The organism is Streptomyces sp. NPDC001903 (genome assembly GCF_042891345.1).
In the GTDB taxonomy this organism is placed as follows: Bacteria; Actinomycetota; Actinomycetes; order Streptomycetales; family Streptomycetaceae; genus Streptomyces.
In genome coordinates this window covers 56,232-110,268 of the sequence record NZ_JBIASZ010000011.1, presented here as the reverse complement: position 1 = coordinate 110,268, position 54,037 = coordinate 56,232, and the positions used below count along the sequence as shown (strand labels likewise).

54 protein-coding genes and 7 tRNA genes (1 of these 61 running past the window's edge) are annotated in these 54,037 nt (G+C 72.9%); 32 read left to right on the top strand and 29 right to left on the bottom strand.

Annotation, left to right across the window (positions count from 1 at the left end; genetic code table 11):
* Positions 1-163: 163 nt before the first annotated feature.
* Both ACFYZS_RS24130 and ACFYZS_RS24125 read left to right on the top strand, forming a co-directional pair.
* Positions 164-1,201: a 3-oxoacyl-ACP synthase III family protein gene (locus ACFYZS_RS24130; RefSeq protein WP_389016129.1), complete on the top strand. Its 1,038-nt coding sequence runs from the start codon at positions 164-166 to the stop codon at positions 1,199-1,201.
* A 5-nt stretch (positions 1,202-1,206) separates the two neighbouring features.
* Complete coding sequence (locus ACFYZS_RS24125; RefSeq protein WP_389016127.1) at positions 1,207-2,175, top strand: zinc-binding dehydrogenase; 969 nt, start codon at positions 1,207-1,209, stop codon at positions 2,173-2,175.
* A 68-nt stretch (positions 2,176-2,243) separates the two neighbouring features.
* Here the strand turns inward: ACFYZS_RS24125 and ACFYZS_RS24120 are convergent, their stop codons facing one another.
* Positions 2,244-3,719 carry an MDR family MFS transporter gene (locus tag ACFYZS_RS24120; protein ID WP_389016124.1) on the bottom strand — a complete coding sequence of 492 codons (1,476 nt, stop codon included), beginning with the start codon at positions 3,717-3,719 and terminating at the stop codon, positions 2,244-2,246.
* 126 nt (positions 3,720-3,845) lie between these two features.
* Here ACFYZS_RS24120 and ACFYZS_RS24115 point away from each other — a divergent pair, with 126 nt between their 5' ends.
* Positions 3,846-4,526, top strand: coding sequence for a TetR/AcrR family transcriptional regulator (locus ACFYZS_RS24115; protein WP_389016122.1), 681 nt, complete (start codon positions 3,846-3,848; stop codon positions 4,524-4,526).
* On the opposite strand, the gene ACFYZS_RS24110 is transcribed toward ACFYZS_RS24115, so the two are convergent.
* The 5 genes from ACFYZS_RS24110 to ACFYZS_RS24090 are packed head-to-tail and all read right to left on the bottom strand — an operon-like array spanning position 4,504 to position 9,751.
* Positions 4,504-5,811 carry an acyltransferase family protein gene (locus tag ACFYZS_RS24110; protein WP_389016119.1) on the bottom strand — a complete coding sequence of 436 codons (1,308 nt, stop codon included), beginning with the start codon at positions 5,809-5,811 and terminating at the stop codon, positions 4,504-4,506. The two genes, ACFYZS_RS24115 and ACFYZS_RS24110, sit on opposite strands and share 23 nt — an antisense overlap.
* A complete protein-coding gene (locus ACFYZS_RS24105) occupies positions 5,808-7,016 on the bottom strand; it encodes an LLM class flavin-dependent oxidoreductase (protein ID WP_389016116.1) in 1,209 nt (402 codons plus the stop codon). Before ACFYZS_RS24105 ends, ACFYZS_RS24110 begins: the two co-directional genes overlap by 4 nt.
* A complete protein-coding gene (locus ACFYZS_RS24100) occupies positions 7,013-7,882 on the bottom strand; it encodes an arylamine N-acetyltransferase (protein WP_389016113.1) in 870 nt (289 codons plus the stop codon). Before ACFYZS_RS24100 ends, ACFYZS_RS24105 begins: the two co-directional genes overlap by 4 nt.
* Positions 7,879-9,186 carry an FAD-dependent oxidoreductase gene (locus ACFYZS_RS24095; RefSeq protein WP_389016110.1) on the bottom strand — a complete coding sequence of 436 codons (1,308 nt, stop codon included), beginning with the start codon at positions 9,184-9,186 and terminating at the stop codon, positions 7,879-7,881. Before ACFYZS_RS24095 ends, ACFYZS_RS24100 begins: the two co-directional genes overlap by 4 nt.
* Positions 9,179-9,751: a flavin reductase family protein gene (locus ACFYZS_RS24090; protein ID WP_389016107.1), complete on the bottom strand. Its 573-nt coding sequence runs from the start codon at positions 9,749-9,751 to the stop codon at positions 9,179-9,181. Before ACFYZS_RS24090 ends, ACFYZS_RS24095 begins: the two co-directional genes overlap by 8 nt.
* A 330-nt stretch (positions 9,752-10,081) precedes the next feature.
* On the opposite strand from ACFYZS_RS24090, the gene ACFYZS_RS24085 reads away from it, so the two are divergent.
* The 13 genes from ACFYZS_RS24085 (at position 10,082) to ACFYZS_RS24025 (ending at position 21,995) form a co-directional block, all read left to right on the top strand.
* Entirely contained in the window at positions 10,082-10,915 is an 834-nt protein-coding gene (locus tag ACFYZS_RS24085) for a 2-amino-3,7-dideoxy-D-threo-hept-6-ulosonate synthase (RefSeq protein ID WP_389016105.1), read from the top strand.
* Between the two features lie 77 nt (positions 10,916-10,992).
* A complete protein-coding gene (locus ACFYZS_RS24080; protein ID WP_389016102.1) occupies positions 10,993-12,168 on the top strand; it encodes a 3-dehydroquinate synthase II family protein in 1,176 nt (391 codons plus the stop codon).
* A 72-nt stretch (positions 12,169-12,240) separates the two neighbouring features.
* A complete protein-coding gene (locus tag ACFYZS_RS24075) occupies positions 12,241-13,665 on the top strand; it encodes a class I adenylate-forming enzyme family protein (protein ID WP_389016099.1) in 1,425 nt (474 codons plus the stop codon).
* The gene (fabV, locus tag ACFYZS_RS24070) at positions 13,662-14,921 is read left to right on the top strand and encodes an enoyl-ACP reductase FabV (protein WP_389016096.1); all 1,260 of its coding nucleotides are present in this window, start codon (positions 13,662-13,664) and stop codon (positions 14,919-14,921) included. Before ACFYZS_RS24075 ends, fabV begins: the two co-directional genes overlap by 4 nt.
* Positions 14,922-14,964: 43 nt before the next feature.
* Positions 14,965-15,237 carry an acyl carrier protein gene (locus tag ACFYZS_RS24065; RefSeq protein ID WP_389016093.1) on the top strand — a complete coding sequence of 91 codons (273 nt, stop codon included), beginning with the start codon at positions 14,965-14,967 and terminating at the stop codon, positions 15,235-15,237.
* Complete coding sequence (locus tag ACFYZS_RS24060) at positions 15,234-15,512, top strand: hypothetical protein (RefSeq protein ID WP_389016090.1); 279 nt, start codon at positions 15,234-15,236, stop codon at positions 15,510-15,512. Before ACFYZS_RS24065 ends, ACFYZS_RS24060 begins: the two co-directional genes overlap by 4 nt.
* Positions 15,502-16,677 carry a beta-ketoacyl-[acyl-carrier-protein] synthase family protein gene (locus tag ACFYZS_RS24055; protein WP_389016086.1) on the top strand — a complete coding sequence of 392 codons (1,176 nt, stop codon included), beginning with the start codon at positions 15,502-15,504 and terminating at the stop codon, positions 16,675-16,677. Before ACFYZS_RS24060 ends, ACFYZS_RS24055 begins: the two co-directional genes overlap by 11 nt.
* The gene (locus ACFYZS_RS24050) at positions 16,674-17,357 is read left to right on the top strand and encodes a beta-ketoacyl synthase N-terminal-like domain-containing protein (protein ID WP_389016083.1); all 684 of its coding nucleotides are present in this window, start codon (positions 16,674-16,676) and stop codon (positions 17,355-17,357) included. Before ACFYZS_RS24055 ends, ACFYZS_RS24050 begins: the two co-directional genes overlap by 4 nt.
* Positions 17,358-17,374: 17 nt before the next feature.
* On the top strand, positions 17,375-17,800 hold the full coding sequence (locus ACFYZS_RS24045; protein ID WP_123518048.1) for a PaaI family thioesterase: 426 nt from the start codon (positions 17,375-17,377) through the stop codon (positions 17,798-17,800).
* A gap of 3 nt (positions 17,801-17,803) precedes the next feature.
* A complete protein-coding gene (locus ACFYZS_RS24040; RefSeq protein ID WP_389016080.1) occupies positions 17,804-18,667 on the top strand; it encodes a MaoC family dehydratase in 864 nt (287 codons plus the stop codon).
* Positions 18,660-19,748: a pyruvate dehydrogenase (acetyl-transferring) E1 component subunit alpha gene (gene pdhA / locus ACFYZS_RS24035; protein WP_389016077.1), complete on the top strand. Its 1,089-nt coding sequence runs from the start codon at positions 18,660-18,662 to the stop codon at positions 19,746-19,748. The genes ACFYZS_RS24040 and pdhA overlap by 8 nt, the downstream gene beginning before the upstream one ends.
* Positions 19,745-20,722 carry an alpha-ketoacid dehydrogenase subunit beta gene (locus tag ACFYZS_RS24030; protein WP_389016075.1) on the top strand — a complete coding sequence of 326 codons (978 nt, stop codon included), beginning with the start codon at positions 19,745-19,747 and terminating at the stop codon, positions 20,720-20,722. Before pdhA ends, ACFYZS_RS24030 begins: the two co-directional genes overlap by 4 nt.
* 19 nt (positions 20,723-20,741) lie before the next feature.
* Complete coding sequence (locus ACFYZS_RS24025; protein ID WP_389016072.1) at positions 20,742-21,995, top strand: dihydrolipoamide acetyltransferase family protein; 1,254 nt, start codon at positions 20,742-20,744, stop codon at positions 21,993-21,995.
* A 238-nt stretch (positions 21,996-22,233) separates the two neighbouring features.
* Here the strand turns inward: ACFYZS_RS24025 and ACFYZS_RS24020 are convergent, their stop codons facing one another.
* The 7 genes from ACFYZS_RS24020 to pgsA all read right to left on the bottom strand — a co-directional run bounded on the left by ACFYZS_RS24020 (position 22,234) and on the right by pgsA (position 28,054).
* Entirely contained in the window at positions 22,234-22,986 is a 753-nt protein-coding gene (locus tag ACFYZS_RS24020) for a YebC/PmpR family DNA-binding transcriptional regulator (protein WP_053786045.1), read from the bottom strand.
* Between the two features lie 57 nt (positions 22,987-23,043).
* Complete coding sequence (gene pdxT, locus ACFYZS_RS24015) at positions 23,044-23,634, bottom strand: pyridoxal 5'-phosphate synthase glutaminase subunit PdxT (protein ID WP_389016068.1); 591 nt, start codon at positions 23,632-23,634, stop codon at positions 23,044-23,046.
* A gap of 2 nt (positions 23,635-23,636) precedes the next feature.
* Entirely contained in the window at positions 23,637-24,554 is a 918-nt protein-coding gene (pdxS, locus tag ACFYZS_RS24010; protein ID WP_030157377.1) for a pyridoxal 5'-phosphate synthase lyase subunit PdxS, read from the bottom strand.
* A 171-nt stretch (positions 24,555-24,725) separates the two neighbouring features.
* A complete protein-coding gene (locus ACFYZS_RS24005) occupies positions 24,726-25,265 on the bottom strand; it encodes a hypothetical protein (RefSeq protein WP_384703393.1) in 540 nt (179 codons plus the stop codon).
* 52 nt (positions 25,266-25,317) lie between these two features.
* Positions 25,318-26,484: a glycosyltransferase family 4 protein gene (locus ACFYZS_RS24000; protein ID WP_389016065.1), complete on the bottom strand. Its 1,167-nt coding sequence runs from the start codon at positions 26,482-26,484 to the stop codon at positions 25,318-25,320.
* On the bottom strand, positions 26,484-27,389 hold the full coding sequence (locus tag ACFYZS_RS23995; protein ID WP_389016062.1) for a phosphatidylinositol mannoside acyltransferase: 906 nt from the start codon (positions 27,387-27,389) through the stop codon (positions 26,484-26,486). The genes ACFYZS_RS24000 and ACFYZS_RS23995 overlap by 1 nt, the downstream gene beginning before the upstream one ends.
* Entirely contained in the window at positions 27,389-28,054 is a 666-nt protein-coding gene (gene pgsA, locus ACFYZS_RS23990; RefSeq protein WP_359166250.1) for a phosphatidylinositol phosphate synthase, read from the bottom strand. Before pgsA ends, ACFYZS_RS23995 begins: the two co-directional genes overlap by 1 nt.
* Before the next feature lie 243 nt (positions 28,055-28,297).
* Between pgsA and ACFYZS_RS23985 the strand changes: the two genes are divergently transcribed.
* Positions 28,298-30,493, top strand: coding sequence for an elongation factor G-like protein EF-G2 (locus ACFYZS_RS23985; RefSeq protein ID WP_389016058.1), 2,196 nt, complete (start codon positions 28,298-28,300; stop codon positions 30,491-30,493).
* A 150-nt stretch (positions 30,494-30,643) separates the two neighbouring features.
* Positions 30,644-32,311 (top strand): hypothetical protein, encoded by a 1,668-nt coding sequence (locus ACFYZS_RS23980; RefSeq protein ID WP_389016056.1) that lies wholly within the window; start codon positions 30,644-30,646, stop codon positions 32,309-32,311.
* 85 nt (positions 32,312-32,396) lie between these two features.
* On the opposite strand, the gene ACFYZS_RS23975 is transcribed toward ACFYZS_RS23980, so the two are convergent.
* Positions 32,397-32,957 carry an HIT family protein gene (locus tag ACFYZS_RS23975; RefSeq protein ID WP_389016054.1) on the bottom strand — a complete coding sequence of 187 codons (561 nt, stop codon included), beginning with the start codon at positions 32,955-32,957 and terminating at the stop codon, positions 32,397-32,399.
* Between the two features lie 67 nt (positions 32,958-33,024).
* Here ACFYZS_RS23975 and ACFYZS_RS23970 point away from each other — a divergent pair, with 67 nt between their 5' ends.
* Positions 33,025-33,717, top strand: a complete 693-nt coding sequence (locus tag ACFYZS_RS23970; protein ID WP_389016051.1) for a potassium channel family protein — start codon at positions 33,025-33,027, stop codon at positions 33,715-33,717.
* A 13-nt stretch (positions 33,718-33,730) separates the two neighbouring features.
* Here ACFYZS_RS23970 and thrS read toward each other — a convergent pair whose 3' ends face one another.
* Complete coding sequence (gene thrS / locus ACFYZS_RS23965; RefSeq protein ID WP_123515335.1) at positions 33,731-35,707, bottom strand: threonine--tRNA ligase; 1,977 nt, start codon at positions 35,705-35,707, stop codon at positions 33,731-33,733.
* A 248-nt stretch (positions 35,708-35,955) separates the two neighbouring features.
* Between thrS and ACFYZS_RS23960 the strand changes: the two genes are divergently transcribed.
* Entirely contained in the window at positions 35,956-36,294 is a 339-nt protein-coding gene (locus tag ACFYZS_RS23960; RefSeq protein WP_389016047.1) for a hypothetical protein, read from the top strand.
* Entirely contained in the window at positions 36,291-37,862 is a 1,572-nt protein-coding gene (locus ACFYZS_RS23955; RefSeq protein WP_389016044.1) for a caspase domain-containing protein, read from the top strand. The genes ACFYZS_RS23960 and ACFYZS_RS23955 overlap by 4 nt, the downstream gene beginning before the upstream one ends.
* Here ACFYZS_RS23955 and ACFYZS_RS23950 read toward each other — a convergent pair.
* Positions 37,859-39,109, bottom strand: a complete 1,251-nt coding sequence (locus ACFYZS_RS23950; protein WP_389016041.1) for a hypothetical protein — start codon at positions 39,107-39,109, stop codon at positions 37,859-37,861. The genes ACFYZS_RS23955 and ACFYZS_RS23950 overlap by 4 nt on opposite strands.
* A complete protein-coding gene (locus ACFYZS_RS23945; RefSeq protein WP_389016038.1) occupies positions 39,109-39,699 on the bottom strand; it encodes a DUF4365 domain-containing protein in 591 nt (196 codons plus the stop codon). Before ACFYZS_RS23945 ends, ACFYZS_RS23950 begins: the two co-directional genes overlap by 1 nt.
* A gap of 231 nt (positions 39,700-39,930) precedes the next feature.
* Here ACFYZS_RS23945 and ACFYZS_RS23940 point away from each other — a divergent pair, with 231 nt between their 5' ends.
* Positions 39,931-40,656: a 3'-5' exonuclease gene (locus ACFYZS_RS23940; protein WP_389016036.1), complete on the top strand. Its 726-nt coding sequence runs from the start codon at positions 39,931-39,933 to the stop codon at positions 40,654-40,656.
* Between the two features lie 70 nt (positions 40,657-40,726).
* Here ACFYZS_RS23940 and ACFYZS_RS23935 read toward each other — a convergent pair.
* A tRNA-Val gene (locus tag ACFYZS_RS23935) sits at positions 40,727-40,798 on the bottom strand.
* A gap of 39 nt (positions 40,799-40,837) precedes the next feature.
* Positions 40,838-41,344 carry an SRPBCC family protein gene (locus tag ACFYZS_RS23930; protein WP_389016034.1) on the bottom strand — a complete coding sequence of 169 codons (507 nt, stop codon included), beginning with the start codon at positions 41,342-41,344 and terminating at the stop codon, positions 40,838-40,840.
* A gap of 152 nt (positions 41,345-41,496) precedes the next feature.
* On the opposite strand from ACFYZS_RS23930, the gene ACFYZS_RS23925 reads away from it, so the two are divergent.
* On the top strand, positions 41,497-43,863 hold the full coding sequence (locus ACFYZS_RS23925; RefSeq protein WP_389016032.1) for an SCO7613 C-terminal domain-containing membrane protein: 2,367 nt from the start codon (positions 41,497-41,499) through the stop codon (positions 43,861-43,863).
* A 64-nt stretch (positions 43,864-43,927) separates the two neighbouring features.
* Here ACFYZS_RS23925 and ACFYZS_RS23920 read toward each other — a convergent pair.
* Both ACFYZS_RS23920 and ACFYZS_RS23915 read right to left on the bottom strand, forming a co-directional pair.
* Positions 43,928-43,999 (bottom strand) — tRNA-Val (locus tag ACFYZS_RS23920).
* A gap of 46 nt (positions 44,000-44,045) precedes the next feature.
* Positions 44,046-44,516, bottom strand: a complete 471-nt coding sequence (locus ACFYZS_RS23915) for a TIGR02611 family protein (protein WP_389016030.1) — start codon at positions 44,514-44,516, stop codon at positions 44,046-44,048.
* Between the two features lie 177 nt (positions 44,517-44,693).
* Between ACFYZS_RS23915 and ACFYZS_RS23910 the strand changes: the two genes are divergently transcribed.
* Both ACFYZS_RS23910 and ACFYZS_RS23905 read left to right on the top strand, forming a co-directional pair.
* The gene (locus ACFYZS_RS23910; RefSeq protein ID WP_030011909.1) at positions 44,694-45,107 is read left to right on the top strand and encodes an SsgA family sporulation/cell division regulator; all 414 of its coding nucleotides are present in this window, start codon (positions 44,694-44,696) and stop codon (positions 45,105-45,107) included.
* Between the two features lie 289 nt (positions 45,108-45,396).
* On the top strand, positions 45,397-45,996 hold the full coding sequence (locus ACFYZS_RS23905; protein ID WP_389016027.1) for a CGNR zinc finger domain-containing protein: 600 nt from the start codon (positions 45,397-45,399) through the stop codon (positions 45,994-45,996).
* A gap of 21 nt (positions 45,997-46,017) precedes the next feature.
* Here the strand turns inward: ACFYZS_RS23905 and ACFYZS_RS23900 are convergent, their stop codons facing one another.
* Together ACFYZS_RS23900 and ACFYZS_RS23895 are read right to left on the bottom strand one after the other, a co-directional pair.
* The gene (locus tag ACFYZS_RS23900) at positions 46,018-46,197 is read right to left on the bottom strand and encodes a hypothetical protein (protein WP_078860215.1); all 180 of its coding nucleotides are present in this window, start codon (positions 46,195-46,197) and stop codon (positions 46,018-46,020) included.
* Between the two features lie 109 nt (positions 46,198-46,306).
* Entirely contained in the window at positions 46,307-46,777 is a 471-nt protein-coding gene (locus tag ACFYZS_RS23895; RefSeq protein ID WP_389016024.1) for a hypothetical protein, read from the bottom strand.
* 216 nt (positions 46,778-46,993) lie between these two features.
* Between ACFYZS_RS23895 and ACFYZS_RS23890 the strand changes: the two genes are divergently transcribed.
* Positions 46,994-47,497 carry a DsbA family protein gene (locus tag ACFYZS_RS23890; protein ID WP_389016020.1) on the top strand — a complete coding sequence of 168 codons (504 nt, stop codon included), beginning with the start codon at positions 46,994-46,996 and terminating at the stop codon, positions 47,495-47,497.
* Between the two features lie 7 nt (positions 47,498-47,504).
* On the opposite strand, the gene ACFYZS_RS23885 is transcribed toward ACFYZS_RS23890, so the two are convergent.
* The 3 genes from ACFYZS_RS23885 to ACFYZS_RS23875 all read right to left on the bottom strand — a co-directional run bounded on the left by ACFYZS_RS23885 (position 47,505) and on the right by ACFYZS_RS23875 (position 50,289).
* Positions 47,505-48,329, bottom strand: a complete 825-nt coding sequence (locus tag ACFYZS_RS23885; protein WP_389016017.1) for a GNAT family N-acetyltransferase — start codon at positions 48,327-48,329, stop codon at positions 47,505-47,507.
* Between the two features lie 63 nt (positions 48,330-48,392).
* The gene (locus tag ACFYZS_RS23880; RefSeq protein WP_389016014.1) at positions 48,393-49,217 is read right to left on the bottom strand and encodes an aminotransferase class IV; all 825 of its coding nucleotides are present in this window, start codon (positions 49,215-49,217) and stop codon (positions 48,393-48,395) included.
* A gap of 16 nt (positions 49,218-49,233) precedes the next feature.
* A complete protein-coding gene (locus ACFYZS_RS23875; protein WP_389016011.1) occupies positions 49,234-50,289 on the bottom strand; it encodes a chorismate-binding protein in 1,056 nt (351 codons plus the stop codon).
* A gap of 180 nt (positions 50,290-50,469) precedes the next feature.
* Between ACFYZS_RS23875 and ACFYZS_RS23870 the strand changes: the two genes are divergently transcribed.
* From ACFYZS_RS23870 to ACFYZS_RS23850, 5 genes are all read left to right on the top strand, one after another.
* Positions 50,470-50,542, top strand: a tRNA-Gly gene (locus ACFYZS_RS23870).
* Positions 50,543-50,581: 39 nt separating this feature from the next.
* A tRNA-Cys gene (locus tag ACFYZS_RS23865) sits at positions 50,582-50,655 on the top strand.
* Position 50,656: 1 nt separating this feature from the next.
* A tRNA-Val gene (locus tag ACFYZS_RS23860) sits at positions 50,657-50,728 on the top strand.
* 19 nt (positions 50,729-50,747) lie between these two features.
* A tRNA-Val gene (locus ACFYZS_RS23855) sits at positions 50,748-50,819 on the top strand.
* Positions 50,820-50,869: 50 nt separating this feature from the next.
* Positions 50,870-50,944 (top strand) — tRNA-Val (locus tag ACFYZS_RS23850).
* Between the two features lie 85 nt (positions 50,945-51,029).
* Here the strand turns inward: ACFYZS_RS23850 and ACFYZS_RS23845 are convergent.
* The 3 genes from ACFYZS_RS23845 to ACFYZS_RS23835 form a co-directional block, all read right to left on the bottom strand.
* Positions 51,030-51,335 (bottom strand): zf-TFIIB domain-containing protein, encoded by a 306-nt coding sequence (locus tag ACFYZS_RS23845; RefSeq protein ID WP_030157333.1) that lies wholly within the window; start codon positions 51,333-51,335, stop codon positions 51,030-51,032.
* A gap of 65 nt (positions 51,336-51,400) precedes the next feature.
* Positions 51,401-52,441, bottom strand: coding sequence for a phosphotransferase family protein (locus tag ACFYZS_RS23840; protein WP_389016008.1), 1,041 nt, complete (start codon positions 52,439-52,441; stop codon positions 51,401-51,403).
* Between the two features lie 231 nt (positions 52,442-52,672).
* The gene (locus tag ACFYZS_RS23835) at positions 52,673-52,858 is read right to left on the bottom strand and encodes a hypothetical protein (RefSeq protein ID WP_030157329.1); all 186 of its coding nucleotides are present in this window, start codon (positions 52,856-52,858) and stop codon (positions 52,673-52,675) included.
* Positions 52,859-53,420: 562 nt separating this feature from the next.
* Between ACFYZS_RS23835 and ACFYZS_RS23830 the strand changes: the two genes are divergently transcribed.
* A protein-coding gene (locus tag ACFYZS_RS23830; protein WP_389016005.1) for a serine/threonine-protein kinase crosses the window boundary here: on the top strand, positions 53,421-54,037 show its 5' portion. 625 nt of this gene lie beyond the right edge of the window; the window shows 617 of its 1,242 coding nt (coding positions 1-617); it begins with the start codon at positions 53,421-53,423; its stop codon lies beyond the right edge, outside the window.

The following is a 54,037-nucleotide window of genomic DNA, read 5'->3' as shown; positions in this document are numbered from 1 at the left end:
CCATTACTGGCCTTTTGCGCCTGTCAGGGCGCTCGCACCCGTACCTAGAGTTCCGCGCACCGCCAGAAATCCGTGCGCCGTGCGCCGTATGCCATGTGCCGTGGGCCATGTGCCGTGCGCCGGCCGCAGCGGAATTCCTCTTATCTCCGGGAAGTGAGCAGCAATGCCAGAGACCATTGCGAGTACTGCGGAATCGTCCGGAACACGGCAGGCCGGCCTGCAATTTCCGGTGGGCATCGTCGGCACCGGCTGCCACGTCCCGTCCGACGTCGTCACGAACGCCGATCTCGTGCAGAGCCTGGACACCACCGACGAGTGGATCGTCTCCCGTACGGGAATCCGCGAGCGGCGCTGGCTCGAGGCCGGCCGGACCACCTCCGACATGTGCGTCGCGGCGGCCCGCCAGGCGCTGGAGAACAGCGGCCGCACCGCCGCCGACATCGACGCGGTCATCGTCGCCACGTTCACCTACGACCAGCCGCTGCCGTCGACCGCGCTGATCGTGAAGGAGGCGCTCGGAGCCTTCAACGCCTTCCCGCTGGACCTCAGCCAGGCCGCGTGCGCGGGCGGTGTCTACGGCATGCTGACCGCCGCCCACCTGCTCCAGAACGACCGGATGCGCAACGTCCTGGTGATCGGCGCCGAATGCCTGTCCCGGGTGACCGACCCCGAGGACCGCTCCACGCGCGTCTTCTTCGGCGACGCCGCCGGTGCCGTGGTGATGAGCCGTACCGAGCCCGGACACGGGATGCTTTCCTGGGACCTGGACGCGTCGCTCTCGTACGCGGTGGAGATCCCCTCGGGCGGGGCGAGCCTGCCCACCACCGCGCAGACCGTCGACGAGCGGCAGCAATTCCTGAAGATGGACGGCCGGGCCGTCTGGGTGGAGGCCACGAAGCGCCTGCCGGAGAGCATCCGCGCCACCCTCGACCGGGCCGGCCTGGAGCCGGGGGACATCGACCACTACGTACTGCACCAGGCGAACCTGAACATCGTCCACGAGGCGATGGACGTCCTGGGCGTGGACCGCTCCCGTGCCGGGATCACCGTCGACAAGTACGGCAACACCGGCGCGGCCACCGTGTTCACCGTCCTGCACCAGGCCATGGAGCGCGGCGACGTCAACCGGGGCGACCTGCTGGTCGTCTCGGGGATCGGCGCCGGCTTCATCTGGGGCACCCTCTGCCTGCGGGCCGGGTGAGGGGGATGTACGCCGTCGTGGCCGAGCGGTCGGTACCCGACGATCCGCTCTCGGGCCTGCGGACGGGCGAATGGCCCGAACCGCCGCGGCGGGAGGGCTGGACCACCGTCTCCGTCCGCGCCGCCGCCCTCAACCACCACGACCTGTGGACGCTGCTCGGCGTGGCCGTGCTGCCCGGGCAGCTCCCGGTCGTGCTCGGCAGCGACGCCGCCGGGACGGACGAGGACGGCAACGAGGTCATCGTCTACCCGGTCATCGGCGATCCGCTGGCCGGGGGCGGGGACGAGACGCGTGATCCCGCCGTGCAGTTCCTCTCCGTACAGCAGCCGGGAACCCTCGCGGAGAAGGTGGCGGTCCCCCGGCGCTGCCTGGTGCCCAAGCCCGCCGGAATCAGCTTCACCGACGCCGCGTGCCTGCCCGGTGCGTGGCTGACGGCCTATCGGATGCTGTTCGAGAAGTCGGGCGCCGAGCCCGGCTCCGTGGTCCTGGTGCAGGGCGCCGGCGGCGGCGTGGGCACGGCACTGGTCAGCCTGGGGCGGGCCGCGGGCTACCGGGTGTGGGCTGTGAGCCGCTCGGCGGACAAGCGTCGCCGCCTGGAGGAACTGGGCGCCGAGCAGGTGTTCGCGCCCGGTGCCCGGCTGCCGCACAAGGTGGACGCCGTACTGGACACGGTGGGCGAGGCGACGTGGGCGCACTCCCTGAAGGCGCTGCGCACCGGCGGGCGGCTGGTGGTCTCGGGTGCCACGACGGGCGGGTTCCCGCCCGCGGACCTGGGCCGGATCTTCGCCAACCAGCTGTCGGTGGTGGGCTCGACGATGGGCACGGCCGAGCAGCTGGCCCGGCTGGCCGCGTTCTGCGTGCGTACGGGCGTGCGTCCGGTCGTCGACCGGGTGCTGCCGCTGTCCGAGGTGCGGGCCGGGCTGGCCGCCCTGCACTCCGGCGAGGTCTTCGGGAAGATCGTCTTCACCCTCTGAGCCAGCGCGACGCAGTTCGGCCCGGCACCGCTGACGCGGGCCGGGCCGAACTGCTGGGTACAGCGGTGTCACGCGGTGGCGGGCTCCTTGGCCGAGGAGCCCCGGCCGGCCGCGGCCGCCGGCGCGGCCGGGACGGCGCGCGGCAGGAACAGCACCGGCAGCAGGGTGAGCGCGGTGAAGGCGAACACCCACCAGAACGACGCGCTGAACGACTCGGCGAGCGGCGTCCCGTCCGCCTTGCCGGCCGTGACGGCGTTCTGCAGGACGACCGCGACGACCGCGGTGCCCACGGAGCCGCCGAGGCGCTGGAAGATGTTCATCGCGCTCGACGCACGGGGCATCGCCGCGGGGGCCAGCGAGCGGTAGGCGGCGGCCAGGCTCGGCAGCGTGACCACGCCGACGCCGATACCGCGGGCGACCATGGCGGCGGCCAGCAGCGCCTGGTCGGAGTTCTGGTCGATCAGGGCGAACGGCAGCGTGCCGAGCAGGGTGACGACCACGCCGACCAGCGCCAGGACGCCGGGTCCCATCTTGTCGGTGGCCTTGCCGACGACGGCCATGGCGATGACGTAGCCGACGCCTTGCGGGGCGAGCATCAGGCCGGCCTGCAGAACGGTGTCGCCCCGGTCCATCTGGAAGTACAGCGGAAGCAGGAACATGGCGCCGAACACCGCCGAGTTCAGGGTGAACTGGGTCAGCACGGCGGCGGAGTAGCCGCGGTCCTTCAGCAGGCGCAGGTCGATCAGGGGCGTACGGGTGGTGCGCAGGGCATGGGCGGCGAAGCCGGTCAGCAGCAGCACGCCGGCGACCGTGTACGGGAGGCTCCCGCTGCCGGTGAAGCCCTCGCTGCCGCTTTCGGCGGCTCCGTAGAGGAGCAGGGCCAGGCCGGGGGAGAGCAGCAGGAGGCCGAGCAGGTCGAGCCGGGCGTCCTTGGCGGGCCGGTCGGCGGGCAGCTTGATCCAGGCGAGCACGATGGCCGCGAGGCCGATCGGGATGTTGACGAAGAAGATCCAGCGCCAGTTGAGCTCGTCGACGAAGACGCCGCCGATGACCGGGCCGATGATCGGCGCGAGCATGGCGGGTACGGAGACCACCGCCATGACCCGGCCCAGCCTGCCGGGGCCGGCCGCCCGGGCGAGCATCGCCTGGGCCATGGGCATCACCATGCCGCCGCCGAGTCCCTGGACGACGCGGAAGAGCACGAGGCTCTCCACCGACCAGGCGATGCCGGAGAGCACGGAGCCGATCAGGAACAGGGCCTGGGCGGCCAGCCACATCCGCTTGGCGCCGAAGCGCTCCATGGCCCAGCCGGAGAGCGGCACCACGATGGACAGGGCGAGCAGGTAACCGGTGACGGTCCACTGGATGGTGTCGATGGTGGAGTCGAACTCCTGCGACAGGGCGTCGATCGCGACGTTGACGATCGTGCCGTCGAGCAGGGTCGTCACGGCGCCGAGCACCAGCACGCCGCAGAGCCACCACAGCTGGGCGTCGATACGGCCGTCGGGCTCCGCCGCGGGCGGCGTGGGCGTGGGTCGGGTCATGGCAGGAGTTCCCCTCCGAATGGGCAAGGCACGGGCGGCACAGAAACTTGGACTGTGCCGTCTAGTTTTGAATAGTAGACTGAGTCGTCCAGAAATCAAGTCGTACTCCGCCGGGGAGGCAGAGCAGTGACGAAGACCCACAACGCCAGGACGCCCGCACGCGCGGGCGCCGACGGGCCGCGCCCGCGCAGGACGCACGGCGGCCGGGACCGGCGGGCCCAGATCCTCCAGGCCGCGGCAGCCGTCTTCATCCGGGACGGCTTCGTCCGGGGCAGCGTGGACACGATCGCCGCCGAGGCCAACGTCGCGAAGCAGACGCTCTACAACCACTTCGGCGACCGCGACACCCTGGTCATCACGCTCGTCGAGAGCGCGATGGACCCGCTCGCCGCGCAGTTCACCGCGGTGGTGAACGAGACCATCGCCGCCCACGACTGCGCCGACCTCCCGGCCCAGTTCCGCGACTTCGGCCGCCGCTGGGTGCGCCTGATGCTGTGCGACGACACGGCCGCGCTGCGCTGGCGCATCCTGGCCGACGCCCCGCTGGAGGAATCCCTCCGCGTGGCCCTGCGGGGCGTCGACCAGGAGGCGAGCGTCCGGGCCATCGCGGACCAGCTCGCCCTCCTCGACCGGGCCGGCCGGCTGTCCGTTCCCGACGCCGAGGCGGCCGCCCGTCAGCTGCGCGCGCTGCTGATCGGCGAGGCGCAGCTGCAGTCGGTCCTCGGTCAGGTCACGCTCGACGAGGAGGCGACCGCCGCGATCGCGGACCGCGGGATCGACATGTTCATGCGCGCGTACGGGCGCTGACCGGCTCCTGTGCCGCGGCAGGCGTCCCCGTCTCGGACCCGGCCGCCTCCGCGGCCCGGCCGCTCGTGCCCGGCCGCGCCACCTGCGGCCGCAGGCGCCTCATCATCGGCACCTCCACCCAGCGGTACGCCGCCCAGGCGACCAGCGAGCAGAACGTCAGGCACCCCAGCGCCGCCGGGCCGACCAGCCAGTCCGGCAGCGCCGCCTCGCGGTCGCCGATGACCCCGGCCGCGGCGAGCGCCGGGCGCAGCGTCCCCGCCACCACCGCGAGCAGCAGCAGCTGGAAGACGTACAGGCAGTACGAGATCTCGCCGAGGAAGAGCATCCTGCGGCCCCGCAGCGGTGACCACCCGCCCCGCAGGTCCGCCACCGCCAGTGCGGAGATCAGCAGGACGAAGGGGAGGAAGGTGCCCGCCTCGTGCTGCAGCCTCGGCGGCAGCAGCAGCGCGTTGACCAGCCAGCCGGCCAGGCAGGCCGCCAGCGACCAGGCGACCGACGGCCCGCGCCACGCCTGCCGGCGCACCAGCAGCGCGGCGGCCACACCGGCGCCGAACTCCAGGATCCGGAAGCCCGGGAACACGTAGGTGAACCAGTACGCGAACGGCCCGCCGACCGGACCGGTCGGGATCATCTCCTCACCGGGACGGGGGAGCTCCACCAGCGCGCCCAGCGTGTAGGGCAGCACGAAGGAGAGCGCCACCGCGCCGACGACCACCGCGTACAGGGTCCGCACGCCGGCCCGGCGCAGCCACAGGAAGAGCACCGGCAGCATCAGGTAGAAGAAGGCTTCGCAACTGAGCGACCAGGTCACCGGGTTGAGCCCGAAGTACAGGGACTGCTCGGGGACCCAGGACTGCAGCAGCGTCAGGTGCAGCACCACATTGGCCGCACCCGGCACCTGCCCCATGCCGGAGAACAGCACGAAGGCCAGCACCGTCGAGACGAGGTACACCGGGTAGATCTTGGCGAACCGGCGCTGCCAGAACCGGCGCACCGTGTCGCTGTCCGGCCGGTACGTCCAGGCGAGCACGAAGCCGCTGAGGATGAAGAAGCAGCTGACCCCGATCGTGCCGGTGCCGAAGAGGAAGTACAGCACCTCGTCGGCCGGGCCCCGCGCTTCTTCGCCCACCCGGGTGCCGAGCTTGAGGGCGGCGATGTGCTCGCCGAAGACGAGCAGCGCCGCCCACCACCGCAGCCCGGTCAGCGAGTCGAGGCGACCGCCGACCTTGGGCAGGACCGGTACGGGAGGACCGCAGGCCTCGGACGGAACGAGCAGAGGTCTCATGAGGACCCGCCCGAGGGGGCGGAACCGGGCAGCGCGATGCTCGGCGCGGCCACACCGGAGTCGGTGAAGGCCTTCTGGAAGGCGCCGATCGCCTGGGTGACGAACTCGGTACGGTTCTCCACGACCCACTCACGGGAGGACTCGAAGCCCTCCAGGGACCCGTTGAACCGCGGTACGACGAACCGCGCGAGCCGCTCGAAGCTGCGCTTGGCGTTCTCCCGTGACGCCCAGTCCGCACCCGTGACCAGCAGCTTTCCAAATCCCCCGCTGCTCTTGTACAGCTGCTCGATCCCGTCGGCGACCTCGTCGGGCGAGCCGACGATCGCGGCGCCCGACTCGACCAGCGCCTCGATCTCCCGCCCCGGCTCGATGCCCAGGGCGTCGACCGGCAGACCGACGATGTCACCGAAATAGCCGCGCATCCAGGCGGCGGCGCCCTCGCGCAGCTCCTCCATCGCCTCCTCGCGCGAAGAGCCGACGTACACGTTGACGACGAGGCGCCAGTCCTCGCGCCGCACCGTCCGCCCGGCCGCGGCCGCGGCCTCCTCGGCGTACTGCCACTGGCGGGCCAGGTCCGGCGCGGTCCCGCCGGGCCGCGGCGAGGCGAACGACAGCGGGCTCAGCCCGTGTCGGCCGGCCAGCTGCATGCTGTGCGGGGACGCCGCGCTGGAGATGGCGACCTCGATGCCCTCCGGGCGGTACGGCCGGTGCTGCAGGCGCGCGTCCCGCAGGGTGAACCAGTCCGTTCGCCGGGTCACCGGCTGCTGCCCGGCGAGCAGTTCGAGTACGGCCTCCAGCGACTCCGTGGTCATCCGGCGCTGCTCGCTCGGCGCGATCCCCAGCATGTGGGCGTCCCCCGGCGCGGAACCGGCACCGACGCCGAGCATCACGCGGCCGCGCGTCTGGTGGTCGAGCTGGACGATCCGGGAGGCCACGTGGAAGGGGTGGTGGTACGGGAGGCTGGTGACGCCGGTGCCCAGGCGGATGTGCCGGGTCCGCTCGGCGGCGGCCGCGAGGAACACCTCGGGGCTGCCGATGGTTCCCCAGCCGCCGGAGTGGTGCTCGCCGATCCAGGCCTCGTCGAGGCCCAGCGCGTCCAGCCACTCCACCAGTTCGAGGTCCCGCCACATCTGCAGGGTCGGGTTCTCGCCGGGCGGGTGCAAGGGCGAGATGAAGGCTCCGAAGCCGATGCGCGGCCTGGTCATACGATGCTCTCCTCAAGGTTCGGTGCGGCGGCGGGCAGGCTGTCGCCCACCAGCCGCTGCCAGATACGGGTGCCGCGCTCGACGAGCTGCGGATGGCCGGCGAACACCGCCTCCATGGCGGCCCGGGCCGCCTGCGGGGTCTCGAGCCTGCTGCTGCTCTCCGCGCCGCCCTCGGCCGTCTCGATCAGCAGGTCGTTGACGACCGTGACCTTGCCGGTCCGCGTGACGCGCGAGCACATCAGGGTGTGCAGGATCGGCGAGTCGTTCGCCGGGTTCAGATAGAGCTCGACGATCTCGTCGAAGTGCTCGGCGCCGCGCGGGTCGCGGGTGAACCGGTGGATCGGCGCCCACCGCCCGCTGAGGCCCTTGCGCTGCGCGACGAACTCCCCGCCGTCCTCGCCCTCCCGGTGCACGCGGAACTCCCAGCCGCGCTCGGTGCGCACGGTCCCGTCCAGCTTCAGCGGTTCCACCGCGGTCAACTGGGAGTACGCGACGTCGACGAGCCATTCGGTGCCGTCCAGCCGGACCAGCAGGACCATGTGGTCGCCGGTCTCGGTGTACGCCCGGTCCTGCGGCAGCCAGGGCCGCGCCGCCAGGGTGGTCACGTCGAAGCCCAGGTGCTCCAGCAGCCCCGCGAAGAGGTTGTTCACCTCCATGCAGGCACCGCCCTGGCGGTTGACCACGACCTTCTCGAAGACGCTCGCGGCGTCGATGGCCGGCTTGATGCCGTCCGGACCGTCGAGCAGTTCGAAGGGGATGCTGCTCACATGGGCCCGGCACAGCCCGCGCAGCACCTCCAGGGTGGAATCCAGGGGACCGTCGTAGCCGATCCGTGCCAGGTACGCGCTCCAGTCCGGCCGCGTCATCCCGCCTCGCCCCCGCTCCGGGGCCGGCCGAGGGCGGCCGCCGCGAGGGCGTCGCGCAGCTCGGACTGGCCGAGGGCGAGCGGGGCGAACTCGGGCAGGTGCCCGCCGCCCTGCTGCCCGCCGCCCTGCTGCCCGCCGCCCTGCTGCCCGCCGCGCGCCGCGAGGGCCGCCAGGTGGAGCTCCTGCATGTCCTGGAACGCCGACACGAAGGGCATCCGGACCGCCTCGAAGCGGTGCAGCTCCGCGGTGTCCTGCGAGGTCAGGGCCTCGTCGACGGCGTCCGCGAGGCAGGCCGCGTCCTGGAGGGAGAGGTTGAGGCCCTGGCCGCCGTAGACGTGCACGCCGTGCGCGCTGTCGCCGACGAGCAGGACGTTGCCGTCCACCCAGCGCTCCGGGCGCACGATGTGGTGCGGGAACTCCCGCACCTGGGACCGGTCACGGGTGTGGGCGCGGATCCAGTCGGCGGCGTCGGGGATGCCGCTCGCGTACTTCTCGACCAGCTCCTCGAGCGGCCCGTCGGCGGCGCGACCGGCGGTCTCCTCGTCCGTGATCCACACGAAGAGCAGCTGGTCGTCGGCGATGGGCGTGCCGAGCATGTAGCCGTCGGCCGTGAAGTAGGCGCGCATCACCCCGCCCCAGAAGTCCGGCATCGGAACCCGCAGTTCGAGGTAGCCGCGCCGGAACTCGGTGACCTCGGAGGCGATGCCGGCCATCTCGCGCACCGCCGAGCGCTTGCCGTCGCAGCCGACGATCAGCGAGGGGTGCAGCGTCCGCTTCCCCTCCGCGGTCTCCAGCAGCAGGCCCCGCGTCCCGTCGGCGCCCTCCCGCGCGGTCAGCCCGTGCACGGTGGCGCCGTAGACGATCTCGACGCCCGGGGCGGCGCGGACCGCTTCGGTCAGTACGTCGCGCAGCTGGACGATCGAGGTGGGCAGGGCGAAGTCCACAGGTGCGCCGGGCAGTTCGGCGTACGCGTAGCCGGCGACGACCGTGGCGCCGGCGACGACCTCGCCGTGGGTGACCGGCGTGGTCCCCTTGATCAGGTCGGGCAGCAGCCCGAGACCGCCCAGCACGCCCAGGGTGGCGGGCTGCAGGATCGGGCAGATGCCGTTGCCGGGTCCGCCGAGCTCGGGTGCGCCCTCGCGTTCGATCAGCAGCACGCGGCGGCCGCGGCGGCCGAGCAGCAGGCCGAGCAGGAGGCCGGCCGGTCCGGCGCCGACGATGGCGACGTCCGGATCGGCGGCGGTCGCCGGCCCCGGGAGGGGGCGCGACGCCGACGGCTCGGTCGGTTCAGAAGGTTCAGACATGGGTGCTCTCCACCTCACGCGGCCGGCTCAGGGCGGGCCTTGGACGTTGGTCGGTGAGCCGGGGGTGGCCGCCCGCGTAGAACACGAGCGGCCGGTGTGCGGTCCGTCCCTGGTGGACGGCCGTCACCCGGCCCAGGAAGAGGGTGTGGTCTCCGCCGGGGTACGCGGCCTCGACGGTGCACTCGAAGGCGGCGAGCGCCCCGGCCGCCAGTGCGGTCCCGTTCGTGCCGGTCCAGCCGCCGAGCCGCTCGTACGCCGCCTCCCCGGCGGGCCGGTCCGGCCGGGCGAACAGGCCCGACAGGTGCTGCTGCTCCTCCGCGAGCACGCTCACGGAGAAGGCCGCGCCATCGGCCAGCCTCGGGTGCAGGCGGCCGGTGGTCCGAATGCTCACCAGCAGCAGCAGGGGGTCGAGCGAGACGGATGTCAGTGAATTGGCGGTCATCGCCTCGGTGGACGCCCCGGTCCCGCAGGCGATCACGGTGACCCCGGTGCAGAACCGGCTCATGGCCTGCCGGAAATCCGCTCGGTCCGACCGGATCCTTTCATGGTCAATGGCCGAGCTCATACCGTCCACCTTCCTTTCAGTCATGGCAGCCATCCTGCAAGGAACGGGAAAATCCGCCAGTCCCGTACGGGGTGCACCATCGGGTACCCCGCACGGCGGCCCACGACCGGTCAGCTCACCCGTACACCCCTTCCAGCCAGGCCTTTTCGCCGCACGGAGGAGGGGGGTTGGATTCCTTGACGGCCCCGGCGCGAGTTCCCTAGATTCCTGGTCATCCGCTGCACCGCACCAACTGGCAGCGATCCTGTCGAAATACGTGACACCACTGGGAAACACCATCACCCCAGGTGCTGCGGAAGTATTCATCGTCCATGAAGGGCGGAAATTCCGATGCCTCGAACCCTTTCCAGCGGAAGGGAACTGCGACTCAGCCGGCTGTCCCGCCGGAACGATGAGCGATATCTCTTCATTCCGTTGGACCATTCAGTTTCCGACGGTCCGGTCGTCAATGCCGACGAATTCGACACCCTCATGGAGTCGCTCGTCGCAGGCGGCGCCGACGCGGTGATCGTGCACAAGGGCCGCGCCCGCCACATCGCCCCCCGCCACCTGCGGGAGTGCGCGCTGATCATCCATCTGAGCGCGGGCACCTCCCGGGCCGCCGACAGCCACCAGAAGGTGCTCGTCGGCAGCGTCGAGGACGCCGTGAAGCTGGGTGCCGACGCGGTCAGCGTCCACGTCAACGTGGGCTCCGCGACCGAGGCCCAGCAACTCGCCGACCTCGGCAGCGTGGCCGCCGAGTGCGCCCGCTTCGACATGCCGCTGCTCGCGATGATCTACCCTCGCGGCCCGCGGATCAGCAATTCCCACGACCCCGAACTGCTGGCGCACGTGGTGAACATCGCCGCCGACCTCGGCGCCGACCTGGTCAAGACCTCGGCCGCCGTGCCGATGAGCGCCATGGCCGAGGTCGTGGCCGGCTGCCCGGTGCCCGTGCTCGTCGCGGGCGGCCCGGAGAACGGCCAGGACCTCGCCGTGTACGCACAGAGCGCCATCGACGCCGGCTGCGCCGGACTCGCCGTCGGCCGCCGCGTCTTCACGAGCCCCGACCCCGAAGGCCTCGTCCGGGAACTCGCCGAGACCGTCCACGCCCCGCACCCGTCCGGTCCCGTGGGGCTCCCGCTCTCCGTTTCCGAGCTCTACGACACGGCCGCCACCGTCTGACGCGGCATGACGTGACGTGGTGTGACCGCGTCCCGCTCCGCCGAGTCTCCCCTTCCACTCCTCTCCAAGGGATTCCTGTGAAATTCGCCTGGATCGACATCCGCTCCGTCGCCCCCGCCCACGTGCCCGCCGTCGTCGACGCGGCCGTCCACGCCCGGCTCGACGGCATCGTCGACTCGCGCCCCGACGTACTGGCCACCCTCCCCCCGACCGTGAAGAAGGTGCTCCTCCCGTCGGCCACCGCCGCCGCGGGCAGCTCCGAGGACGCGAAGGCCCGCAAGAACAAGGGCGCCGACGCCAAGTCCGCCGACACCCCGACGCCCTCCCCGGCGGACCTGATCGCGGTCACCGTCACCACCGACGACGAGCTCAACGACCTGCGCCTGAAGTTCCTCTCCGGCGAGAAGCAGGCGACCGCCTTCGTCGAGGTGATCGACCAGCGCACCCTCGACCTGGCGTGCGCCGCCGCGAGCGTCCTGCCGTACACCGTGGTCAAGTTCCGCGACCCGACCAAGATCCCGCTCGAGATCGTCATCGCCGCCGCCGACCGCTCCGAGGGCCAGCTGATCTGCGAGGTCACCTCCCTGGAGGAGGCCGAGATCGTCGTCGGCGTCCTGGAGAAGGGCTCCGAGGGCCTGATGATGGCCCCGAAGACCGCCGACGACGTCTTCAAGCTCGCCGAGCTGCTGGCCTCGCGGACGGCCCCGCTCGACCTGACCACACTGACCGTCGAGTCCATCGAGCACTCCGGCATGGGCGACCGGGTGTGCGTCGACACCTGCACCCACTTCGAGAAGGACGAGGGCATCCTCGTCGGCTCGTACGCGCACGGCTTCGTCCTCTGCGTCAGCGAGACCCACCCGCTGCCGTACATGCCGACCCGCCCGTTCCGCGTCAACGCCGGAGCCCTGCACTCCTACACGTACGGCGCCGACAACCGCACCAACTACCTCAGCGAGCTGCACGCGGGGGCGACCGTCCTCGGTGTCGGCGCCGACGGCCGCACCCGCCGGATCGCGGTCGGCCGGGTCAAGCTCGAGTCGCGCCCGCTGCTCACCATCAAGGCGAAGTCCCCCGAGGGCGTCGAGGTCAGCCTCACCGTCCAGGACGACTGGCACGTGCGGGTCCTCGGCCCCGGCGCCGCCGTCCTCAACGTCACCGAGCTGAAGAAGGGCGACCAGCTGCTCGGTTACACCCCGACGGACAAGCGCCACGTCGGCTGGCCCGTCGGCGAATTCTGCATCGAGAAGTGAGCTGACCGCTCGGGTGCGCCCCGCCCCCCGGGGCGCACCCGCGGCACCAACGTCCTGACATCGGAGATCTCTATGGAGAACGCGCCGCTCAAGAGCTGGATCGCGGACATGCTCCTCCGCCACCCGGAGGACACGGTCTGGGCACGGGCCCAGACGGAGGTGACCTGGGGCACGCTGCGCGCGAAGGTCACCGACCTGGAGCGCCTGTTCGAGATCCAGGGCATCAGGTCCGGTTCGACCGTCGCCGTGCAGATGGCCCCCAGCTTCACCTACCTGTGGACCGTACTCGCGCTGTGGATGCGCGGAGCCCAGGTCATCCTGATGGATCCGCGGCTCACCCGGACCGAGGTGGACCGCCTGCTCAACCTCTGCGAACCCCGCTTCATGATCAGCTCGGGCTCCTCCGGTGCGGTCCGCGTCGTCTTCCAGGACCAGTGCGAGGTCCAGGTCGAGGTCCGCCACAGCGGGCACCCGGCCGGCAACCCGCACGTGCTGCTCCAGTTCAGCTCCGGCTCCACCGGCTACCCGAAGGTCATCGGCCGCACCGCCGACTCCCTGCTCGCGGAGATCGAAAGCTTCGCGAACCTGCCGCAGATGCCGCAGGCGGGCGAGCGGGTGCTGCTCGGCAACTCGCTGACCCACTCCTTCGGACTGATCGGCGGCGTGCTCCACGCGCTCGGCGTCGGCGCCACCCTGGTGTTCCCGACCAACGCGCAGCCCCGGACCCTGCTGTCCACGCTCGCCGCATCACGGGCGAACGTCCTGTTCGGCGTTCCCTTCCACTTCGAGCTGCTCACCCGCATCACCGACACGACGCCCCTGCCCGACCTGCGGATCGCCGTGTCCGGCGGGGAGACGCTGCGCCCCGAGGTGTACCGGACCTTCCAGGAGCGGTACGGCGTACGGATCGGCCAGGCGTACGGCATGACCGAGACCGGAATCATCGCCACCGACCTGGCCGGCGTCCTCGCACCGCCCGCCGTGGGCCGCCCGGTCCCCGGCACCCGGGTCCGGGTCCGCGCCGGCGAGCTCCAGGTCCGCACCGACGTCTCGCCCTACCTGTACGCCAACGACATCGCGAGCCGCTACGCCGACGGCTGGCTGCGCACCCACGACCTGTGCACCATGGACGAGGACACCGGCGTGCTGTCCGTGCACGGCCGCACCGACTCCCTCGTGGTCATCGGCGGCCTCAAGGTGGACCTCAGCGAGGTCGAACTCGCCCTGTCCGAACACCCGAACGTCACCGAGGCCGTCGTCCTCTTCAGCGGCACCATCGAGGCGTTCGTCGGGGTCACCGGCGGGACCACCGCCCGTGAGCTCCAGGCCTGGTGCCGAGACCGGCTCAGCCACTTCAAGATCCCGCGCCGCTTCGAGCTCGCCCCGGCGATCCCCCGTACCAGCAACGGGAAGCTGGTGCGCAACCGCGAACTGCTGTTGTCCCGCATGGGCGGATCCGCAGCCCCCGCCCCGGGCCCGATCGGAGTCCGCGCGTGATCGTCACCCCCATGCTGCGCGGCTCCCTGTGCGCCAACGCCCACCCCGACGGCTGCGCCGCCCGGGTCCGCCGCGACATCGCGTACGTCCGGAGCCGGCCGCCGATCACCGGCGCCGACCGGCCGCGCTCCGTCCTCGTCATCGGCGGATCGTCCGGCCTGGGCCTCGCCGCCCGGACCGCCACGGCCTTCGGGGCCGGCGCGGCCACCCTGAACGTCTGCCAGGAGACCCCCGGCACGGCCACCCGCACCGGCACCGCCGGCTGGTACAACACGGCCGAACTGGAAGCCCGCCTGCGGCAGGCCGGCCTCTACGGGCGAACGGTCGTCGGGGACGCCTTCAGCGACGCCGTCAAGGAGCGGACGGCCCAGACCGTCCACGACGACCTCGGCCAGGTGGACCTCGTCGTCTACAGCCTGGCCGCGCCCCGGCGCACCGATCCGCAGACCGGCCAGGTCCGCCGCTCCGCCCTCAAGACGCTCGGCGCCCCCTTCACCGCCAAGACGTACGACAGCGCCACCGGCGAGGTCGGCCGCACCACCGTGGAGCCCGCCACCCCGCAGGAGATCGACGACACCGTCGCCGTCATGGGCGGCGACGACTGGCGGCGCTGGATCGACGCGCTGGGCGCGGCCGGGGTGCTCGCCCCGGACGTCACGACCGTGGCCTTCAGCTACGTCGGCAACACGCGGCTCGCCCCGACCTACCGCGCCGGCACCCTGGGCCGTGCGAAGGACCACCTGGAGGCCACCGGCCGTGCGCTCGACGCGGAGCTGCGCGGCGCGGGCGGCCGGGCGCTGACCGCCGTGATGCGGGCCATGGTCACCCAGGCCAGCTCCGTCATCCCCGCCCAGACCCTCTACACCGTCGTGCTCACCCGCGTGATGCTGGAGATGGGCCTGCAGGAAGGGCCGATCGAGCAGGCCCACCGGCTGCTCACCAAACGCCTCTACTCGGGTCTGCACGAGCGGCAGACCGTCCCGCACCCCACCACGGACGAACTCGGCCGGCTGCGCCTGGACGACCTGGAGCTGCGTCCCGACGTCCAGGCGGAGGTGGACCGCAGGCTCGCCCTGGTGGACACCGCCACCATCGGCGAACTGGGCGCGCCCTGCGTGCACCGCGCCGAGTCCCTGGCCCTCAACGGCTTCGGCCTGCCGGACGTCGACTACGCGGCCGACACCGATCCCGTACGGGATCTCGCCGACCCCCTGCGCGTGGCGGCCGGCGCACCCCGCCGGCCGGCCCGCGGCTGACCCCGCGCCCCTTCGCCACCTTCACTTCCCAAGGAGAACCGCTGTGAGCAACGACATCCGTTCCTTCGTCATCGGCATCATCGGCGAGATCGACCCCACCGTCACCGAAGCCGTCTCCGACGACCAGCCGCTCGGCCCGGGCGGCCTGGAGCTGGAGTCGCTGGCCCTGGTCGAGCTCCTCGTCCAGGTCGAGCACGAGTTCGGCGCCACGATCGCGGACGAGGACCCCGCGGCCCAGCCGACCGCCACCCTCGGCGAGTTCGTCGCGGCGGTCGCCCGGCACCGCGACGGCGCGTCCACCGAGGCACTCGCGTGATCGACACGGACGAGATCCGCCGGCTCCTCACCCAGTACCAGATCGTCCCCGGCACCTTCGAGGAACTCGACGCCGACACCCCGATCACCCTCGACTCGCTGGCCCTGGTGTGGCTCCAGCACGTCCTGGACGAGGAGCACGGCATCAGCATCGACCCCTACGGCGCCGACCTCGACTTCTTCACCTCGGCCCGCGGGATCTCCACCTACCTCGCACGCACCGGCGTCGAGGCGAACCCCGGGACGGCGGCGGAGGACGGCATCCATGCCCACTGACATCAGGGTCACCGGATACGACGCCTTCACCGCGTTCGGCGCGGGCGCCGAGGCGCTGAAGGAGGCCGTCTTCGCCGGCCGCTCCGCCTTCGCGCCCATCGAGCGATTCGACACCACGCCCTTCCGCAACACGTACGGCGCGACGTTCGGGGGTCCGGACGACGTTCCGCGGCAGCTCGAGACGCTTCTGGGCTGCGTACGCGGAGCCCTCCAGGCCGCCAAGCTGGACCCGGAGGCCGTCGAGGCCGACCGCGCGGCCGTCCTCATCGGCACGCAGGGCGACTTCACCGGCATCCACCGCTTCTGGCAGGACCGGGCGCAGGGCCGCACCCCCGACCCCGCCGACACCCACCGCAGCTTCGCCGGCGGCATCCCTGCCGCCGTGGCCGCGGAACTCGGGTTCACCGGACCGGCGCTCGCCTTCATCAACGCCTGCGTGGCCTCGGCGAGCGCGGTCATCCACGCCTGCCGGATGATCGACGCCGGCCAGGTCGACGTCGCCGTCGTCGGCGGGGTCTACCTGGTGGACGAGGAGCAGTTCGCGAAGTTCGACTCGGGCCGCACCTTCGCCCGGGACGGCCGGCTGCGCGCCTTCTCCCAAGGCCGCAGCGGCATGCTGCTCGGCGACGGCGCGGCCGCACTGGTCCTGGAGTCGCAGGAGCACGCCCTGCGGCGCGGCGCCCGCTCGCTGGCCCGCATCCCCGGCTTCGGGATGGCCGCCGACGCCCACCACGTCGTACAGCCGCACCCGAAGGGCCTCGGCATGGCCCGGGCCGTCACCCGCGCCCTGGCCAAGGCCGCCGTGGCGCCCGCCGACATCCAGTACGTCAACGCGCACGGCACCGGCACCCGGCTCAACGACCCGGCCGAGACCGCCGCCCTGCACGAGGCCTTCGGCACGCACGCCGAACAGCTCCTGGTGAGCTCCACCAAGAGCATGACCGGCCACATGCTCGAGGCCACCGGCGCGGTCGAACTCGCCATCTCCCTGATGGCCCTGGAGGAGCAGACCGTACCGCCCACCGCCGGGTACGACGGGGCCGACCCGGAATGCGACCTGGACTACGTACCCGACGAGCCGCGACGGGCCCGCCTCCGGCGGGTCCTCTCGCTCAACGCCGGCTTCGGAGGCCTGAACACCGCGATCATCCTGGAGCAGCCGTGACCGCAACGCTCACCCCCCGGGTCGTCGCGGCCGCCCGGGTCTCCCCGCACACCGAGGACGTCGCACTCCCCGGGGTGCCCGGGTTCGTGGTGTCCTCCTTCAACCCGCTGGTCCGCGAGACCGTGCGGCGCTGCCTCGGCGAGCCGGGCACCCTCGCGGCCCCGAACCGGCTCACCGGCCCGTACCCCGACTCGACGGCGATCGTGCTGGCCACCGTGGCCGGCGACGCGACCACCTCCGACGTGGCCAGCCAGAAGCTGGTCAGCGGCCGGGTGCACAACCCCCTGCTGTTCTTCCAGTCGGTCACCACGTCGATCCTGGGCCACCTGACCATCGAGTACGGGATCACCGGACCGGTCTCGTGCATCGCCGCCGACAGCGGCGTCGGCGAACAGGCACTGGACGCGGCCGAACTCCTCCTGAGGGACGAGGACATCGACCAGGTGCTGGTGATCGCGGTCGAACTGGCCGTCAACCCGCGCACCGAGGCCGCGTTCGGACACCTGGCGGCGCAGGGGGGCACCGCCCGCCCCCCGGAGGGCGACCTCGCCGTGGCCCTGCTGCTGCGCCGCCCCGGCGAAGGGGCGGGCACCGAACTCTGCCCCGGTCGCCCGGGACCCGAAGGCACCGGCCACCTGCGCGCGCTGGCCGCGCTGGCGGACCGCACACCTCGTCCCTGAGGAAGAGAGAACGAGTCATGAACCGATCACTGGCCGAACTGATGGCCGACATGCCGCCCGAGATGGTGGCGGAGCAGCTGATCCACAAGCTCGGCATCGAGATCACCGAGTGGTCCCGCGAACGGGTGGTCGCCACCATGCCCGTGTCCGGCAACCGCCAGCCCTTCGGCCTGCTGCACGGCGGCGCCAGCGCCGCACTCGCCGAGACCCTCGGCTCGCTGGCCGCCGGCGCCCACGTCGCACCCGACGGGATGCTCGTCGGACTGGAGCTGAACGTCACGCACCACCGGGCGGCCCGCGCGGGCATCGTGACCGGGGTCTGCGAGCCGCTGCACCAGGGCTCGCAGGTCGGCACGTACCAGGTGTCGATCCGCGACGACCACGACCGCCTGGTCTGCTCCGCACGCCTGACCTGTCTGCTGCGCAAGCGGCCGGGGCGCTGAGCGATGACGCCCGAGGAGTACGGGGTGCTCGGCGGCACCGCGAAGGTCACCGACGCCGCGTGCGAGCGGTTCAACACCGTGCTGGCCTCGGCCCGCACGGCGGGCCCCGCCGCCCCCGCCGGGGCCGGGACCGCCGCCCACCGCGAGGACGGGCCCCCGGTCGGACTGCTCGCCGCCTTGGCGCTCCAGGCCGGCGAACTGCTGCTGGTCCGCGCCGTCGGACGCCGCGGGATGGTCGCCCTGCACGGGATGCAGAAGCTGCGCCTGCTGCGGCGGCCGCGGACCGGCGGCGAGCTCACCTCCACGGCCGCCGTCCGGTCGGTCAAGGCCCTCGGCGCGGGCACCGCCACCGAGGTCGTCGTCTCGTTCGCCGACGAGAACGGCAACGCCGTCGCGGAGTCCACCTCCCTGCTGGTGCACAGCCCCCCGCTGTCCGCGCCGCTCCCCTCGCCCGCCCCCGCGGCGGCCGCGGGGGACCCCGCGCGCACCACCGCGTACGGGATCACCCGGGAGCTGGTCGCCGCGTACGCGGCCGCCTCCGGTGACCACAACCCGATCCACCTGTCGCCCGAAGCCGCCCGCTCCGCGGGGTTCGACGAGGTCATCGCCCACGGCATGCTCACCTTCGCCCTGGCCGGCCGACACCTCGCCGACCGGCTGGGCGAGGACCGGATCGGCGAACTCCAGCTGCGCTTCAACCGCCCGCTGGCCGTCCCGGCCGCCGGCGCCGAGCTCTTCATCACCGACCGCACCGCGGCCAACGGCGCCCTGGTCCTCACGGCCACCGACGGTGCCGGCACGCCCGTCGCCACCGGGAGGGCGGCCCTGCTCCCGCCCCCAACCGACCGAGGAACCCACCGTGCCTGACGACGACATCCCGATGGTCCAACTGCTCAGCCCCGACGGCGAGCGCGTCACCCACCCCGATTTCGACCTCGAGATCTCGGCGGAGGAGGTCCGCGCCCTCTACCGGGACCTGGTACTCGTCCGCCGCTTCGACGGGGAGGCCGCCGCCCTCCAACGCCAGGGCGAACTCGGCCTGTGGACCTCGTCGCTCGGCCAGGAGGCCGCGCAGGTCGGCTCCGGGCGGGCCATGCTCCCCGGCGACTACGCCTTCCCGACCTTCCGGGAGCACGGCGTCGCCTGGTGCCGCGGCGTCGACCCGGTCAACCTCATGGGCATGTTCCGCGGCGTCAACCACGGCGGGTGGAACCCCGACGAGAAGAACTTTCACCTCTACACGATCGTCATCGGCGCGCAGACCCTGCACGCGACCGGGTACGCCATGGGCATCGGCAAGGACGGCGCGGACGACGCCGTCATCGCCTACTTCGGCGACGGCGCGAGCAGCCAGGGCGACGTCAGCGAGGCGTTCACCTTCGCCTCCGTCTTCGACGCGCCCGTGGTCTTCTTCTGCCAGAACAACCAGTGGGCGATCTCCGAGCCCACCGAGCGGCAGAGCCGCGTCCCGCTCCACCGCCGGGCCGCCGGCTTCGGCTTCCCCGGGATACGCGTCGACGGCAACGACGTCCTGGCCTGCCTCGCGGTCACCCGGTGGGCCCTGGACCGAGCCCGCCAGGGCTCGGGACCGGTGCTCGTCGAGGCGTTCACCTACCGGATGGGCGCCCACAGCACCTCCGACGACCCCGGCCGCTACCGCCCTCCGGGCGAAATGGAGGCCTGGCGGCGCCGGGACCCCGTCGACAGGGTCCGCGCGTACCTGCTCCGCGAGGGATGGGCCGATCAGGCCTTCCTCGATGCCGTCGAGGAGGAGAGCGACCGGCTGGCCCGGCACGTGCGCACCAGCGTCCGCGAGATGCCCGACCCCGACACCGGGGCGATCTTCCGCCACGTCTACGCCGGACCGCACCCGCTGGTCGACGAGGAGCGGGCCGCCTACGAAGCCTACGCCGCAGGCTTCGCCGAGGAGACCGGGGAAGCCGCATGACCAGGGCCACCATCGTGCAAGCGCTCAACTCCGCGCTGCGGGCCTCCCTGGAGGCCGACCCGAAGACCCTCGTCATGGGCGAGGACGTCGGCCGCCTCGGCGGCGTCTTCCGGGTGACCGAAGGACTGCACAAGGACTTCGGCGAGGACCGGGTCTTCGACACCCCGCTCGCCGAGTCCGGCATCGTCGGCACCGCGATCGGCCTCGCCCTGCGCGGCTACCGGCCGGTCCTGGAGATCCAGTTCGACGGGTTCGTCTACCCGGCGTTCGACCAGATCGTCAGCCAGCTCGCGAAGATGCACGCCCGCGCCCTGGGCCACATCAAGCTGCCCGTCACCATCCGCATCCCGTACGCGGGCGGCATCGGCGCGGTCGAGCACCACAGCGAGTCCCATGAAGCCCTGTTCGCCCACACCGCCGGCCTGCGCGTGGTCACCCCCTCGAACAGCAGTGACGCGTACTGGATGCTGCGCCAGGCCATCGCCGACGACGACCCGGTCGTCTTCCTGGAACCCAAGCGCCGCTACTGGGACAAGGGCGAGCTGGACACCGGCGGACCCGCGCCCCGCGCCCTGCACGAGGCCGCGGTGGTGCGCCCCGGCCGGGACCTGACGCTGCTCGCCTACGGCCCGATGGTCAAGGTCTGCCTGGACGCGGCCGCCGCCGCCCAGGCCGAGGGCCGCAGCCTGGAGGTCGTCGACCTGCGCTCGCTGTCGCCCGTCGACTTCACCACCCTCCAGCGTTCGATCGAGCGGACCCGGCGGGCGGTCGTCGTACACGAGGCCCCCGTCTTCCTGGGCATGGGCGCCGAGCTGGCCGCCCGGCTCCACGAGCGCTGCTTCTACAGCCTGGAGGCCCCGATCCTGCGGGTCGGCGGCTTCCACGCGCCCTACCCGCCCTCCCGGGTGGAGGACGCCTACCTGCCGGACCTGGACCGGGTGCTCGACGCCGTCGACCGCGCCCTGACGTACTGAGAGCGTGAAGGAAAACCGGATGACCGTGCTGACGTTCAAGATGCCCGATGTCGGCGAGGGGCTCGTCGAAGCCGAGATCCTCGCCTGGCACGTCGCGCCCGGCGACACGGTGACCGACGGGCAGCTGATCTGCGAGGTGGAGACGGCGAAGGCCGCCGTGGAGCTCCCCGTCCCCTACGACGGGGTCGTCGCGGAGATCTTCCATCCGGCCGGCGCCACCGTCGCGGTGGGTGAGCCGATCATCTCCGTCAGTCCGGCCGCCGCCGCACCCGCCGAACGGCAGGAGGTCCTGGTCGGCTACGGGCCCCGTACGGACGCCGCCGCACCGCGCCGCCGCCGGAGCGCAGCCCCGGCCGTGGCCCCGGCCGCCCCGGCCGCCCCGGCCGCCGCGCCGCGGGCCGCGGCCCCGGGCGAGGACCCGCGCCCCCGCGCCAAGCCACCCGTCCGCAAGCTGGCCAAGGACCTCGGCGTCGACCTCTCCCTGGTGCCGCGCCCGGACCCGAGCGCCGTGATCACCCGCGAGGACGTGCTGGCGGCCTCCACCGCGCGGCAGGCGCCGCCGGCCACCCCGCCCGCGGAGGTGCGCATACCGGTCCGCGGCGTCCGCAAGGCGACGGCCCAGGCCATGGTCGCCTCGGCCTTCACCGCACCCCACGTCACGGAGTTCCTCGAAGTCGACGTCACCCGGACGATGAAGCTCGTACGCCGGCTGAAGAAGAGCGGCGAACTGGGCGAGGTCCCCGTCAGCCCGTTGCTGATGGTCGCCGCCGCCTACCTCACCGCGATCCGGCGCCACCCCGAGATCAACGCCTCCTGGGACGAGCCGAACCAGGAGATCGTGCTGAAGGAAGCGGTCAACCTCGGCATCGCGGCGGCCACCACCCGCGGCCTCGTCGTCCCGAACATCAAGGACGCCGGACGGCTCACGCTGGCCGGGCTCGCCGGGGCGCTCCAGACGCTGATCACCACCGCCCGGGAGGGCAGGTCCACACCCGCGGACCTCCGCGGCGGGACCACGACCATCACCAACATCGGCGTACTCGGCGTCGACACGGGCACCCCGCTGCTCAATCCGGGCGAGGCCGCGATCCTCGCCTTCGGCGCCGTACGCCCGAAGCCGTGGGTCCACAAGGGCACGCTCGCCGTCCGCGACGTCACCACCCTCGCCCTGTCCTTCGACCACCGGCTGGTGGACGGAGAACTGGGCTCGAAGGTCCTGGCCGACACCGCGGCCGTGCTGGAGCAGCCCCGGCGCCTCATGCTCTGGCGGTAGCCGTGGCGGGGGGGGGGGGGGGGGGGGGGCAGCCCCCCCCCCCCCCCCCCCGCCCCCCCGGGGGGGGGGGGGCCCCCGCGCCACACCCCCCCCCCCCCCCCCCGCCCCCCCCCCCCCCCCCCCCCCCCCCCCCCCCCCCCGCCCCCCCCCCCGCGGGGGCGGCCCCCCCCCCCCGCGCCCCCCGCCGGGGGGGGGGGGGGGGGGGGGCCCCCCCCCCCCCCCCGCCGCTGATGCCGGATCAGGCGTCGACCTTCTCCATGACCTCGTCCGAGACGTCGAAGTTGGCGAAGACGTTCTGCACGTCGTCGCTGTCCTCGAGCGCGTCGATCAGCTTGAAGATCTTGCGCGCGCCCTCCTCGTCCAGCTCGACCTGCATGGTCGGTAGGAAGTTGGAGTCGGCCGAGTCGTAGTCGATGCCCGCCTGCTGGAGCGCGGTGCGGACCGCGACCATGTCGGTGGCCTCGCTGATGATCTCGAAGCTGTCGCCGAGGTCGTTGACCTCTTCGGCACCCGCCTCGAGCACCGTCTCCAGGACGTCGTCCTCGGAGAGCTCGCCCTTGGGCAGCAGGACGACGCCCTTGCGGTTGAACAGGTACGAGACCGAGCCCGGGTCGGCCATGGAGCCGCCGTTGCGGGTCATGGCCACGCGCACGTCGGAGGCGGCGCGGTTGCGGTTGTCGGTGAGGCACTCGATGAGCACCGCGACACCGTTCGGGCCGTAGCCTTCGTACATGATCGTCTCGTAGTCGGCGCCGCCGGCCTCGAGACCGCCGCCGCGCTTGACCGCGGAGTCGATGTTCTTGTTCGGGACCGAGCTCTTCTTGGCCTTCTGGATGGCGTCGAAGAGGGTCGGGTTGCCGTCGATGTCGGCGCCGCCCATACGCGCCGCGACCTCGATGTTCTTGATCAGCTTCGCGAAGAGCTTGCCGCGCTTGGCATCGATCACGGCCTTCTTGTGCTTCGTCGTAGCCCATTTAGAGTGGCCGGACATCCGCCTGTCTCCTTCGCGTAACCAACAGTGTGCACCTCAGATCCTACCGGGACCTGTTTACAGCCCAGCGCGCACCATGTCGACGAAGTACGCGTGGACCCGGTCGTCTCCGGTCAGCTCCGGGTGGAACGAGGTGGCGAGGACGTTGCCCTGGCGCACGGCGACCGTGTGGCCGTCGTACGTGGCGAGCACCTCGGCGGCGGCGCCGACCGACTCCACCCACGGGGCGCGGATGAAGACCCCCTCGACGGGGCCTCCCGCTATGCCCGCGAAGTCGATCTTCGCCTCGAAGGACTCGTTCTGCCGGCCGAAGGCGTTGCGGCGCACGATCATGTCGATGCCGCCCAGGGTCTCCTGGTCGTCACGGCCGTCGAGCAGCTTGTCGGCGAGCATGATCATGCCGGCGCAGGTGCCGTAGACCGGCATGCCGGCCTTCACTCGTTCGCGCAGCGGCTCCAGCATGCCGAACAGGACGGCGAGCTTCGACATCGTCGTGGACTCGCCGCCGGGGATCACCAGGGCGTCGACCTCGGCGAGCTCCTCGGGGCGCCGGACCGGCCTGGCCACGGCGTCCGCCGCGGCCAGGGCGATCAGGTGCTCCCGTACGTCGCCCTGGAGGGCCAGGACACCGATGACGGGGTTGGTCATGACTACCAGCCGCGGTTGGCGTAGCGCTCGGCCTCGGGGAGGGTGTCGCAGTTGATGCCGACCATGGCCTCGCCCAGGTTGCGGGAGGCGTCCGCGATGATCTTCGGGTCGTCGTAGAAGGTGGTGGCCTTCACGATGGCGGCGGCGCGCTTGGCCGGGTCGCCCGACTTGAAGATGCCGGAGCCGACGAAGACGCCCTCGGCGCCGAGCTGGCGCATGAGCGCGGCGTCGGCCGGGGTGGCGACGCCACCGGCGGAGAACAGCACGACCGGGAGCTTGCCGAGCTCGGCGACCTCCTTGACGAGCTCGTACGGGGCGCGCAGCTCCTTGGCGGCGGCGTACAGCTCGTTGTTGTCGAAGCCGCGCAGCTTGGCGATCTCGTTCTTGATCTGGCGCAGGTGGCGGACGGCCTCGACGACGTTGCCGGTGCCGGCCTCGCCCTTCGAACGGATCATGGCCGCGCCCTCGGCGATGCGGCGCAGGGCCTCGCCCAGGTTGGTGGCACCGCAGACGAAGGGGGTGGTGAACGCCCACTTGTCGGAGTGGTTGACCTCGTCGGCCGGGGTCAGGACCTCGGACTCGTCGATGTAGTCGACGCCGAGGGACTGCAGGACCTGGGCCTCGACGAAGTGGCCGATGCGGGACTTGGCCATGACGGGGATGGAGACGGCCTCGATGATCTCTTCGATCATGTTCGGGTCCGACATGCGCGCGACGCCGCCGTCCTTGCGGATGTCGGCGGGGACCCGCTCCAGGGCCATGACGGCAACGGCGCCGGCGTCCTCGGCGATCTTCGCCTGCTCGGCGTTGACCACGTCCATGATCACGCCGCCCTTGAGCTGCTCGGCCATGCCGCGCTTGACGCGGGAGGTGCCGATCGCGGACTCAGCGGACTGCGGGGTGGAGGGAAGCGTGCTCACGGATTGACCTCACTCGAAGGGAAGACGGGTGCTGCGGTGGTACCGCGCCCAGGGCGGCGGTGCTGCCGAGCCGAGCAAACCGCCCCGGACCAGTCCACCGCAAGGGCCAATGAGGAGCCGGTGGCCCCTTTCGACTTGGCCTTTGGGTACAACTGGGGGCGACTGGTTCCGCTACGGCCGGTCGGCAAGATCCACCGGAGGCTCGTCGTCCATTTCGAAGGCGAGCGGGAAGGGGGCGTGGCCCGCCAGCCGGAACCAGCGCACCTTGCGGTGCCGGCGCAGCGCGCGGGCGGCCCGTACGGCGTCGTTGTGGAAGCGCCGCGCCATGGGCACCCGGCGGACGGCCGCGGCCAGCTCCTCCGCGGCCGCCTCGCCACCGGGGGCGGCCTTGAGCAGGTCGACCTGGGCGGCGTCGGCGAACACCGCCCGCAGCGCCTGGCTGAGCTCGCTCTCGGCGACCTCGCGGTGCTCCTCCTCGGCCTGCCGGGCGCCGTGGGCGGCCTCGTACAGGACGATCGAGGAGGCGGGGTCGAGCACTCCGGAGGTGGCCACTTCGAGCACCACGGAGGCGCGCCGTACGAGCTGCGCGTCGAGGGCGGCGCGGGCGGCGTCCATCCGCGAGTGCAGCCGGTCCAGCCGTCCGGCGGTCCAGCTGAGGTAGACCCCGATGACGCCGAGCGCCAGGGCGGTCCAGACAAGGGTTTCGATCACGGCCCGCGACACTACCCCGTGACGCGGGCCGGGACGGATTCCGGGTGGGGCGTCAGGACGGGTCCCGGGTCAGGCCCAGGCGGGTGCGCAGGCGGACGCGCTCGTCGGTGGCCACCGCCGCCGCGCCGTCCGTCACCGTCTCGTAGACCGCGAGGATGTCCGCCCCGACCGTCGACCAGTCGAAGCGGCGTACGTGCGCGGAGCCGCGGGCGCTCAGCTCCGCGCGTCGCTGCGGGTCGCGCAGGAGGGCCACGGCGCCCGCGGCCAGCGCGTCGGCGTCCTCGTTGGCGAACAGCTCCCCCGCCGCCCCCTGGTCCAGTACCTGCGCGAAGGCGTCCAGGTCGGACGCCAGCACCGCGGCCCCCGCCGACAGCGCCTCGACCAGGATGATGCCGAAGCTCTCGCCGCCCGTGTTCGGGGCCACGTAGACGTCGACGCTGCGCAGCAGCCGCGCCTTGTCCTCGTCCGAGACCATGCCGAGGAACTCCACCCGCGCGCGCAGCGCGGCGGGCAGGGAGGCCACGGCCTCCTCCTCGTCGCCGCGGCCCGCCACGAGGAGCCGTACGTCCGGGCAGGCCTCCACGATCTTGGGGAAGGCCGCCATGAGGACCGGCAGGCCCTTGCGGGGCTCGTCGATCCGGCCGATGAAGCCGAGGGTCGCCCCGGACCATGCGGGGTTCGGCTCGGCCTTGGCGAAGAAGTCCACGTCGACGCCGTTGGGGATCACGACCGCGTCGCCGCCCAGGTGCTCCACGAGCGTGCGGCGCGCGTACTCGCTCACCGCGATCCGCGCGCTGATCTTCTCCAGTGCCGGCTGGAGGATCGGGTACGCGGCGATCATGGCCCGCGAGCGCGGGTTCGAGGTGTGGAAGGTGGCCACGATCGGCCCCTGCGCCGCCCAGCAGGACAGCAGTCCCAGCGAGGGCGAGGCCGGCTCGTGGATGTGGATCACGTCGAAGACGCCGTCGTGCAGCCAGCGCCGCACCCGCGCCGCCGACAGGAAGCCGAAGTTGAGCCGGGCGACCGACCCGTTGTACGGCACCGGCACCGCCCGTCCCGCCGAGACCACGTACGGCGGCAGCGGGGTCTCGTCGTCCGCCGGGGCCAGCACCGACACCTCGTGGCCGAGGCGGATCAGGTGCTCCGCCAGGTCCCGGATGTGGAACTGGACCCCGCCCGGTACGTCCCAGGAGTACGGGCACACGATGCCGATCTTCACTACGCGCGCTCCTCCAGGTCGTCCAGCCACAGCCGCTGCAGCATGTGCCAGTCCTCCGGGTGCTCGGCGATCCCCTCGGCGAAGGCGTCGGCCACCGCCTGGGTCATGACGGCCGTCTTCTCGGTCCGGGTCCCGCTCCGGGGCACCGGCACCTCGGGATGGATCCGGCCGTACATCTTGGGCGTGTCCCCGTAGTGCAGGGTCGCCGGGAGCAGCACCGCCCCCGTCTGCTGCGCCAGCAGCGCCGGTCCGGCCGGCATGCGCGCCGGCGAACCGAAGAAGTCCACCTCGACCCCGGTGGCCGACAGGTCGCGGTCCGCCACCAGGCAGACCAGGCCACCGGAGCGGAGCCGGCGGGCCAGGGTGCCGAAGGCCGCGCCGCCGCTGTGGGGCAGCACCTCCATGCCCAGGCTCTCCCGGTAGGCCACGAAGCGGTCGTAGAGGCTCTCCGGCTTGAGCCGCTCCGCCACCGTGGTGAACGGGACGCCGACGTGGCCGATGGCCCACGCGCCGGCGAGGTCCCAGTTGGCCAGGTGCGGCAGGGCCACGACGACCCCGCGCCCGGAGGCGAGTGCCTCGCGCAGCAGGTGCTCGTCCTTGAACTCGACGTCGGTGCCGAAGCGCCCGGGGTCCATGGTCGGCAGCCGGAAGGATTCCATCCAGTAGCGCATGTACGAGCGCATGCCGGCCTTCGAGAGCTCCCGCAGCCGCTCGGGCCCGGCGTCCGGCACGACGCGGGCCAGGTTCGACTCCAGCCGCAGCACGCTCTTGCCGCGCTTCTTCCACGCGTAGTCGGCGATCCGGCGCCCGAGGGCAACCGCGGCCGGCTCCGGCAGCTTCTTCACACCGGCCCAGCCGAGCCCGTAGACCCCGTCGACCAGCTTGTCCTGCACCCGGCCGGCCATCAGGCCGCGCCCCCCTCGGCCACGGCGGCCGCGGCGTCGGCCTCCGCCGCCTCACGGCGTACGGTGACCACCCGCTGGATCAGCGTGACCAGCGAGCCCACCGCGACGACCCACAGCGCGATCGGCAGCAGCACCCCGATCCACGAGGGCACCCCGAAGGTCTGCAGCCCGGACAGGCCCGCCGCGACCAGCGAGATCACCAGCCGCTCGGCGCGCTCGATGAGCCCGTTGACGGCCACCGGCAGTCCGATCGACTCGCCGCGGGCCTTCGTGTACGAGACCACCTGGCCGCTGGCCAGGCAGAAGATCGCCACCGCGCACAGCACGTTGTCGTTGCCGTTGCCCGCGTACCAGAGCGCGAGGCCGCCGAAGATGGCCGCGTCGGCCACCCGGTCGAGCGTGGAGTCGAGGAAGGCGCCCCAGCGGCTCGAGACGCCCGCCTGGCGGGCCATGTTCCCGTCCACCAGGTCGGAGAAGACGAACAGGGTGATGGTGATGGTGCCCCAGAAGAACTCGCCGCGGGGGAAGAAGACCAGCGCTCCCGCCACCACTCCGGCCGTGCCGATCAGGGTGACCGCGTCCGGGCTCACCCCCCGCCGGAGGAGGAACGCGGCGAATGGCGTGAGAACACGCGTGAAGAATGCACGCGCGTACTTGTTCAGCATGGCCTTCCCGGAGGGTCGCTGGGCCGCACGGCCACATCGGCCACCGGCTGGCCCATCGTAGCCAGCGCCCCGGGCCCCCGGCGCCGCGCACCCACCGGTTCGGGCCGGGCAATCACCGGCCCGTGCCCGCGCCGCCCTCCGGACAGGGCGGGGTACTACGTATGGACGCAGTGTGACGCCGGTGCAAAGCTCGAAGGACCCCGATTCAACCTCCTCACCGTCACACCGGGAGGCACGAGCATCATGGGAGCCACATCACACCAAGCCGGAGCCGCCGGCAGGGCACCGACGGCCGACCGCCCGTCGTCGCTGCGCAACGTCGTGCTGGTCGGCCACAGCGGAGCCGGCAAGACCACGCTGGTCGAGGCCCTCGCCCTGACGGCGGGCGCCGTCAACCGGGCCGGCCGGGTCGAGGACGGCACCGCCGTCTCCGACTACGACGAGATCGAACACCGGCAGCAGCGGTCGGTACAGCTGTCCCTCGTCCCGGTCGAATGGGCCGGCATCAAGATCAACATCTTGGACACCCCCGGATACGCCGATTTCGTCGGCGAGCTCAGGGCCGGTCTGCGCGCCGCGGACGCGGCCCTCTTCGTCGTCTCCTCCTCCGACGGCATCGACGGCGCCACCCGCATGGTCTGGGACGAGTGCGCGGCCGTCGGCATGCCCCGCGCCATCGTCGTCACCCATCTGGAGGCAGCCCGCGCCGACTACGCGCAGATGGCCACCGTCTGCGGCGAGAACTTCGGAGCCGACGACCCCGACGCCGTGATCCCGCTCTACCTGCCCCTGTACGGGCCTCCCGGCCCCGACGGGCACACCCCGGTCACCGGCCTCCTCGGGCTGCTCTCACGGCGCGTGTACGACTACACCTCCGGGGAGCGCGTGGAGCGCGACCCCGAGCCCGCCGAGCTCGCCCTCATCTCCGACGCCCGCTCCCGCCTCATCGAGGGGATCATCGCGGAGAGCGAGGACGAGAGCCTCATGGACCGCTACCTCGGCGGCGAGGACATCGATTTCAAGACCCTCGTCGACGACCTGGAGCGGGCCGTCGCCCGCGGCACCTTCCATCCCGTCCTGATGGCCGCCCCCGCCGCCGACGGGGCCCGCCAGGGCATCGGGACGGTCGAACTCCTGGAACTGATCACCGGCGGCTTCCCCACTCCCCTGGAGCGGGCCGCCGTGTCCGTCACCGCACCGGACGGCGCCGAGCGCCCGGCCGTCACCTGCGATCCCGACGGGCCCCTCGTCGCCGAAGTCGTCAAGACCTCCTCCGACCCCTACGTCGGGCGGGTCTCCCTCGTCCGCGTCTTCTCCGGCACCCTGCATCCCGAGGAGACCGTGCACGTCAGCGGGCACGGCCTCGCCGACCGCGGGCACGAGGACCACGACGTCGACGAGCGGATCGGCACCCTCACCTCCCCCTTCGGCAAACAGCAGCGCACCCTCACCCGGGTCATCGCCGGGGATCTCGCCTGCGTGGCCAAACTCACCCGCGCCGAGACCGGCGACACCCTCTCGGCCAAGGACCGGCCCCTGCTCATGGAGCCCTGGCCGATGCCCGACCCGCTGCTCCCCCTCGCCATCGCCGCCCACAGCAAGGCCGACGAGGACAAGCTCTCCCAGGGTCTGGCCCGGCTCGTGGCCGAGGACCCCACGATGCGGCTGGAGCAGAACCCGGACACCCACCAGGTCGTCCTGTGGTGCCTCGGCGAGGCCCACCAGGACGTGGCCCTCGAACGGCTGCGCACCCGATACGGGGTCCAGGTCGACCCCGTCCCGCACAAGGTGAGCCTGCGCGAGACCTTCGGCGCCAAGGCCGCGGGCCGCGGCCGCCACGTCAAACAGTCCGGCGGCCACGGCCAGTTCGCCATCTGCGAGATCGAGGTGGAACCGCTCCCGCCGGGCAGCGGCATCGAGTTCGTCGACAAGGTCGTCGGCGGCTCCGTGCCCCGCCAGTTCATCCCGTCCGTCGAGAAGGGCGTACGCACCCAGGCCGCCCGCGGGGTCGCCGCCGGCCATCCGCTGGTGGACGTGCGCATCACCCTGGTCGACGGCAAGGCGCACTCGGTGGACTCCTCGGACGCCGCCTTCCAGACCGCCGGGGCGCTCGCCCTGCGCGACGCCGCCGCCGAGGCCCGCATCCACCTCCTCGAACCGGTCGCCGAGCTCGCCGTCCTCGTCCCCGACGAGTACGTCGGCCCCGTCATGAGCGACCTCGCCGGCCGCCGCGGCCGCGTCGTCGGCACCGAACAGGCCGGCGCCGGCCGTACGCAGGTGCGCGCCGAGATCCCCGAGATCGAGATCGGCCGGTACGCCGTCGAACTGCGCTCGGTGTCGCACGGCACGGGCCGGTTCACCCGCGCCTACGCCCGCCACGAGCCCATGCCGCCCCAGATCGCCGACAAGGTGCGGGAACAGGCCGAGAAGGGAACCTGATTGACATAGCGCCAGGGGAATCCCCGGGAGCCGCCCACCCAAGCCGCTTGCGGTGGGCGGCATTTCCCTGTCCCATGACCATGGGAAGAGATACGCCGATAGGCTCATCTGCGCGGCAAAAGAGCACAACGCACAGCGATGGGGGCAACGGTGGCGGACGACGGATTCGACTTCAGGCCCGGGGCGCAGGTCCCCCTCCAGGGGGGCGGCGGCCAGACCGCGGCGACCAACGCCCTCGCGTCGGCCGCGTACCGGGACGGCGGCAAGGACACCAAGCTGTCCGACATCGCCAAGGCCGACAACGAGTACCACAAGTCCACGATCAAACCCCCGAAGATCTCGCTCTTCGAGCCCAACCTGGGCGAGGCCTTCTGCCGCGCCGTCGAGGCCCGCACTCTCGGCGCCGGCCGCAAACCGCTCATCCAGTCCTTCGGCCTCGACCCGCAGACCGTCGTCGAGCACTGCCTGGCTGCCTCCCGCATCCGCAAGGAGCGCGACCGCAAGCTGCGCCTGATCATGCTCGTCGCCGGCGTGGTCTTCCTGCCCGGCCTGCTGCTGTGGCTGGGCCTGTTCCAGCTCCGCAAGACACTGGCCAAGGGGGACGGCAAGCGCTCGTCCTGGCTGGGCACCCTGCTGCTCGTGGGCGTCGCCGTCGTGGCGGCCGTACTCATGTTCCGGCTCCCCTTCACCGGCTTCCTCGGCCTCTACCTGCGCGGCATGATCATCGCCCCCGCCGTGGGCTGGCTCCTCGCCCGCCGGATCTGCGAGGCCACCGCCGCCGACCTGCGCTCCCGCTGGGACGGGCTGCTGGCCGGCAGCGGCATCGGCGCCAAGATCCCGGAGGCGGTGCCCGGCAACCCCGACGAGAAGGCCCGCGAGGACCTGCGGCACTCGCTCGCCAAGCTCACGGCCGAGGACCGCAGCAACTCCGTCTTCTACGCCGGCCCCAAGGGCATCCTCGGCATGGGCACCCGCTGGGGCAGCTGGCAGATGGCCGAGGAGCTCGCGCCCAAGAACGAGGGCATGGAGATCCATCCGTTCCGCAGCTGGGACGTCATACGGGCGATCGACACCGAGCTGCGCAAGCTGGAGCGCGGCCCGCTGCACACCGGCGGCCTGCCGCCCGCCTCGATCCAGCACTGGATCGTCACCCCGGTCGGCGAGGGCGCCGCGGAGGTGGCCCGCCCCACAGGCGCCGACGTGGACACCTTCCTGATCAAGCCGCACGAGATCACCCGCATCTGCAACGAGCAGCAGTTCAGCGGCGGCAACCGGCACTACCTCGGCATCCAGTACCCGCTCTGGGACGGGCAGTTGGTGATCACGATGCTGGTGACGGTCACCGTGCTGTACAAGACGCTGCGCGTCGAGGTGACCGGCCACGCGCTCGGACCGGTGCACGGCCTGTTCACCAGCAAGTCGGCGGCCCCGAAGGTGGAGGTGCCGAAGTCCATCCGGTTCTGGGAGACCGTCGAACGGCCGTTGCCGCTGGTGGACGCCCAGGAAGTGGTCCGCCTCGCCGTCCGCGCCCCGCTGACCTGGTTCCCGCCGATCCTCGAGTTCTTCGGCGGCAAGCTGGTCCTGCCCGAGCCCTTCGGCCTGCGCCACGTCTGGGCCGGCCAGCCCTGGCGCCACCGCTTCATGGCCGACGACGCCCTGCGCGCCGCCACCCCGGTCCTGCGGGCGGTGCACGCGGCGGCCCTGCGGGTGCTGGAGGAGAACGGCGCCGACATCGACCGCTTCAGCAACCGCTCGATGATCGTCAGCGGTCTCGTCCAGGACGCCGCCCCGCGCAAGGCGGACGCGTACGACGCCTAGGCGGGGTGCGGGGGCGCCCCCCTGCGCACGAGGTCCCGGGGCCGGCACCCGGCCCCGGGACCTCGTGGTCCGCGCCCTCTTGCCCCTAGTCGGTGGGCCAGGCGTCGGCGAGCATCTGGCGGGTGTCGGCGAGGAGTTGGGGCAGCACCTTGGTGTGGCCGACGACCGGCATGAAGTTCGTGTCCCCGCCCCAGCGCGGCACGATGTGCTGGTGCAGGTGCGCCGCGATGCCGGCCCCGGCGGCCGCGCCCTGGTTCATGCCGATGTTGAACCCGTGCGCCCCGGACGCCTTGCGCAGCGCGACCATCGCCCGCTTCGTGAGATCGGCCAGCTCCGCCGTCTCGGCGGCGTCGAGCTCCGTGTAGTCGGCGACGTGCCGGTACGGGACGACCATCAGGTGGCCACCGTTGTACGGGTACAGGTTCAGCACGGCGTAGACGTGCTTGCCCCGGGCCACGACCAGGCCGTCCTGGTCGGACATCTCCGGAATCCCGCAGAAGGGACAGCCGTCCCCGGCCTCCGGACCGGTCGGCTTGTTCTCCCCCTGGATGTAGGCCATCCGGTGGGGCGTCCACAGACGCTGGAACGCGTCCTGCGTGCCCACACCGATCTGCTGCTCCGGCTCAGTCGTCATGGGATGCAGCATATGACCTTGCCCCCGGAGGGCGTGTCGCCGGGGCGAAGACGGGTGGCGGGGCCGCGATGCTGAGCCCATGCGCGAACAAGCCGAGACCCGAGACGCCGCCTGGGAGCGCCGTACCGAGCTGCCCCTGTTCTACGCCTCACTGGTCTTCCTCGCCGGGTACGCGGTCCGCGTCCTGGCCAACGACGCCCACTCCCTCTGGCGGGACATCGCGAGCGTCGTGCTCCTGGTGACCTGGCTCTGCTTCATCGTGGACTTCCTGGTGCGGCTGGTCCTCAGCCGCCAGCGGCCGCGCCGCTTCATCCGCCTGCACTGGCTGGACGCCCTGGTCGTCCTGCTGCCGACGCTGCGGCCGCTGCGCATGGTCAAGGTCCACGACGCCATCCAGGCCAAGCACCACGACCGCCCGCGCCGCAGCCTCTACCCGCGCGTGATCACGTACGCCGGTCTCTCGTCGGTGCTGCTCGGCTTCTCCGGCTCGCTCGGCATGTACCACGTCGAGCACACGGACCCGCAGTCCCCGATCCGGACGTTCTGGGACGCGGTGTGGTGCGTGTGCCAGACGCTGACGACCGTCGGCTACGGCGACGTGGCCCCGGTGACGGCGCGGGGGCGGCTGATCGCGATCGGGCTGATGACCTTCGGCCTGGGCCTGCTGGGCGCCGTGACGGGTTCCTTCTCGTCCTGGCTGATCCAGGTCTTCCGCCGGGAGGGCGAAGAGGGGCCCCCGGAGAGCGGAAGCTCTCCGGGGGCCCCTCAGTGAGCCGCTGCGCCGGTCAGACCTGGACGCGGTCCTCGACGACCTTGGCCAGCTTGGCCAGGGCCTCGTCCTTGGCGATGCCGTTCTCCTGCGAACCGTCGCGGTAGCGGAAGGAGACGGTGCCCGCGGCCATGTCCTCGTCACCGACGATGATCATGAACGGGACCTTGAGCTTCTGGTGGTTGCGGATCTTCTTCTGCATGCGGTCGGAAGAGGCGTCCACCTCGACCCGCAGGCCCTTCTTCTTCGCCTCGGCGGCGAACTCCTGCAGGTACTCCACGTGCCCGTCGCCGATCGGGATGCCGACGGCCTGGACCGGGGCCAGCCACGGCGGCATGGCGCCCGCGTAGTGCTCGAGCAGCACGGCGAAGAACCGCTCGATGGAGCCGAACAGCGCACGGTGGATCATGACCGGGCGCTGGCGGGAGCCGTCCGGGGCGGTGTACTCCAGGTTGAACCGCTCCGGCAGGTTGAAGTCCAGCTGCACGGTCGACATCTGCCAGGTACGGCCGATGGCGTCGCGCGCCTGCACGGAGATCTTCGGACCGTAGAAGGCCGCGCCGCCCGGGTCGGGGGTCAGCGGGAGGCCCTGCTTCTCGGCGACCTGCTGGAGGACGGCGGTGGCCTCCTCCCAGACCTCGTCCGAGCCGACGAACTTCTCCGGGTCCTTGGTCGACAGCTCCAGGTAGAAGTCGGTCAGACCGTAGTCGCGGAGCAGGTTCAGCACGAAGGTGAGGGTGCGGTCGAGCTCCTCGGCCATCTGCTCACGGGTGCAGTAGATGTGCGCGTCGTCCTGGGTGAACCCGCGGGCGCGGGTCAGGCCGTGCACGACGCCCGACTTCTCGTACCGGTACACGGTGCCGAACTCGAACAGGCGCAGCGGGAGCTCGCGGTACGAGCGGCCGCGCGCGTCGAAGATCAGGTTGTGCATCGGGCAGTTCATGGGCTTGAGGTAGTAGTCGGTACCACCGTCGAGCTGCATGGGGGGGTACATGCCCTCCGCGTACCAGTCCAGGTGACCGCTCTTCTCGAAGAGCGCGCCCTTGGTGGCGTGCGGGGAGTAGACGAACTCGTAGCCCTCCTCCTCGTGCCGGCGGCGCGAGTAGTCCTCCATGGTCCGGCGGATGATGCCGCCGCGCGGGTGGAAGACGGCGAGGCCGGAGCCGATCTCGTCCGGGACGGAGAAGAGGTCCAGCTCGTTGCCGAGCTTGCGGTGGTCGCGCTTCTCGGCCTCCGCGAGGAAGTCGAGGTGGGCCTTGAGCTCTTCCTTCGACGGCCAGGCGGTGCCGTAGATGCGCTGGAGCATCGGGTTCTTCTCGCTGCCGCGCCAGTAGGCGGCCGCGTTGCGCATCAGCTTGAACGCCGGGATGTTGCGGGTGGTGGGCAGGTGGGGACCGCGGCAGAGGTCCTTCCAGCACAGCTCGCCGGTCTTGGCGTCGAGGTTGTCGTAGATGGTCAGCTCGCCGCCGCCCACCTCGACGTTCGCGCCGTCGTCGGTCGAGGCCGAACCCTTGATGCCGATGAGCTCCAGCTTGTACGGCTCGTCGGCGAGCTCCTCGCGGGCCGCCTCGTCGGTGACGACGCGGCGGGAGAAGCGCTGGCCGCGCTTCTGGATCTCCTGCATCTTCTTCTCGACGGCCTTCAGGTCCTCCGGGGTGAAGGGCCGGGCCACGTCGAAGTCGTAGTAGAAGCCGTCCCGGACCGGCGGGCCGATGCCGAGCTTGGCCTCGGGGAACAGCTCCTGCACGGCCTGCGCCATGACGTGCGCGGTCGAGTGGCGCAGGATGTTCAGGCCGTCCTCGGAGGAGATCTCCACCGGCTCGACGGTCTCGCCGTCCTTCACCTCGTACGAGAGGTCCTTCAGCTCACCCGCGACGCGCGCGGCGACGATGGTGCGCTCGCCGGCGAAGAGCTCGGCCGCCGTAGTGCCCGTGGCCACCACGCGCTCGTCCCGCTCGGAATCGCGTTGGATGATCACACGGACGTCTGACACCGGTCTCTCCTGACTCAGGGGGCGCGCAAGCGAACGCTGCGCGTATGAATCGTACCGAGCCGAGGGGCCGCGTCGCGAAACGGTTGTTGTTCCCCGCCCCGCCGGGGGCGTCCCGGTCACGGCCGGGTGGAGCGGTCCCCGGCGCCACCGGTGACTCTCCTCGATTTCACCGTCGGCGACCGCCGCCCGTGACTAGCATGTGCGGCCTGCGAGTTGCGACTCCTCGGGGGTACTCCATGATCGTGCGGGTGGGTTTGATCGGCGACGAGGCGGGCGAGGAGCTGCGCCGGCTGGAACAGTGGCTGCGGCAGGACCGGGAGCTCGGGCGGGTCACGATCACCGCCCAGGCCGCGCCGCCCGGCGACGGTGACATGGGCCCGGTCACGGAGGCCCTCCATCTGCTGCTCGAACCGCAGGGCGTGCTCACCGCCGTGGCCGCCTCCGTCGGTACCTGGGCCGGCGTGCGGCGCCGGCAGGTGCGCATCCGCGTGCGCAGCGGGGAGAAGGAAGTGGAGATCGACGCCTCCCGGCTCCAGGACCCGGACGAGGTGGCCGTACGGATCGTGCGCGAGCTGGACGGTCGGTGAACGGGCCCTTCTTCCCGCCGTTCGCGTCCGCACGCGCCGTACTGATCGGCTGCGCCACGTACCACTCGCGCGACCTCGACGCGATCCCCCACTCCGCGCGCAACATCCGCGACCTCGGGGACGTCATCACCGACCGGACGCTGGGCGGCTTCGCGGCGGAGGACGTGCGGCTCGTGGACGATCCGCACAAGGCCCAGGAGGTCATGGGGCCGGTGCAGGCGGCCGCCGACCAGGCGCAGGACGTCCTGCTGGTCTACTACAGCGGCCACGGACTGCTGACCGCCGCTGGTGACCTCCACCTCAGCCTCACGGAGAGCGAGCCCGGTCAGGATTGGACCAGCCTGCAGTTCTCCCATCTGGCGGGCGTCGTCAAGCAGTCCGGCGCGAAGGTCAAGATCGTGATCCTGGACGCCTGCTACAGCGGCCGGGCGCACTCCGACCTCATGAGCGCCGAGTCCCGGCTGGTGACGGGCCAGCTGGCCGCCTTCGAGGGCGTGTACTCCCTTGCCTCGGCTCCGGGGCACCGGACGTCCAAGGCTCCCAAGGGGGCCGTCAACAGCGCGTTCACCGGCTTCCTGCTGGCCGCGGCGCGCGAGGGCGTACCGGGCGAGGAGCCGGTGCTGTGCCTGAGCGACCTCTACGCGGAGGTCCGCCGGCGGATGCGGTCCACGGGCTTCGCACTGCCGGAGGAGTGCGGCAAGACGGGGGCGGGAGCCTTCCCCTTCGTGCGCAACCGGGCCTTCGTGCCACCGGCCCCGAAACCGGCCCCCGCCCCCGCCCCCGCCCCGGCCCCGAAGCAGCAGCCCGAACCGAAGCCCGAACCGGCCCCGGAGCACCGGCCGGCCCCGAGGCCCGCTCCGGCGCCGCGGGCCGCCACACGGCCCGACGGGCCCACCTTCGCCACCGTCCTGGCCGGCGGCTACCGCATGGGGGAGGTCAACGCCCGCCTGGCGGAGGTCGTCGCCGCGGTGGCCCACCCCGACCGCTGGCCGGAGGTGGGCCCGCCCTACTTCCGGACCGAAAGGGGCCGCAAGACCCACGGGTTCGATTTCACGGAGGTGGAGGCCCACATCGAGCGCCACCGCCGCCCGCCCACGACGTTCGCGGACGCCCTGCGCCTCGCACTGCTCCTCCAGCGCTTCGCGTTCGTACGGGACACCTGGCGGCCGCGCTGGTTCCTCTCCATGCGGAGGAAGCGCTACGGCATGGCCGACGGGGAGCATCTGGTGGGCCGCGCCACAAACGGAGCGGCGCGCGCCGTCGTGTTCACCGACACGCACCTGTGCGTGCGGTCCTCCTCAGACCTCCTGAGGGTCCCGTACTCCGGGCTCGCGGCCCTCTCACTGTCCGTCTCGCGCAAGGAGGAGCGCGTGGTGACCGTCACCGACCTAGCCGGGATCTGTGAGGACGTCGTCACCTACACCACGACCCTCGGGTTCGGATCGGACCGGATGACGGTGAGCGAGGGCTCGAACCACCCGGTCCTCTCGGCCCTGCGCCGCTTCCTCCCCGCGATGGCCGACCTCCGCGCCCGCCACCCCGCATGCTTCGACGGGCTCCTCCCCTAGGGGGTGTCGTCCGTCGGGAGGACGTCCGTGGGGTCCAGGGCCTCGTCCAGGGACTTCATCAGGCGGTCGCGCTCCACCTCGTCCAGCGGGACCGGGCTCACATCGGTGGCGTCCGTCAGCCGCCGGAACCCGCCCCGGCGCTGGAGCCGCCCGCTCACCCGGATCGGCACGCCCACCAGGTGCGCGTGGCCCGCCACCCGGTACGCCTCCTCGTCCAGCACGGCCCGTACGTACGGCACCTCCGCCCCCGCCAGCACCCGCAGCCGGATCGTGCCCCCGCCGCCCGGCGCCGAGCGCCGCATCCGGACCACCGCCCCCGCCACCCGTACGGGCACCGCCGGCTCGTCCCGGGTGTAGCGCGCCGCCGCCTCCCGGAGCACCGGCAGGTCCCCGGGGGAGAACTCCACCGGCTCGGGACGTGCCGCGCACCCCGCCGGGACCCCCGCCGCCGGAGCCCAGGCCAGCGCGATCCGGGCCCCTTCCGAGCCCCGCACCAGCGCGATCAGCGCGTCCGCCAGCTCCCGGCTGACCCCGGCCTCGACCGCCGCGTCGAGGGCCTCCATGCCGCCGGTGGCCCGCCGGTAGTCCACGGCCTCCCGGGCCGCGTGCAGGGCGTGGTGCAGCCGGGTCATCGTGCCCCGCCCGCCGTCCACCGGCACGTACGCGGTGAGCACCCGCCCGCCGGGGGCCGGCCCCACCAGCACCCCGTCCAGGGCTCGTTCGGCCTGGCCGCGGTGGCGGGCCCCGTAGTACCCGGCCCTGGCCCGGTCCGCGAGGGCCCCGGCCAGCAGGAGCTGCCGGGCGGCCGAGCGGAGCTGCTCCTGCACCGTCCACGCCGCCGCGCCCCGGGGTCCGTACGGTCCCTCGGGGCCCTCCGGGATCCGCCGCTCCCAGCGGATCTCGTCGCTGGGCACGCTCAGTCCGTACAGCACCTCCCGCGCGGACGGCAGCGCGCTGCGCGAGAGGGCGCTCAGCGCCTCCTCCAGCAGGTCGGAGCAGTCGGGGAAGGCCCGGCTCTCCGGGACGAGGAGGCTGGCCCCCGCGCCGCCCGCCGCGTACGGGGCCGGCGGCGTCCAGCGCCCGTACCGGCCCGCGGCTCCGCCCCGGCGCTGCCAGCCGTGCCGGTGCAGCAGGGCCCCCAGCACCGCCGGGTCGACGTGCGCGGGATCGGGCGTCCCGGAGTCGGAGAAGTCCCCGTACTCCGACGGGGACGTCAGCGGTTCCAGGTGCGGTGAGTGCCAGTGCATCAAGGTGTCCCTCCCGACCCGACCCGGGTCATGATCTCGCACAGCGCCCGGTCGTCGAAGATCCGCGTGGTGGGGATCCGTACGGTGGTCCGGCGCCGGCCGGTCACGGGGTGCCCGGCGAGGTTGGTCCAGTAGCAGCAGTGCCGCAGGTCGAGCCGGTCGTGGCCGGCGGCGAGCCACTGGTCGCGCTCTCGCGGGACGAGCATCACGACGAGGATCTTGTGGACGGCGACCGGCGTGCGGGCCAGCTTCACCAGGTGCTCGTTGTCGAGGGTGAAGGCGAAGGTGGGCCCCGCCGGTCTGGGCGGTATCTGGTAGGTCGCCTTCAGCTGCACCTTGATGGTGACCTCGTCGTCGACGACGTGCTCGGGCGCGCCGTGGTTGACCTGCCAGTCGATGCCGTTGTCCGGAAAGGGCTGGGAGAGCGAGCAGCCGGCCGCGGCGGCGACGGCGTGCAGGTATCCCACCTGGAGGGTCTCCATGCAGGCGGTGGTGGCGAGCGTGCCGCGCAGCGGTCCGGTCCGGTCCGTGTTCCGCGGATCGGTCCGCCCCTGCAGCATCCCGCCCGGTTCGGGCTGCGCGAGCGCCATGGCCGGCTCCCCATGCCTTCCGGGCTCTGCCGAATGAGGGTGGTGTGGTGGGTGGGGTGACGACCGGTCATGTGTGCGGTCCCCCAGGGAAGTTGTCTCCGTAGCGGAAGGTCCGCAAACGGCGTACGGCGCAAACAGGCCGGGTATCACCGATGCGGGCAGGGGTGGCACGTTCCGAGGCGGCGGCGCCCGGGTGCACCCCGACTGCCGATCGGGAACGAGGAGTTCGCCATGACGCGCTGGTATGAGGGGCCGCTGGCCGCATTCGACACGGAGACGACCGGGGTGGACGTGGAGCAGGACCGGATCGTGTCCGCCGCTCTCATCGTGCAGGAGTGTGCGGGCGGCCGGGTCCGCTCCACCCGCTGGCTGGTCAATCCCGGCATTCCGGTGCCCCCGGGCGCCACGGAAGTGCACGGTCTGACCGACGAGCACCTGCAGCGCAACGGGCGCTGGCCGGCGCCGGTCGTCGAGGAGATAGCCCGTGCGCTCGGGGAGCAGCTGGTGGCGGGCCGGCCGGTGGTGGTGATGAACGCGCCGTTCGACCTGACGCTGCTGGACCGGGAGTTGCGCCGGCACCGGGCCTCGTCGCTGGCGCGGTACCTGGACAACCGGCCGTTGACGGTGCTGGATCCGCGGGTGCTGGACAAGCACCTGGACCGGTACCGCAAGGGCCGCCGGACGCTGACGGACCTGTGCGCGCACTACGGGATAGAGCTGGAGGGCGCGCACGACGCGGCGGCGGACGCGCTGGCCTCGCTGGAGCTCGTGCGGGCGGTGGGCCGCCGCTTCGCGGCCCGGCTGGAGCGGCTGACCCCGGCGGAGCTGCACACGCTCCAGGCGGTGTGGCACGCGGCGCAGGCGCGGGGGCTGCAGGCGTGGTTCGCGCGGCAGGGGACGCCGGAGGCGGTGGACCCGCACTGGCCGCTGCGACCGGAGCTGCCCGCGGCGGCATAGGCCGAGGGCAGCAACGGGCCTCGGACGTGCGGAAGGCCGGTCCGTCGTGAGACGGACCGGCCTGACCCGGTGGGCGATACTGGGATCGAACCAGTGACCCCTTCGGTGTGAACGAAGTGCTCTCCCGCTGAGCTAATCGCCCGGGAACGGGTTGAACAATACAAGAGGCACGGGGTCTGGTTCAAACCGCTTCCGGCGGGGCGGCCAGCCGGGCCTCGAGCGCGTGCCGTCCGGCCCGCATCATCAGGGCGTGGTTGAGCCGGAACGCGGGCCGCACCGGCACCGCGAGGCGCCGCAGCAGCGGGCTGCGCACCTCGACCTCCTGCTCGTACAGGGCCCGCGTCCCGCGTCCGCCGGCCCCCCTGCGCGCCCGTACGGTCCACCGCGCCCAGCCCTCGATGTCCCCGTGCAGGGCCGCCTCCAGGAGGCCGCGGCCGGGATCGCGGAGCAGTTCGGTGGCGGTCATCCGGATCTCGTACGGGAGGACGGAGCGGATGAGCAGGGCTCCGCTGTGGCCGCCGAGCCGCTCGGCCGCGCGGACCTGGGGCCACCAGCGCGGGTAGTCGCCGGTCCGCTCCAGTACGGAGTAGACCCGCGCGGGCGGGGCGTCGAGGTCCCACACGCTGCGGAAGCGGTAGCGGTTCCAGCGGTCCAGGCGGCTGAGGTGGTCCAGGCGGCTGAGGTCCATGGCCCCAGTCTGGCCCGGCGGGTCCGGGCGCGGGACCCGCTCCCGCGCATCCACTCTTCCGTGGGTACGGGCGCGTACTCCCGTGTACTCAGCGCGGATCTGAGTACGCACACCCATGTCCTGACGGCGTGACGGGCGCCACACTCCGGAGCATGGCGACTCCACCACCACCGGGCACACCCCTGTCACCCCCGCACGAGCTGGCGCTCATCGACCGGGAGCTGGCCCAACTCGACGCCCGGCGTGCGTACTTGCTGGCGCGTCGGGACTGGCTGCTGCGGCTGCCGGTGCCGAGCGGCTGGGGCGCGCCCGCGCCCGGGTCCCCCGCCCGCCCGAAGGAGGCCTCGGGCCCCGGCGCTCAGAACGTGCTGCTGACGCTGGGCGCGGTGCTGCTCGGGGTGGCCGCCCTGGCGTTCACTCTGGTCAGCTGGGGGTCCCTGGGGATCGCCGGGCGCAGCGCGGTGCTGGCCGTGGTGACGGCCGCCGCGCTGGGCGCGCCCGCGCTGCTGCTGCGCCGCGGGCTGCGCTCGACCGCCGAGTCGGTGGCGGCGGTGGGGCTGCTGCTGACGGTGCTGGACGCGTACGCCGTGTACGCGGTCGCCGCGCCCGGCACCGACGGCACGGCGTACGCCGCGGGGGCGGCGGCCGTGCTGGCGGCCCTGTGGGCGGGGTACGCCCGGGTGCTGCCGGGGCTGACGGTCCCGCTGCCGGCGGCGGTGCTGACGGCGCAGCTCCCGCTGCCGCTGGCGGCGGTGGCCGCGGCGGCGGGGCCGGTGGGGACCGGCTGGGCGTTGCTGGCGACGGCGGCGCTGGACGCGGCGCTCGTCCTGCTGGTGCCCGGGGTCCGGGCACGGGCGGCGGTGTCCGGCCTGGCGGTGGTGAGCGCGGCCGCCCTGGGGGCGGGGGCGCTGCTGAGCGGGCTGTCGGAGATGGCGCCGGCGGGTTCGGCGGGGGCGGCGGCCGGTCCGGCGCTGCTGCTGGCGGCGTGCGCGGCGCTGGGCGTCGCGGTGGCCTGGCGGGAGCCCTCGGCGACGGCGGCCTCGGTCGTCGGCTCCCTCGCGGGGGTGGCGGCGCTCGGCGGCACCGTCCGGCCGGCCCTCGCGCGGGACTGGGCCGTACTGGTGTTCCTCCTGCTCGCCCTGCCGCTGCTGGCGGCCGTACGGGCGACCGCGCTGCCGGCCGCGGTCCGGCGCGGCCTGACCCGGGCCGGGGCGGGGGTGGCCGCCCTGGCCGCGCTGTCGGCGCTGCTCCCGGCGGTGGGTTCGCTGGGGTTCCGGGTCGCCGTGCTGGGCGAGGTGTGGGCGGCGACGACCCCCTCCCGGGAGGCGTACGGGCCGGGGCCGGCGGCCGCGGTGACCCTGCTGGTGGCGGCGGGGGCGGCCGGGGCGCTGGCCCGGGTGCTGCCCCGCCCGGAGCCGGGGGCGGTCGCGGTGGTGCTCGGCTGGGCCGGGCTGTTCGCGGCGCCGCTGCTGTGCGGGCTGCCGGTGGCCGCGGTGCTCGCGGCCCAGCTGGCGGTGACGGCGGCGGCCGGGGCGTGCGCGCTGCGGCTCGGGCGCGCTCCGGGGTACGCGGCCGCGGTGTGCGCGGCGGTGGGGGCGCTGAACCTGTCGGTGGCCGCGCTGGACGGGCGCACCGCCACCTTCGCGGTCTTCGGGCTGCTGGGTGCCGGCTGCGCGGCGGGGGCCTCGTGGCGGCCCGCTCCGCTTCCCGTACGGGCCGGCGCGGCGGTGCTGGCCGTCGGGTACGCGGCGGCCCTGGCGGCGGCCCTGGGGGCGCTGTGGGGGCTCGCGGTGGCCTGGTGGGCGCTGCCGCTGCTGGCGGTCCCGGCCGCGGTGGCCGCGGCCGGTCCGCGGCTGGGCCGGGTACGGCACCCGGCGGAGGTGGCGGCGGGTGCGGTCGGCGCGGTGGCGCTGCTCCTGGCGGGCCTGCCCTGGGAGCCTTCGCGGGCCGCGCTGGTGTGCGCGCTGGCCGGGGTGGTCTGCGCGGGCGCGGCGGTGCGGCCGGAGCGGCGCGGGCTCGGCTGGGCGGCCGGGGCCCTGTTCCTGGCGGCGACGTGGGTCCGCCTGGCGGCCTCGGGGGTGCAGGTCCCGGAGGCGTACACGCTGCCGGTGACGCTGCCCGCGCTGGCGGTGGGCTTCGTACGCCGCCGCCGGGACGCCCGGTCCTCCTCGTGGGTGGCGTACGGCCCGGGGCTGGGCGCGACGCTGCTGCCGAGCCTGCTCGCCGCCTGGGGCGATCCGCACTGGCTGCGGCCGCTGCTGCTGGGCCTGGCGGCGCTGGCGGTGACCCTGCTCGGCGCGCGGTGGCGGCTCCAGGCCCCGCTGCTGCTCGGCGGCGCCACGCTCGCGGCGGTGGCCCTGCACGAGCTGGCCCCGTACGTGGTCCAGGTCGTCGACGCGCTGCCGCGCTGGCTGCCGCCGGCGCTGGCGGGGCTGCTGCTCCTGGTGGTGGGGGCGACGTACGAGAAGCGGCTGCGGGACGCGCGCCGGCTGCGGGACGCCCTCGGCCGGCTGGGGTAGCGGCGGGGGTGGGGAAACGCCAAGGGCCCGGAGACTCTGGAAGTCTCCGGGCCCTTGGTCCGGGTGGGCGATACTGGGTTCGAACCAGTGACCCCTTCGGTGTGAACGAAGTGCTCTCCCACTGAGCTAATCGCCCGGACGCACCGCAAACATTACCCCATGTCAGCGGTGGTTCCCGACCATCACTGGTCCTTGAGGTTCCAGGGCAGCGTGAGCCCGTACTTCCACAGGTAGAAGCCGATCAGCGCGCCCGCGATCACGAGGCCGACGCCGGTCAGGATGAGGTTGCGGCGCCGGACCTTGGGGTCCAGCGCCTTCTGCGCGGCCTCGGTCACTTTGCGCTTGGTCCAGCGCAGCACCAGGTGGGCCCAGGCGAACTCGGTGGCCCAGATCGCCAGGCCCGCGAAGATCGCCACCCAGCCGGGGCCGGGCAGGACGAGCATGGCCACGCCCGCGCCGATCACGGCGAGGCCGACGATGAAGACGCCGACCTGCCAGCTCAGGTGCAGGGTGCGGCGCGACTTGATGAAGGCGGGAGCCTTCGACACGTGCTGCGCTTCTCCCGTGGTCTGCTGAGTCGTGCCGTCGGCTGCGGACTCGACTCCGGACTCGGCTGCGGACCCTTGGGTCCCGCGGTCACTCCCCGTATTCATGAGCCCGAATCTACCGGAGCCGGAAGCACACGTGAATGGTGCTTTGGATCCGCCGTCCGAGGGACCCAGAGGTCCGCAAAACGGTCAGAGGGGTTTACAACGGCACCGTAGGTGGCATGTCGATTTCGCCGACGTGCGAATCCCCGAGCGCACACTGAGCGAAAGGCCCTGGCGCTTATGAACACCACGGTCAGCTGCGAGCTGCACCTGCGCCTCGTTGTGTCGAGCGAGTCCTCACTGCCTGTCCCGGCGGGCCTGCGGTATGACACGGCCGATCCCTACGCCGTGCACGCCACCTTCCACACCGGCGCCGAGGAGACGGTCGAGTGGGTTTTCGCCCGAGACCTCCTCGCTGAGGGCCTCCACCGGCCCACCGGAACCGGAGACGTCCGCGTCTGGCCGTCCCGCAGCCACGGTCAGGGCGTCGTCTGCATCGCCCTGAGCTCACCGGAGGGAGAAGCGCTGCTCGAAGCACCCGCCCGCGCACTCGAATCGTTCCTCAAGCGGACGGACGCCGCGGTTCCACCCGGGACCGAACACCGGCACTTCGACCTCGACAAGGAGCTCTCCCACATCCTGGCCGAAAGCTGAGCCAGACCCTCAGGGAGCACCTCCCGGCACGCGCCGGGGGCCACTCCGCACCGTCCGACTCGGGGCGACGGTGCGGGCTGGACGAAAACCTCATACGGCAGTGCCGGCGCTGTTCTCGCGGAAGCCGTCCGCGAGGGCGGCGCCGGTGTGCGTGGCGCAGTCCTGCGCGACGGCGTCGGACGCGGCCGCGGCAGGGGTCCCTCCCGGTTCCGCCCGGGCACGGCTAGAGTCGGCCCCCAGCGGCGGCACTGGCCCGTCGCCGCAGGCCCGGCCCCCAGGGAGCGACCCCGTGCAGATTCCCCACGACACCCGTCGCGCGCTCGACGTCGTCGTCGCGCTGGTGAACACCGCGGCCGAGGCGGACCACCCCGACGGCCTGGCGGACGTCGGCTCGCTGCGCGAGTTCGTCCGCGAGTACAAGATCAGCGACGTCGGCGATCTCGGCGCCCGCGACCTCTCCGGCGTACGGACGGTCCGCGGCAAGTTCGCCCAGGTCTTCGGTGCGCCCAACCCGAGGACCGCCGCCGGGCTCATCAACGAGCTGGTGGCGACCGCGGGCACCACCCCGCAGCTGACCGACCACGACGGCTACGACTGGCACGTCCACTACTTCGCGCCGGGCGCCTCGCTGGGCGACCACCTCGCGGCCGACGGCGGCATGGCCCTGGCCTTCATCGTGGTCTCCGGCGAGCAGGAGCGGCTGCGCCGCTGCGAGGCCCCCGACTGCCGGCGGGCCTTCGTGGACCTGTCCCGGAACCGCTCGCGGCGCTACTGCGACAGCCGGACCTGCGGGAACCGGCTGCACGTGGCGGCGTACCGGGCCCGGCGCAAGGAGGCCGACGCGGGGCCGCCGGAGCACCACGCGCAGCCGGGCGCGCACCAGGAGTAACCAAAGGCGTCACAGCCGCGGTCACAGCAGGAACAGGTCGTGCACGGCGGCCAGCAGCAACAGGGTGCCGATCACACCCAGGAAGATCATCAGGGGCGGCTGGGAGAGCGCGAAGAGGCAGCCTCGCGGCTCCTCGGCGACGGGGGCGGGGACCGGGGCCGGTGCGGGAACCGGCGGGTCGCCCTGCGATGTGTCGAGCATGTCGGGGCGATGATCGCGCAGGGCACCCGTCATCGGCCCCCAACACGCCAGCCTTTGCGCGGGAGTTCACTCCTTCTTGTCAGGCTCGCGCCGATACCGCTCCGCGGCCTCAGATGCCGTGCTTCTTCAGGATCGCTTCGATGTCGGAGAAGTCGTCCGCGGGGGCGGCCGGGGCCTGGCGGGACGCCGGCTGCGGCCGGGCGCCCCGACCCGGCACGGGGGCGGACTCGGCCGGGGCCACGGCCTCGCGCCCGGGGCTTGCCTTGGCCGCCTTCGCGGCCTTCGACGGCTTGACCGCCCCGGCGGACCCCTCCCCCGCCCCGAGCCGGCGCCGCTCGATGGCGCGGGTGGTCATGAACAGCACCCAGGAGAGCCCGAGCAGCCCGAAGCCCGCCCACACGGCCGGATCGAGGACCATCGTGGACACCCACTCCACGGCGCCCGTCAGTACGAGGGCGACCGGCACCAGCGCGTACGCCGCGATCCGCGTGGCGGCGAGGAAGCGCTTGCGGTACGCGGCCACCGCGGCGATGCCCAGGCCCGCCGCGGACACCGCGGAACATATGGTCTCGGCCAGCATGCGGTCCTCCAGGGGTGGGCGATCCGTCCCTTCCATCCTGCACCGGGCACCGCGGCGGCGGCCATGGCCCGAGTGGATCCGGGGCCGATCTCCGGGAGATCTCGGGGTCGCGCCTCCTCCTCAGGGGGTGCGTGAGGGGGTCGGGGAAGGGGTGCGTCAGGGTCGGGGCGGGGGTGCGTTTCGATGGCCGCGTCCGGCGGCTGGGACACTGGGTCCATGACCGATTCCGTGATCCTCGACGTCTGGTGCGAACTCCAGTGCCCGGACTGCCACCGAGCCCTGGACGACGTACGCGCCCTGCGGGCCCGCTACGGCGACCGGCTGGACATCCGGCTGCGCCACTTCCCGCTGGAGAAGCACAAGCACGCCTTCGCCGCGGCGCAGGCCGCCGAGGAGGCCGCGGAGCAGGGCCGGGCATGGCCGTACGTGGAGGCCGTGCTGGCCCGCACCGCGGAGCTCGGCGACCGCGGCGAGGCCGTACTGCTGGACGTGGCGCGCGAACTCGGCCTCGACGCCGAGGAGTTCGACACCGCCCTGATCGACGGCCGGCACATCCTGATCGTCGACGCCGACCAGGCCGAGGGCAAGGCGATCGGCGTGACCGGCACCCCGACCTACGTCATCGACGGCGAGCGTCTCGACGGCGGCAAGAGCCAGGAGGGCCTGCGCGCCCGCATCGAGGAGATCGCGGACCGCCTGCTGGCCGCCGACCCGGCCTGATCCCCCCCTAGAGGAGGTCCTTGGCGTAGTTGACGTCCGTCATCCGGTAGCCGAGGGACTCGTACAGCCGCAGGGCCGGGGTGTTGCCCGCGAAGACCTGGAGCCTGAGGACGCGGTGGCCCCCGGCGAGGGCCGAGCGTTCGGCCAGGAGCATCAGGTCGCGCCCGTACCCCCGGCCGCGGTGCTCCTCGGCGACGGCGACGTCGAAGACGTACGCGCCCTCCCCGTTCGGCGCCGACCACACGTGTCCGACGGGGACGCCGTCCGCCTCCAGGACGCAGAGGGTGGCGCCCTCGGTGGCCAGTCCGTGGGGCAGGGCGCGCTCGTGGTCGGCCACCGACTTCGCCCGCGCGGCCTCCTCCGGCATGCCGCGGCTGGTCCAGTCGGCGGCGTAGCCCTCGATCGCCCCGACGAGCCAGACCTCGTACTCGGCCTGCGTCATGGGGCGCCCGGCGACCCCCGCGCGGAGCTCGGGCGGCTGCGCCGGCAGCTCCTTGGCCATGTTGCGGCTGTACTCGGCGTACCCGAGCGCCTGTGCCATCCGCAGGCCTCCCGCCGACGTCGCGGGTACCGAGACCCGGACGCGGCGGCAGCCCCAGCCGCGCAGCACCTCCTCGGCGGCGAGCGCCCCGACGGTGGCGCGGCCGCGCCGCCGGTCGGGCTCGTCGACGGCGAGGTCGCGTATCTCTCCGACGCTCGGCCCGAAGGGCGTGTCGCAGGCGACCAGCAGCGCGCCGACGCGCCTGCTGTTGACCCGGATCTCGTACGGGCGCGACCGCGCGCCCCCGGTGCTCTGCTGAAGCGGCCCGCTCGGCCGCAGGGTGGTGGTCATCAATCGAGTTCTACCCGCCCCGCGGCCCCGTGCGACAGCCATTAAGCGGGCGGATCGGCCGGCTCAGGGATCGAGGTCCGCGCCGGCGCGCGCTTCGAAGATCCGCATCGCCTCGGCGGTGACGGGCCCCGGCACGGCCGCGGCCACGTCCCGCCCGTCGATCCGGTGGACGGCCTGCACATCGCGCAGGGTGGAGGTCAGGAAGACCTCCTCGGCCTGTTCCAGCGCCTCGAAGGGCAGGTCCGTCTCCTTGGCCCCGGCCCAGTCGACGACCAGCGCCCGGGTGATGCCGGCGAGGCAGCCGGAGGCGAGCGGCGGGGTGTGCAGCTCCCCGCCGAGGACGACGAACACGTTGGAGCCGGTGCCCTCGCACAGCCGCCCGACGGTGTTGGCGAACAGGGCCTCGGAGGCGCCGGCCTTGTGGGCGGCGGCCAGCGCCACGACGTTCTCGGCGTACGAGGTGGTCTTCAGGCCGGCCACCGCGGAGCGCTCGTTGCGGACCCAGGGAACGGTGATCACCGCGGTGATGTCCGGCCGGCGGGTCTCCTCGGCCACGGCCACGACGAGGGTGGGGCCGGCGTCGCCGCGGTCGGAGCCGAGCGGGGACACTCCCCCGGTGTAGGTGATGCGCATGCGGGCGAGCGGCAGCGGATTGGCCTCCAGGACGGCCGCGCATGCCCGGCGCACCTCGTCCGGATCGGGGTCGGGCAGTCCGAGGCCGCGGGCGGAGCGGGTCAGCCGGTCCACGTGGCGGGTGAGCGCGAAGGCCGTGCCGCGCTCCGCCTTCACCGTCTCGAACACTCCGTCGCCCACGGTCAGCCCGTGGTCGAAGACGGACACCTGTGCGCTGTCGGCGTTCCGCAGCGCGCCGTCGAGCCAGATCCTCACCGTACGATCCCTCCGCTCACCCAGGGGTGCCGGTCACCTCATGGGTTCCCGACGCTACCCTGAGCAACCGGGCGGCCTTCAGCTCCGTCTCGGCCCATTCGCGGTCGGGGTCGGAGCCCCAGGTGATGCCGGCGCCGGTGCCGAAGAGCAGGCTCGGGCCGCCCGGGCGCCGGCGGTCGATCCAGAAGGTGCGGATGCCGACGGCGAGCTCGGCGGTGCCCCGGTCGGCGTCGACCCAGCCGATGCCCCCGCAGTAGGGGCCGCGGGGGGCGGTCTCCAGGGCCTCGATGATCCGCAGCGCGGAGGACTTGGGGGCGCCGGTGACGGAGCCGGGCGGGAAGGTCGCGGCGAGCAGCTCGGGCCAGCCGGCGCCCTCGGCGAGCTCGCCGCTGACGGTGGAGACGAGGTGGACCAGGCCCGGGTGCTCCTCCACGGCGCACAGCTCGGGGACGGTGACGGAGCCGGTGGCGCAGACCCGCCCGAGGTCGTTGCGTACGAGGTCCACGATCATGACGTTCTCGGCGTGGTCCTTGGGCAGGAGGTCGGCGGCGGTGCGGCCGGTGCCCTTGATGGGGCCGGATTCCACGTGGCGGCCGACCCGGCGCAGGTACAGCTCGGGGGATGCGGTGGCGATCTCGACGCCGTGGGCCGGGAGCCGAATCGTTCCTGCGTACGGGGCCGGGTTGCCGCGGGCGAGCAGCGCCGTGAGGGCGTCGACGTCGGCGCGGTCCGGATCGGGCAGCGGCGCGGACATCACGCGGCAGAGGTTGGCCTGGTAGACCTCGCCCGCGGCGATGTGCTCGCGGATGCGGCGTACGCCGGCCGTGTAGGCCGCCCGGTCGAGGGAGGAGGACCACTGGTCGGCGGCGGGGCCGCGCCAGGCCCCCGGGACGGGCGCCGGGACGGGGTCGGGGCGTATGTCGCCGAAGCGGGCGCAGACCAGCCGGCCCTCGAAGTCCGCGGCGACCGCCCAGAAGCCCGTCGAGTCGAGGGCGGAGGGGTCGCTGGTGACGTCTCGGAGGTCGGTCGCGAGGAGGCCGCCGAAGCGGGCCAGGGGAAGCAGGTCGTGCACGGCTGCGAGTCTATGACCGGTGACGCCGCGGCGCCGGTGAGGTGACCGCCGGGTGACCGGTGGTGATCGAGCGGCAGCACGCTGCGGAAACGCGTTTTTGAGCTGGCCCGGGAATCCGCTAGAGTTCAACACGTCGCCAGGGAGCGAAGGGGGAAAACCCCGGAGCGAACACGGTGACCTGCGGACGTAGCTCAGTTGGTAGAGCACCACCTTGCCAAGGTGGATGTCGCGAGTTCGAGTCTCGTCGTCCGCTCGAAGTGGGGGATCTTCCCGAGAACCCCTGCAGCTCCATGGTGGAGTGGCCGAGAGGCGAGGCAACGGCCTGCAAAGCCGTCTACACGGGTTCAAATCCCGTCTCCACCTCCAAGGACGATTAGCTCAGCGGGAGAGCGCTTCCCTGACACGGAAGAGGTCACTGGTTCAATCCCAGTATCGTCCACTGATCCGCAAGGATCCCCGCGCGATTAGCTCAGCGGGAGAGCGCTTCCCTGACACGGAAGAGGTCACTGGTTCAATCCCAGTATCGCGCACGCAGTACACGCACCACCTGGTTTGAACTGCGGTTTCGTACCGCGGTCCCGCGCGATTAGCTCAGCGGGAGAGCGCTTCCCTGACACGGAAGAGGTCACTGGTTCAATCCCAGTATCGCGCACCACCTCCGGAAGCCCCGGCCGTTCCCACGGCCGGGGCTTCCGCGTTGCCGGGGCTGCCGGCGCGGCCGGGGCCGCACCGGCCTCGGCTCAGGAGGAGAAGAGCATCCGGCCGAAGCCGCCCTTGTGGTGGCCGTGGTGACCGTGGCCGTGACCGCCGTGGTGCGGGGCGCCCCAGGCGGGCGCCGGGGCGTGCGCCGCCGGGTAGGGGGCGGGGGGCGCGGCGGGCGGCGGGACCTGGCCGTACTGGCCGCCGGTGTACTGGGACTCCAGGCGGGTCAGCGCCTCCAGCTCGCCGTAGTCGAGGAAGATGCCGCGACAGTTGCTGCACTGCTCGATCTGGACACCGTTGCGGTTGTAGGTGTGCATCATCGCGTGACACTTCGGACACTGCATGACCGGATCAACTCCTCGCCGTCTGCTTCGACACCGGATGCATGCCCGGTGGCGTGAAGCTCACCCTACGACGGAGCCTGCGCCTCCAAGTCGGGCGGGAGGGAGGCAATTCGGGCACAGGATTCCACCATCAGCCGCTCCACGTCCTCGAGTCGGCGTCTGCTTTCTGCCGATTTAGCCAGAGCGAGGGCGGCGGTCTGCACGGTCAGGGCCCGGGCCGCGAGGTCCAGTTCCGGCCAGGGATCGGAGCCGGGCGGCCCGGCCGCGGGACCGCCGGCCGCCCGGTAGGAGTCGAGGAAGCGGACCCAGGCGCCGGTGTCGAGCAGCCCGGCGGCGTACCAGGCGGCGGGCCGGGCCAGGTCCCAGGCGGGGGTGCCGATGCCGAGGTCGTCGACGTCGATGAGCCGCCAGCCGCCGTCGGGGCCGGGCCCCCGCACCAACTGCCCGAGGTGCAGGTCCCCGTGGCACAGGGCCCCGCCCCGGGGAGCCGGAGCCTCCCCGCGCACCCAGGCGGGCAGGGTCCGCGCGGCGGCCCGTACGAGGTCGCCGGCGGACCGGCCCTCGGCGGGGCCGGGCACGAGCGCGACCCCCGGCCGCGCCCCGGCGGGAGCCCGGCCGCCGTCGGGGCCCCGCACACCGTCCTGGCTGCGGACCGCGTCCGCGGCGGTGGCCCGGGACAGGCGGCGCAGGGCGCGGGCGAGTTTGGCCGGGCCGCGCATCGGGGGGACCGGGCCGGGCAGCCGGTGCACGGGGATCTGGTGCAGGGCCGCCAGCAGCCGCCCCGCCGCCTCCCAGGGGGCGTCCTCGGGACGCTCCGGGTCGACCGGGGCCCCGTACGGCCAGAGGGACACCGGCCGGCCCCCGAGGTAGCCCACCTCGGGGCGCAGCGGGGCCAGCAGCACCCCGGCCAGCGCCTCGTCCGCGGCGATCCTCATCCGTACGGCGAGGCCCGCGCGGTCGCTGTCCCCGGCGTGCGCCTTGGCGACGATCTCGCCGCAGCGCACCACCGTCCCGTCCTCGCGTTCGGCGAGCAGCTCGTACGGGGCGTCCCGCTCCCCCGTGCCGGCGTACGCCGCGAGGGCGGCGGGCAGTGGCTCCTGGTTCATCGCGGCTCCACGGCTCCCGTCACTGGCGTCTCGGAAGCAGATTACGGAACCGCGGGGCCGCATGAGGCGGCCGACGGCGGTGTGGGAGGACACGAAAAAGGGTGCTGCCCGTCCGACTCCCCAGTCGTACGGGCAGCACCCTTCACCTGCCGTCCGTCGCGCCCCCGTCCCCACGGGGTTCGACAGGCCGATGTCCCGGTCCGGGCCGCTCTCCCGGACCCGGGGCGCCGCTCAGCGCCCCAGCATCACGCCCACGGACGACGCCTGTGCCGCCACCTGGTCGAACCCTCCGAAGAGGAAGAGCAGGAGGGCGGCCAGGGGGAGCACCATGGCCGCGGCCACCAGTGGATGGCGCGTACCGGACTCATGGCCGTTGAACGCGAATGCCTTGCGTCCGTGCCGCGTGATGTCCGCCATGGCCCTCTCCCTGTCGATTGGCAGCGGCGGGCTTGTGACCTCGGGGGACGAGTGCTCCACCCGCCGCTTGTCCTCAACACTAGGCGCGGCGAAGCCCCCTGGCGTCCTGCCCTCGTACCGCTTGGCAGGCCTCCAAGAGGATGACGGCCCGCCGTGCACGTACTCCCCTGGGTGGAGACCGGTCCCCCGCTGTGAGGGTCATCCCGGAGGGGATGACCGGAGGGTAGTGAGTTCGCTCACTTCCGTCACTCCCCGCGCATGCGTGTCCGCCTACGGGGTAGGCGCAAGATCACCCCGCGCGCCCGCCCGGCGCACGTGCTCCCGCCCGCCGCGCGCCCCGCGCACGACCCCGGCCGGATGCCCAATCCCCTTGACCCGAGGGCCGTTTGGCCGTACGGGCAAGTGCCGTACGGGCAGGGGTCCGTGCGGGTGAGGAACCCTCAAGTGGGTTGCCCCGCACTGACAATCGAATCTTCCGGCGAGGGCGCGGCCTCTGAGCGCTCGTGGCGGATCGTCCGTAAGCTGTGGCACGTCAACAGGACGACCGGTCAGCGGGGTGGACATGGCGATGATGCGGCTCCGGCGCGAGGACCCGCGTGTCGTCGGCTCATTCAGACTGCACCGGCGGCTCGGCGCCGGCGGCATGGGCGTGGTCTACCTGGGATCGGACCGGCGCGGCCAGCGGGTCGCGCTGAAGGTGATCCGGCCCGACCTGGCCGAGGACCAGGAGTTCCGCTCGCGCTTCGCGCGCGAGGTGTCGGCCGCCCGGCGGATCCGCGGCGGGTGCACCGCGCGCCTGGTGGCCGCGGACCTGGACGCGGAGCGCCCCTGGTTCGCCACGCAGTACGTTCCCGGCCCCTCCTTGCACGACAAGGTCGCCGAGGAGGGTCCGCTCACGGCCGCCCAGATCGCCGCGATCGGGGCCGCGCTCTCCGAGGGACTGGTCGCCGTACACGAGGCGGGGGTCGTCCACCGCGATCTCAAGCCTTCGAACATTCTTCTGTCCCCCAAGGGCCCCCGGATCATCGACTTCGGGATCGCCTGGGCCACGGGTGCCAGCACGCTCACCCACGTGGGCACCGCCGTCGGTTCCCCGGGCTTCCTCGCGCCCGAACAGGTGCGCGGGGCCGCCGTCACCCCGGCGACCGACGTGTTCGCGCTGGGGGCCACCCTCGCCTA

Coding starts and splice junctions, on each gene's coding strand:
- ACFYZS_RS24130 (WP_389016129.1), top strand. CDS start 164: ATGCCAGAGACCATTGCGAGTACTGCGGAATCGTCCGGAACACGGCAG.
- ACFYZS_RS24125 (WP_389016127.1), top strand. CDS start 1,207: ATGTACGCCGTCGTGGCCGAGCGGTCGGTACCCGACGATCCGCTCTCG.
- ACFYZS_RS24120 (WP_389016124.1), bottom strand. CDS start 3,719: ATGACCCGACCCACGCCCACGCCGCCCGCGGCGGAGCCCGACGGCCGT.
- ACFYZS_RS24110 (WP_389016119.1), bottom strand. CDS start 5,811: ATGAGACCTCTGCTCGTTCCGTCCGAGGCCTGCGGTCCTCCCGTACCG.
- ACFYZS_RS24105 (WP_389016116.1), bottom strand. CDS start 7,016: ATGACCAGGCCGCGCATCGGCTTCGGAGCCTTCATCTCGCCCTTGCAC.
- ACFYZS_RS24100 (WP_389016113.1), bottom strand. CDS start 7,882: ATGACGCGGCCGGACTGGAGCGCGTACCTGGCACGGATCGGCTACGAC.
- ACFYZS_RS24095 (WP_389016110.1), bottom strand. CDS start 9,186: ATGTCTGAACCTTCTGAACCGACCGAGCCGTCGGCGTCGCGCCCCCTC.
- ACFYZS_RS24090 (WP_389016107.1), bottom strand. CDS start 9,751: ATGAGCTCGGCCATTGACCATGAAAGGATCCGGTCGGACCGAGCGGAT.
- ACFYZS_RS24085 (WP_389016105.1), top strand. CDS start 10,082: ATGCCTCGAACCCTTTCCAGCGGAAGGGAACTGCGACTCAGCCGGCTG.
- ACFYZS_RS24075 (WP_389016099.1), top strand. CDS start 12,241: ATGGAGAACGCGCCGCTCAAGAGCTGGATCGCGGACATGCTCCTCCGC.
- ACFYZS_RS24055 (WP_389016086.1), top strand. CDS start 15,502: ATGCCCACTGACATCAGGGTCACCGGATACGACGCCTTCACCGCGTTC.
- ACFYZS_RS24045 (WP_123518048.1), top strand. CDS start 17,375: ATGAACCGATCACTGGCCGAACTGATGGCCGACATGCCGCCCGAGATG.
- ACFYZS_RS24040 (WP_389016080.1), top strand. CDS start 17,804: ATGACGCCCGAGGAGTACGGGGTGCTCGGCGGCACCGCGAAGGTCACC.
- ACFYZS_RS24030 (WP_389016075.1), top strand. CDS start 19,745: ATGACCAGGGCCACCATCGTGCAAGCGCTCAACTCCGCGCTGCGGGCC.
- ACFYZS_RS24025 (WP_389016072.1), top strand. CDS start 20,742: ATGACCGTGCTGACGTTCAAGATGCCCGATGTCGGCGAGGGGCTCGTC.
- ACFYZS_RS24020 (WP_053786045.1), bottom strand. CDS start 22,986: ATGTCCGGCCACTCTAAATGGGCTACGACGAAGCACAAGAAGGCCGTG.
- pdxT (WP_389016068.1), bottom strand. CDS start 23,634: ATGACCAACCCCGTCATCGGTGTCCTGGCCCTCCAGGGCGACGTACGG.
- ACFYZS_RS23995 (WP_389016062.1), bottom strand. CDS start 27,389: ATGGCCGGCCGGGTGCAGGACAAGCTGGTCGACGGGGTCTACGGGCTC.
- pgsA (WP_359166250.1), bottom strand. CDS start 28,054: ATGCTGAACAAGTACGCGCGTGCATTCTTCACGCGTGTTCTCACGCCA.
- ACFYZS_RS23985 (WP_389016058.1), top strand. CDS start 28,298: ATGGGAGCCACATCACACCAAGCCGGAGCCGCCGGCAGGGCACCGACG.
- ACFYZS_RS23975 (WP_389016054.1), bottom strand. CDS start 32,957: ATGCTGCATCCCATGACGACTGAGCCGGAGCAGCAGATCGGTGTGGGC.
- ACFYZS_RS23970 (WP_389016051.1), top strand. CDS start 33,025: ATGCGCGAACAAGCCGAGACCCGAGACGCCGCCTGGGAGCGCCGTACC.
- ACFYZS_RS23950 (WP_389016041.1), bottom strand. CDS start 39,109: ATGCACTGGCACTCACCGCACCTGGAACCGCTGACGTCCCCGTCGGAG.
- ACFYZS_RS23945 (WP_389016038.1), bottom strand. CDS start 39,699: ATGGCGCTCGCGCAGCCCGAACCGGGCGGGATGCTGCAGGGGCGGACC.
- ACFYZS_RS23940 (WP_389016036.1), top strand. CDS start 39,931: ATGACGCGCTGGTATGAGGGGCCGCTGGCCGCATTCGACACGGAGACG.
- ACFYZS_RS23930 (WP_389016034.1), bottom strand. CDS start 41,344: ATGGACCTCAGCCGCCTGGACCACCTCAGCCGCCTGGACCGCTGGAAC.
- ACFYZS_RS23925 (WP_389016032.1), top strand. CDS start 41,497: ATGGCGACTCCACCACCACCGGGCACACCCCTGTCACCCCCGCACGAG.
- ACFYZS_RS23915 (WP_389016030.1), bottom strand. CDS start 44,516: ATGAATACGGGGAGTGACCGCGGGACCCAAGGGTCCGCAGCCGAGTCC.
- ACFYZS_RS23910 (WP_030011909.1), top strand. CDS start 44,694: ATGAACACCACGGTCAGCTGCGAGCTGCACCTGCGCCTCGTTGTGTCG.
- ACFYZS_RS23900 (WP_078860215.1), bottom strand. CDS start 46,197: ATGCTCGACACATCGCAGGGCGACCCGCCGGTTCCCGCACCGGCCCCG.
- ACFYZS_RS23895 (WP_389016024.1), bottom strand. CDS start 46,777: ATGCTGGCCGAGACCATATGTTCCGCGGTGTCCGCGGCGGGCCTGGGC.
- ACFYZS_RS23890 (WP_389016020.1), top strand. CDS start 46,994: ATGACCGATTCCGTGATCCTCGACGTCTGGTGCGAACTCCAGTGCCCG.
- ACFYZS_RS23885 (WP_389016017.1), bottom strand. CDS start 48,329: ATGACCACCACCCTGCGGCCGAGCGGGCCGCTTCAGCAGAGCACCGGG.
- ACFYZS_RS23845 (WP_030157333.1), bottom strand. CDS start 51,335: ATGCAGTGTCCGAAGTGTCACGCGATGATGCACACCTACAACCGCAAC.
- ACFYZS_RS23840 (WP_389016008.1), bottom strand. CDS start 52,441: ATGAACCAGGAGCCACTGCCCGCCGCCCTCGCGGCGTACGCCGGCACG.
- ACFYZS_RS23835 (WP_030157329.1), bottom strand. CDS start 52,858: ATGGCGGACATCACGCGGCACGGACGCAAGGCATTCGCGTTCAACGGC.